The organism is Saccharopolyspora soli (assembly GCF_022678645.1).
Lineage (GTDB): Bacteria > Actinomycetota > Actinomycetes > Mycobacteriales > Pseudonocardiaceae > Saccharopolyspora > Saccharopolyspora soli.
In genome coordinates this window covers 115343-173013 of sequence record NZ_JALBWV010000005.1, presented here as the reverse complement: position 1 = coordinate 173013, position 57671 = coordinate 115343, and the positions used below count along the sequence as shown (strand labels likewise).

51 protein-coding genes and 2 pseudogenes (2 of these 53 running past the window's edge) are annotated in these 57671 nt (G+C 68.7%); 29 read left to right on the top strand and 24 right to left on the bottom strand.

Going from position 1 to position 57671, the window contains the following annotated elements; genetic code table 11:
* The 12 genes and pseudogenes from MOQ72_RS05760 to MOQ72_RS05705 all read left to right on the top strand — a co-directional run.
* On the top strand, positions 1-584 hold the end of the coding sequence (locus MOQ72_RS05760; RefSeq protein WP_242181021.1) for a sugar ABC transporter ATP-binding protein. The gene continues 910 nt to the left of window position 1, outside the view; 584 of the gene's 1494 nt are visible here — the last part of the coding sequence; its start codon lies beyond the left edge, outside the window; it ends in the stop codon at positions 582-584.
* A gap of 348 nt (positions 585-932) precedes the next feature.
* The gene (locus MOQ72_RS05755) at positions 933-1934 is read left to right on the top strand and encodes an ABC transporter permease (protein ID WP_372495292.1); all 1002 of its coding nucleotides are present in this window, start codon (positions 933-935) and stop codon (positions 1932-1934) included.
* A 27-nt stretch (positions 1935-1961) separates the two neighbouring features.
* On the top strand, positions 1962-3008 hold the full coding sequence (locus MOQ72_RS05750) for a substrate-binding domain-containing protein (RefSeq protein WP_242181020.1): 1047 nt from the start codon (positions 1962-1964) through the stop codon (positions 3006-3008).
* 220 nt (positions 3009-3228) lie between these two features.
* Positions 3229-3927, top strand: a pseudogene (locus MOQ72_RS05745) (ThuA domain-containing protein); the annotation flags it as partial.
* 259 nt (positions 3928-4186) lie between these two features.
* Entirely contained in the window at positions 4187-6706 is a 2520-nt protein-coding gene (locus tag MOQ72_RS05740) for a PQQ-dependent sugar dehydrogenase (RefSeq protein WP_443706311.1), read from the top strand.
* A 305-nt stretch (positions 6707-7011) separates the two neighbouring features.
* Entirely contained in the window at positions 7012-8196 is a 1185-nt protein-coding gene (locus tag MOQ72_RS05735; protein ID WP_242181019.1) for an inositol-3-phosphate synthase, read from the top strand.
* Positions 8197-8201: 5 nt separating this feature from the next.
* Complete coding sequence (locus MOQ72_RS05730) at positions 8202-9044, top strand: SCO3242 family prenyltransferase (protein ID WP_372495296.1); 843 nt, start codon at positions 8202-8204, stop codon at positions 9042-9044.
* Positions 9041-10447, top strand: a complete 1407-nt coding sequence (locus MOQ72_RS05725; RefSeq protein ID WP_242181017.1) for an EboA domain-containing protein — start codon at positions 9041-9043, stop codon at positions 10445-10447. Before MOQ72_RS05730 ends, MOQ72_RS05725 begins: the two co-directional genes overlap by 4 nt.
* Positions 10447-11316, top strand: a complete 870-nt coding sequence (locus MOQ72_RS05720) for a TatD family hydrolase (protein ID WP_242181016.1) — start codon at positions 10447-10449, stop codon at positions 11314-11316. The genes MOQ72_RS05725 and MOQ72_RS05720 overlap by 1 nt, the downstream gene beginning before the upstream one ends.
* A 4-nt stretch (positions 11317-11320) precedes the next feature.
* Positions 11321-12406, top strand: a complete 1086-nt coding sequence (gene eboE / locus MOQ72_RS05715) for a metabolite traffic protein EboE (RefSeq protein ID WP_242181015.1) — start codon at positions 11321-11323, stop codon at positions 12404-12406.
* Positions 12403-13788 carry an alkaline phosphatase family protein gene (locus MOQ72_RS05710; RefSeq protein WP_242181014.1) on the top strand — a complete coding sequence of 462 codons (1386 nt, stop codon included), beginning with the start codon at positions 12403-12405 and terminating at the stop codon, positions 13786-13788. The genes eboE and MOQ72_RS05710 overlap by 4 nt, the downstream gene beginning before the upstream one ends.
* A gap of 40 nt (positions 13789-13828) precedes the next feature.
* Entirely contained in the window at positions 13829-14638 is an 810-nt protein-coding gene (locus tag MOQ72_RS05705) for a sugar phosphate isomerase/epimerase family protein (RefSeq protein WP_242181013.1), read from the top strand.
* Positions 14639-14738: 100 nt separating this feature from the next.
* Here the strand turns inward: MOQ72_RS05705 and MOQ72_RS05700 are convergent.
* From MOQ72_RS05700 to MOQ72_RS05685, 4 genes and pseudogenes are all read right to left on the bottom strand, one after another.
* A pseudogene (locus tag MOQ72_RS05700) lies at positions 14739-15409 on the bottom strand (glycoside hydrolase domain-containing protein); the annotation flags it as partial.
* 214 nt (positions 15410-15623) lie between these two features.
* On the bottom strand, positions 15624-16379 hold the full coding sequence (locus MOQ72_RS05695) for an ATP-binding cassette domain-containing protein (protein WP_242181012.1): 756 nt from the start codon (positions 16377-16379) through the stop codon (positions 15624-15626).
* 38 nt (positions 16380-16417) lie between these two features.
* Positions 16418-17461: an ABC transporter permease gene (locus tag MOQ72_RS05690; RefSeq protein WP_242181011.1), complete on the bottom strand. Its 1044-nt coding sequence runs from the start codon at positions 17459-17461 to the stop codon at positions 16418-16420.
* Positions 17462-17490: 29 nt separating this feature from the next.
* Positions 17491-18618, bottom strand: a complete 1128-nt coding sequence (locus MOQ72_RS05685; RefSeq protein ID WP_242181010.1) for a substrate-binding domain-containing protein — start codon at positions 18616-18618, stop codon at positions 17491-17493.
* A gap of 324 nt (positions 18619-18942) precedes the next feature.
* On the opposite strand from MOQ72_RS05685, the gene MOQ72_RS05680 reads away from it, so the two are divergent.
* Both MOQ72_RS05680 and MOQ72_RS05675 read left to right on the top strand, forming a co-directional pair.
* Entirely contained in the window at positions 18943-20148 is a 1206-nt protein-coding gene (locus MOQ72_RS05680; RefSeq protein ID WP_242181009.1) for a CopD family protein, read from the top strand.
* A gap of 124 nt (positions 20149-20272) precedes the next feature.
* A complete protein-coding gene (locus tag MOQ72_RS05675) occupies positions 20273-20686 on the top strand; it encodes an alpha/beta fold hydrolase (protein WP_242181008.1) in 414 nt (137 codons plus the stop codon).
* A gap of 86 nt (positions 20687-20772) precedes the next feature.
* On the opposite strand, the gene MOQ72_RS05670 is transcribed toward MOQ72_RS05675, so the two are convergent.
* The 6 genes from MOQ72_RS05670 to MOQ72_RS05645 form a co-directional block, all read right to left on the bottom strand.
* Positions 20773-20991, bottom strand: coding sequence for a hypothetical protein (locus MOQ72_RS05670; RefSeq protein ID WP_242181007.1), 219 nt, complete (start codon positions 20989-20991; stop codon positions 20773-20775).
* Positions 20992-21192: 201 nt separating this feature from the next.
* Positions 21193-22101 (bottom strand): hypothetical protein, encoded by a 909-nt coding sequence (locus MOQ72_RS05665; RefSeq protein ID WP_242181006.1) that lies wholly within the window; start codon positions 22099-22101, stop codon positions 21193-21195.
* Positions 22102-22303: 202 nt separating this feature from the next.
* Positions 22304-23014 carry an anti-sigma factor family protein gene (locus MOQ72_RS05660; RefSeq protein WP_242181005.1) on the bottom strand — a complete coding sequence of 237 codons (711 nt, stop codon included), beginning with the start codon at positions 23012-23014 and terminating at the stop codon, positions 22304-22306.
* Complete coding sequence (locus MOQ72_RS05655; RefSeq protein ID WP_242181004.1) at positions 23014-23559, bottom strand: sigma-70 family RNA polymerase sigma factor; 546 nt, start codon at positions 23557-23559, stop codon at positions 23014-23016. The genes MOQ72_RS05660 and MOQ72_RS05655 overlap by 1 nt, the downstream gene beginning before the upstream one ends.
* 123 nt (positions 23560-23682) lie before the next feature.
* A complete protein-coding gene (locus tag MOQ72_RS05650; RefSeq protein WP_242181003.1) occupies positions 23683-24705 on the bottom strand; it encodes a DUF1996 domain-containing protein in 1023 nt (340 codons plus the stop codon).
* Positions 24695-24898: a hypothetical protein gene (locus tag MOQ72_RS05645; protein ID WP_242181002.1), complete on the bottom strand. Its 204-nt coding sequence runs from the start codon at positions 24896-24898 to the stop codon at positions 24695-24697. The genes MOQ72_RS05650 and MOQ72_RS05645 overlap by 11 nt, the downstream gene beginning before the upstream one ends.
* Positions 24899-25649: 751 nt before the next feature.
* Between MOQ72_RS05645 and MOQ72_RS05640 the strand changes: the two genes are divergently transcribed.
* Positions 25650-26468, top strand: a complete 819-nt coding sequence (locus MOQ72_RS05640; protein WP_242181001.1) for an SAM-dependent methyltransferase — start codon at positions 25650-25652, stop codon at positions 26466-26468.
* Positions 26469-26523: 55 nt separating this feature from the next.
* On the opposite strand, the gene MOQ72_RS05635 is transcribed toward MOQ72_RS05640, so the two are convergent.
* Together MOQ72_RS05635 and MOQ72_RS05630 are read right to left on the bottom strand one after the other, a co-directional pair.
* On the bottom strand, positions 26524-27723 hold the full coding sequence (locus MOQ72_RS05635; RefSeq protein WP_242181000.1) for an MFS transporter: 1200 nt from the start codon (positions 27721-27723) through the stop codon (positions 26524-26526).
* Positions 27720-28556 (bottom strand): IclR family transcriptional regulator, encoded by an 837-nt coding sequence (locus MOQ72_RS05630; RefSeq protein ID WP_242180999.1) that lies wholly within the window; start codon positions 28554-28556, stop codon positions 27720-27722. Before MOQ72_RS05630 ends, MOQ72_RS05635 begins: the two co-directional genes overlap by 4 nt.
* 115 nt (positions 28557-28671) lie before the next feature.
* Between MOQ72_RS05630 and MOQ72_RS05625 the strand changes: the two genes are divergently transcribed.
* The 7 genes from MOQ72_RS05625 (at position 28672) to MOQ72_RS05595 (ending at position 36838) form a co-directional block, all read left to right on the top strand.
* Entirely contained in the window at positions 28672-29886 is a 1215-nt protein-coding gene (locus tag MOQ72_RS05625; protein ID WP_242180998.1) for a CaiB/BaiF CoA transferase family protein, read from the top strand.
* A gap of 4 nt (positions 29887-29890) precedes the next feature.
* Positions 29891-30673, top strand: a complete 783-nt coding sequence (locus MOQ72_RS05620; RefSeq protein ID WP_242180997.1) for an enoyl-CoA hydratase-related protein — start codon at positions 29891-29893, stop codon at positions 30671-30673.
* Positions 30674-30829: 156 nt separating this feature from the next.
* Positions 30830-31810 (top strand): Bug family tripartite tricarboxylate transporter substrate binding protein, encoded by a 981-nt coding sequence (locus tag MOQ72_RS05615; protein ID WP_242180996.1) that lies wholly within the window; start codon positions 30830-30832, stop codon positions 31808-31810.
* Complete coding sequence (locus tag MOQ72_RS05610) at positions 31807-32280, top strand: tripartite tricarboxylate transporter TctB family protein (RefSeq protein WP_242180995.1); 474 nt, start codon at positions 31807-31809, stop codon at positions 32278-32280. Before MOQ72_RS05615 ends, MOQ72_RS05610 begins: the two co-directional genes overlap by 4 nt.
* A 232-nt stretch (positions 32281-32512) precedes the next feature.
* Positions 32513-34072, top strand: coding sequence for a tripartite tricarboxylate transporter permease (locus tag MOQ72_RS05605; RefSeq protein WP_242180994.1), 1560 nt, complete (start codon positions 32513-32515; stop codon positions 34070-34072).
* A gap of 217 nt (positions 34073-34289) precedes the next feature.
* On the top strand, positions 34290-35915 hold the full coding sequence (locus MOQ72_RS05600; protein WP_242180993.1) for an alkaline phosphatase D family protein: 1626 nt from the start codon (positions 34290-34292) through the stop codon (positions 35913-35915).
* A 17-nt stretch (positions 35916-35932) separates the two neighbouring features.
* Positions 35933-36838, top strand: coding sequence for a discoidin domain-containing protein (locus tag MOQ72_RS05595; protein WP_242180992.1), 906 nt, complete (start codon positions 35933-35935; stop codon positions 36836-36838).
* Between the two features lie 145 nt (positions 36839-36983).
* Here the strand turns inward: MOQ72_RS05595 and MOQ72_RS05590 are convergent, their stop codons facing one another.
* Entirely contained in the window at positions 36984-37901 is a 918-nt protein-coding gene (locus tag MOQ72_RS05590; RefSeq protein ID WP_242180991.1) for a LysR family transcriptional regulator, read from the bottom strand.
* A gap of 71 nt (positions 37902-37972) precedes the next feature.
* Between MOQ72_RS05590 and MOQ72_RS05585 the strand changes: the two genes are divergently transcribed.
* From MOQ72_RS05585 to MOQ72_RS05575, 3 genes are all read left to right on the top strand, one after another.
* A complete protein-coding gene (locus MOQ72_RS05585; protein ID WP_242180990.1) occupies positions 37973-38902 on the top strand; it encodes an SDR family NAD(P)-dependent oxidoreductase in 930 nt (309 codons plus the stop codon).
* Between the two features lie 326 nt (positions 38903-39228).
* On the top strand, positions 39229-40074 hold the full coding sequence (locus MOQ72_RS05580; RefSeq protein ID WP_242180989.1) for an SDR family NAD(P)-dependent oxidoreductase: 846 nt from the start codon (positions 39229-39231) through the stop codon (positions 40072-40074).
* A gap of 262 nt (positions 40075-40336) precedes the next feature.
* Positions 40337-44149, top strand: a complete 3813-nt coding sequence (locus tag MOQ72_RS05575; RefSeq protein ID WP_242180988.1) for a glycoside hydrolase family 2 TIM barrel-domain containing protein — start codon at positions 40337-40339, stop codon at positions 44147-44149.
* Positions 44150-44176: 27 nt separating this feature from the next.
* Here the strand turns inward: MOQ72_RS05575 and MOQ72_RS05570 are convergent, their stop codons facing one another.
* From MOQ72_RS05570 to MOQ72_RS05525, 10 genes are all read right to left on the bottom strand, one after another.
* Positions 44177-45016, bottom strand: coding sequence for a DUF7192 family protein (locus MOQ72_RS05570; protein ID WP_242180987.1), 840 nt, complete (start codon positions 45014-45016; stop codon positions 44177-44179).
* A complete protein-coding gene (locus MOQ72_RS05565; protein ID WP_242180986.1) occupies positions 45013-46344 on the bottom strand; it encodes an AAA family ATPase in 1332 nt (443 codons plus the stop codon). Before MOQ72_RS05565 ends, MOQ72_RS05570 begins: the two co-directional genes overlap by 4 nt.
* 262 nt (positions 46345-46606) lie before the next feature.
* A complete protein-coding gene (locus MOQ72_RS05560; protein WP_242180985.1) occupies positions 46607-47377 on the bottom strand; it encodes a carboxymuconolactone decarboxylase family protein in 771 nt (256 codons plus the stop codon).
* Positions 47374-48285, bottom strand: a complete 912-nt coding sequence (locus MOQ72_RS05555) for an NAD(P)-dependent oxidoreductase (RefSeq protein WP_242180984.1) — start codon at positions 48283-48285, stop codon at positions 47374-47376. The genes MOQ72_RS05560 and MOQ72_RS05555 overlap by 4 nt, the downstream gene beginning before the upstream one ends.
* Positions 48282-48677, bottom strand: coding sequence for a 4-carboxymuconolactone decarboxylase (pcaC, locus tag MOQ72_RS05550; protein WP_242180983.1), 396 nt, complete (start codon positions 48675-48677; stop codon positions 48282-48284). The genes MOQ72_RS05555 and pcaC overlap by 4 nt, the downstream gene beginning before the upstream one ends.
* 20 nt (positions 48678-48697) lie before the next feature.
* Positions 48698-49090, bottom strand: a complete 393-nt coding sequence (locus MOQ72_RS05545) for a cupin domain-containing protein (protein WP_242180982.1) — start codon at positions 49088-49090, stop codon at positions 48698-48700.
* Entirely contained in the window at positions 49087-49989 is a 903-nt protein-coding gene (locus MOQ72_RS05540) for an NAD(P)-dependent oxidoreductase (RefSeq protein ID WP_242180981.1), read from the bottom strand. The genes MOQ72_RS05545 and MOQ72_RS05540 overlap by 4 nt, the downstream gene beginning before the upstream one ends.
* Positions 49986-50828, bottom strand: a complete 843-nt coding sequence (locus MOQ72_RS05535) for an SDR family NAD(P)-dependent oxidoreductase (protein ID WP_242180980.1) — start codon at positions 50826-50828, stop codon at positions 49986-49988. The genes MOQ72_RS05540 and MOQ72_RS05535 overlap by 4 nt, the downstream gene beginning before the upstream one ends.
* The gene (locus tag MOQ72_RS05530; protein WP_242180979.1) at positions 50825-51643 is read right to left on the bottom strand and encodes an N-acyl homoserine lactonase family protein; all 819 of its coding nucleotides are present in this window, start codon (positions 51641-51643) and stop codon (positions 50825-50827) included. Before MOQ72_RS05530 ends, MOQ72_RS05535 begins: the two co-directional genes overlap by 4 nt.
* A complete protein-coding gene (locus MOQ72_RS05525) occupies positions 51643-52980 on the bottom strand; it encodes an MFS transporter (protein WP_242180978.1) in 1338 nt (445 codons plus the stop codon). The genes MOQ72_RS05530 and MOQ72_RS05525 overlap by 1 nt, the downstream gene beginning before the upstream one ends.
* A gap of 159 nt (positions 52981-53139) precedes the next feature.
* On the opposite strand from MOQ72_RS05525, the gene MOQ72_RS05520 reads away from it, so the two are divergent.
* Positions 53140-53934, top strand: a complete 795-nt coding sequence (locus MOQ72_RS05520) for an IclR family transcriptional regulator (RefSeq protein WP_242180977.1) — start codon at positions 53140-53142, stop codon at positions 53932-53934.
* A 593-nt stretch (positions 53935-54527) separates the two neighbouring features.
* On the opposite strand, the gene MOQ72_RS05515 is transcribed toward MOQ72_RS05520, so the two are convergent.
* On the bottom strand, positions 54528-55445 hold the full coding sequence (locus MOQ72_RS05515; protein ID WP_242180976.1) for a substrate-binding domain-containing protein: 918 nt from the start codon (positions 55443-55445) through the stop codon (positions 54528-54530).
* 71 nt (positions 55446-55516) lie between these two features.
* Between MOQ72_RS05515 and MOQ72_RS05510 the strand changes: the two genes are divergently transcribed.
* The 3 genes in view from MOQ72_RS05510 to MOQ72_RS05500 are tightly spaced (at most 2 nt apart) and all read left to right on the top strand, a layout consistent with a single transcriptional unit that may run on beyond the window.
* A complete protein-coding gene (locus MOQ72_RS05510) occupies positions 55517-56524 on the top strand; it encodes an extracellular solute-binding protein (protein ID WP_242180975.1) in 1008 nt (335 codons plus the stop codon).
* Positions 56525-57346 (top strand): ABC transporter permease, encoded by an 822-nt coding sequence (locus MOQ72_RS05505; protein WP_242180974.1) that lies wholly within the window; start codon positions 56525-56527, stop codon positions 57344-57346.
* A gap of 2 nt (positions 57347-57348) precedes the next feature.
* Positions 57349-57671, top strand: partial view of an ABC transporter ATP-binding protein gene (locus MOQ72_RS05500; protein ID WP_242180973.1) — the 5' end (the start) only. It continues 703 nt past the right edge of the window; the window shows 323 of its 1026 coding nt (coding positions 1-323); it begins with the start codon at positions 57349-57351; its stop codon lies beyond the right edge, outside the window.

Sequence of the window (57671 nt, the reverse complement as noted above, 5' to 3'; positions counted from 1 at the left end):
GCACGCCGGATTCCGGAGAAGTGCGGGTGGCCGGTCGCCGAGTCCGGCCGGGCAGCGTACCGGCGGCCGTGGCCGCGGGAATCGGTTTGACGCCGGAAGAGCGCAAGAGCCAGGCCCTGCTGCCGCAGATGCCGTTGGCGGCCAACGTGACATTGGCTTCGTTGCCGCACTTCAGCCGGTTCGGCTTCATCCGGCGCGTGGCCGAGACCACCGAAACCCAGCAGATCACCGAGCAATTGCAGCTGCGGCCCGCCGAGCCCGACCGGCAGATCTCCGCCTTCTCCGGCGGCAACCAGCAGAAAGCCGTGATCGGTCGGTGGGTGCTGCGCGGGTGCCGGGTGCTGCTGCTCGACGAACCCACTCGCGGTGTCGACGTTGGAGCGCGGGCCGAGTTGTACGCGCTGATGCGGCGGCTGGCGGCCGAAGGGATCGCGATCGTGGTCGTCTCCAGCGACATACCCGAGGTGCTGGCCCTGGCCGACCGGGTGCTGGTGCTGCGCGACGGCGCGGCAGTGTGCACGGCGGCCGCCGGGGAGCTCACCGAATCCGACGTGTTGGACCTGGTCATGGAGGAGGCCGCATGAGTGACAACTTCGCTTCCCGCTCACGTGGCCGACCAGGTGCGGGTGTCCCGCAAGACACCAAGGAGGCCGCATGAGTAGCCCGGTGTCAACCCCAGTGCTCCTCGACCGCGCCTCAGGGGACCGTGACGCAAGCCAGCCACGAGAAACCGCGAAACGGGAGATTCGTGCTGGACGCCACCACCACTGTGAATCGCGGAGAGGCGGTCCAGTATGCGTCGCCAGGTGTCAACCGCAGTCCTCCTCGACCGCGCCTCAGGGGACCGTGACGCAAGCCAGCCACGAGAAACTCCGAAACGGGAGATTCGTGCTGGACGCGACCACCACTGTGAATCGCGGAGAGGCGGAACAGTGAACGAGCAGACCCTTGCGGCGCCCGCCGCGGCCCGCCCGTCGCGGCTCAGCCGCTGGTGGGCGCGCGCCGACATCAGGTTGACCGCGCTCGTGGTCGTCCTAATAGGACTGTGCGTGGTGGGTTACGCGACCCGACCGGACGCTTTCCTGACCGAGGCCAACATCTCCACCGTGCTGCGGCTGGCCGCCGCCATCGGGGTGGTGAGCGTCGGGATGACCTTCGTGATCTCCGCTGGCGGCATCGACCTGTCGGTCGGTTCGATCGTGGCGCTGTGCAGCGTGTGGATGACCACCTGGGCCACCCAGTCCTACGGGGTGGTCGTGATGGTGCTCTGCGCGCTGTTGGTGGGCACCGGCTGCGGCCTGGTCAACGGCCTGCTGGTCGCCTACGGCCGGGTGGTGCCGTTCATCGCGACGCTGGCGATGATGGCGTCCGCGCGCGGGCTGGCCGAACGCATCAGCGGGCGGCAGACCCAGGTGGTCGACGATCGTGCCTTCGGCGCGGTGTTCCAGGCCGACCTGCTGGGCGTGCCTGTCCTGATCTGGATCTTCGCCGCGGTGTTCATCGGCGGCTGGATCCTCCTCAACCGCACCACCTTCGGGCGTCGCACCCTCGCGGTCGGCGGCAACGCGGAAGCCGCCCGGCTGGCCGGGATCGACGTGCGGCGGCACACCGCGCTGGTCTATGCGCTGGCCGGGTTCTGCTGCGCCATCGCGGCGATCATGGTGGTGGCTCGCACCACCTCCGGGGCCTCGACCAACGGCCTGTACTACGAGCTGGACGCGATCGCCGCGGTCGTCATCGGCGGCACGCTGCTCACCGGCGGCCGCGGCAGCATGACCGGAACCCTGCTCGGGGTGCTGATCTTCACCACGTTGAGCAACGTGTTCACGCTCAACAACCTCGAAACCGACATCCAGAACATCGCCAAGGGCGCGATCATCGTGCTCGCCGTGCTGCTGCAGGCCCGCACCCGCCGCCGCACCCCCGTCCACTGACATCCCCATTCCCCTCGGGAGACCGCCATGTCCGCAACTCCTCGTCGCGGGTTCCTCCTCGGCTCCGGCGCGCTCGGCGCGACCGCGCTGCTGAGCGGGTGCCTGGCGAACAACCCACCGCAGCAGCAGAACCCGGCGGCCGTCGCCGCGGGCGGAGACAACGCCGCACCGGGTCGGCAGGTGACCATCGGGTTCTCGGCGCCCGCCGCAGACCACGGCTGGATGGCGGCGATGACCACCAACGCCCGGACCCAGGCCGAGGCGCTGCCCGACGTCACGTTCCGGCCGACCGAGGGCAGCAGCGACGTCAACCAGCAGATCGCCCAGGTCGAGACGTTGATCAACGAGAAGGTGAACGTGCTGGTGGTACTGCCTGCCGACGGCAAGGCGCTGACCGACGTGGCCCGCCGCGCCATGCAGGCGGGGATCCCGGTGGTCAACGTGGACCGCGTCTTCGACACCCCGGACGCCTACCGGGTGTGGATCGGCGGTGACAACTACGGCATGGGAGTCAACTCCGCCGATTACATCGCGGCCGAACTGCGCCGCCGCAACGTCGCCAACCCGGTGATCGCCGAGATCGCGGGCACCGACTCGTTGCCGCTGACCCAGGAGCGCAGCGCGGGATTCCGCGACGGTCTGGCCCGGCACGGCTTGCAGGTCGCCCGCCGGGTCGCCGCCGAGTTCACCGCGGAAACCGGCGAGCGGCAAGCCACGAACCTGCTGCAGGCCGCAGCGCACCTGGACGCGGTGTGGAACCACGACGACGACCAGGGCATCGGGGTGCTGGCCGCCGTGGAGGCCGCTGGGCGCAACGAGTTCTTCCTCGTGGGCGGCGCGGGTTCGCGGCAGATGATGGACCGCATCAAGGCGGGTGACAGCGTCGTGCAGGCGACGGTGCTCTACAACCCCTCGATGTGCTCGTCGGCGATCGCGCTGGCGCGGTTGCTCGGCCAGGCCCGCGGCATGTCCGACCTGGCCGAGCACGAGGTGCCGCGTTCGATCACGACCTATTCGGCAGTGGTGACCAGTGCGAACGTCGACCAGTACCTCGACGTCGGCTTCGCGTCGTGACAGATCTGAGCGCGATCTTCCGCGCTCTGGCGGCGGTTGGCCCGAGGCTCGCTCGGTGGGGTGGTGAGCGAAGGGCACCTTCGACCAACTGAGCCGGTCAAAGGTGCCCTTCACTCCGAAAGCCGTGCAGCTGCGTAACAGGAGCTCGACGACAGATGCTGAGAGGAGGCCGCTTGTGAAGATCGCGAGTTTGGTGCTCGCCGCGCTGGCGGCAGGAGCGATGACCATTCCGGCCTGGGCTGGTCAGCCGGGCCGATCCGACCAAGCACAGGTGCTGGTGTTCTCCAAGACCGCTGGATACCGGCACGACTCCATCGAAGCGGGCATCGCGGCCATCGAGCAGTTGGGCCGTGACAACGGCTTCGCCGTGGAGTCCACTGAGGACTCATCGCGGTTCACCGACACCGAGTTGGCCCGGTACGACGCGGTGGTGTGGTTGTCGACCACCGGGGACGTGCTCGACCCCGCCCAGCAGGACGCGTTCGAGCGCTACATCCGGGGCGGTGGCGGCTACCTCGGGGTGCACGCCGCTGCCGACACCGAGTACGACTGGCCGTTCTACGGCGAACTCGTCGGGGCGTACTTCGCGAGCCACCCGGAGATCCAACCCGCCACGGTCCGGGTGGAAGACCGCCACCACGACTCCACCGCGCACCTGCCGCGCAACTGGCACCGCACCGACGAGTGGTACAACTTCGCCACCAATCCCCGCGCGAACGTGCACGTGCTGGCCGCTCTCGACGAGTCCAGCTACGACCCCGGAGAAGGCGCGATGGGTGACCACCCGATCGCCTGGTGCCACGCCGTCGACGCCGGACGTGCCTACTACACCGGTGGTGGGCACACCGTGGAGTCCTTCAGCGAACCGGAATTCCTGCGTCACCTGCTCGGCGGCATCCGCACCGCCCTCGGGCAGGCCCCCTGCTGAAAACCAGTTTCTGAGCCCGTTTTGCGTGGCGGTGCGGGTGGCGGCCCCCCTGCGGGAGTTGCTGTCGCCGTCTCGTCTCCGGGATCCCCGACTCATGTATGTCCGATGCACAGCGTCGGGGCTGTCCTCGCGAGACGACCTCTGAGAACCCGCGGCGGTGCCAGCTGCGTAGGTGGGCTAAGCGGCTGACGCCGCTTCAAAGAACAAGATCGATCCGCGAGCTGTGAGTCATACCGGCACAGCTGCCGGAATGCGAGCGACGAGGAGTGACCTGGTGCCTTCCTTGAGAATTGCGGCCTGCGCGGCCGCCGCGGTCGTCACGGCGGCCGCCCTTGCCGTTCCCTCCGCACACGCCGCACAATCACCACCCGATGCCGCGTTCGACCAGATCGCGCTGGCCATGGGCGAAGCCAAGGTGGGGGAGCCGATGGCGTTGGCGGTGCTGCCCGACCGCCGCGTGCTGCACACCTCCCGCGACGGCTCCGTTTTCCTGACCACGCCGGAGGCGACCACGACGCTGGCCGCTGACATCCCGGTCTACAACCACGACGAAGACGGCTTGCAGGGCGTCGCCATCGACCCCGACTTCACCAACAACCGGTGGGTCTACCTGTACTACGCACCGCCACTGGACACCCCGGAGGGCGATGCGCCGGAGACCGGCACAGCCGAGGACTTCGCGCCCTTCGACGGGCACAACCTGCTGTCCCGCGTCAAGCTCGCCGACAACGGCACGCTCGACCTCGCCACCCAGCAGGAGATCCTGCGGATTCCGACCCAGCGCGGCACGTGCTGCCACGCCGGTGGTGAGATCGACTTCGACGCGCAGGGCAACCTGTACCTGTCCACAGGGGACGACACCAACCCGTTCGCCTCCGACGGGTTCACGCCGATCGACGAACGGCCGGACCGCAACCCCGCGTTCGACGCCCAGCGCTCCGCCGGGAACACCAACGACCTGCGCGGCAAGCTCCTGCGGATCCACGTCGAACCGGACGGCAGCTACACCATCCCGGACGGGAACCTCTTCCCACCGGGGACCGAGAAGACCCGCCCCGAGATCTACGCGATGGGCTTCCGCAACCCGTTCCGGTTCGCCGTGGACAGGCAGACCGGGTGGATCCACCTCGGCGATTACGGGCCGGACGCCGGTGCTGCCGACCCGAACCGGGGTCCCGGCGGCACGGTGGAATACAACCTGATCAAAGCGCCCGGCAACTTCGGCTGGCCGTACTGCGTCGGCGACAACCAGCCGTTCATCGACTACGACTTCGGCACCGGCCAATCCGGGCAGCCCTTCGACTGCGCGGCACCGCGCAACGAGAGCCCGCACAACACCGGGCTGGTGGACCTGCCGCCGGTGCAACCCGCCTGGCTGCCCTACGACGACGATTCCGTCCCCGAACTCGGCTCCGGGCCGGAATCACCGATGGGCGGGTCGGTGTACCACTTCGACCCGGCGCTGGACTCGCCGGTGAAGTTCCCGGAGTACTACGACGGCAAGGTGCTGAACTACGAGTGGGATCGGGGCTGGATCAAGGAGTTCGAGCTGAAGGCGGACGGGCGGCTGGCGGCGATCCGGCCCTTCTTCGACTCGATGGAGCTGACCCGGCCGATGAACCTCGAATTCGGTCCGGACGGGGCGTTGTACGTGCTGGACTACGGGTCGAGCTACTTCGGCGGCGCGGACGATTCGGCGCTGTACCGCATCGAGCACAGTCCGGGCGCGAAGACCCCGCGCGTCCAGTTGAGCGCGGACGTCACGTCTTCCGGTCAGGAGCCGCTGACGGTCAACTTCGATCCCGCGGGCACCACCGACCCGGATGGCGGCGAGCTGAGCTACGCGTGGGATTTCACCAGTGACGGCACGGTGGATTCGACCACGGCCGGACCCGTGTCGTTCACCTACACCGAGCGCGGCGCCTACACCGCCAAGCTGGCGGTGACCGATCCGACCGGCAAGATGGGGTACGCCAGCGTGCAGATCGTCGTCGGCAACACGCCGCCGGAGGTCCGGGTCGAGTTGCCGCCCACCGGCGGTGCTTTCTCCTTCGGCGAGCAGGTGCCGTTCCGGATCAGCGTCACCGACGCCGAGGACGGCCAGATCGACTGCTCGCGGGTGGAGGTCAGCTACGCGCTCGGCCACGACTCGCACGCGCACCCGCTCAGCGAGGAGAGCGGCTGCGAGGGCGTGATCGAAACCCCGGCCGACGAAGGACACGGCCTGGACGCCAACGTGTTCGGCGTCATCACCGCCGATTACACCGACGGTGGTGCCGAGGGACTGCCGCCCGTGACCGGTAGCGGCCGGGCGTTGCTGCAGCCCAAGGACAAGCAGGCGGAGTTCTTCACCAACTCCGAGGGCGTGCAGGTGGTGGAAGATCCGGCAGCGGCCGGTGGCCGCAAGGTCGGCGCGATCGAGGAAGGCGACTGGATCTCGCTCGACCCGGTGAACCTGACCGGGGTGGACGGCATCGGCTACCGGGTGTCGGCGGCCGGGCCGGGCGGATCGATCGAGGTCCGCGCCGGTGCGCCGGACGGGGAGCTGCTGCAGACGGTCCAGGTGCCCACCACCGGCGGCGACTACGTGGACCTGCAACCAACTCCGGTGACGAATCCGGGCAACTCGGGACCGCTGTTCTTCGTGTTCCGAGGCGCAGGTACCGAATTGTTCGAACTAGACGCGGTGCACTTCGCCGGAGCCGGGGTGTCCGAACCCGTTCCACCGGACAACCCATCGGCGCGGGCGCAAGGCGACCTGCCGCGTTGATCCGCGTGACGGTGGCCCGCACGTCGCGGGCCACCACCGCACGGAAGGTGATCTAGAGACTGCTTTTGAAGGGGTCGGCGTGCAATATGGCGGGGTTTTTGCTTTTGAAGCGGCGAAGCCGCTTGGCCCACCTTCTCAACCGGCACCGCCGCGGGTTCTCAGACGTCGCCTGGCGAGGACAGCCCCAGCGCCGCGTATTGGTCATGCACAAGTCGGGGATCCCGGAGTCCCGGCGGCGTCTGAGGTTCCGCTACCTGCACCGCTACGCAAAACGAGTTTGGAAACAGGCTGCAGGAGGTGACCACGTGGACGGTGCATCACAGCCGGGCCGCACCGGGTTGTGGCTGATCGGTGCGCGGGGATCGGTGGCAACCACGACCATCGTCGGACTTTGCGCGTTGCGGGCGGGGCTGGTGCGGCCGACCGGCTGCGTCACCGAGCTGCCCGCGTTCGCTTCGGTGCCGCTGCCGGATTGGGGCGAAATCGTCGTCGGTGGCCATGACATCTCCGGTGCCGAGCTGCACAAGAGCGCCGATTCCCTGGTGGCCGCGGGGGTGTTGCCCGCTGGTGTGGTCGCGGCGCTCGGCGAGCAGTTTTCGCAGGTGGAATCGGAGTTGCGGCACGGCTACGACCCGGCCGCGTATCGGCGCAGCCAGCTCGACGTCGCCGAGCGGTTGGCGGCGGAAGTTTCGTCGTTCGCGCGGCGGCATGCGCTGGAGCGGGTCGTGGTGGTCAACGTCGCCTCGACCGAGCCGCCGTGGCCGGACGGCGCGGAGATCCACGACGTCGCCGGGTTGGAATCCGCGTTGTCCGGCGGGGACACGGTTCCGGCCAGCGTCGTCGCGGCTTATGCCTCGGTGCGCGCTGGTTGCCCGTACGTGGAATTCACGCCATCGACCGGTATCACCGTTCCAGCGCTGCGGAAGCTGGCCGAGGAACGTGGCCTGCCGTACGCGGGTTGCGATGGCAAGACCGGCGAAACCCTGCTGCGCACGGTGCTCGCGCCGATGTTCACCGAACGTGCGCTCGCGGTGCGGTCGTGGGCGGGCACGAACCTGCTCGGCGGCGGCGACGGCGCGACGCTCGCCGACCCGACCACGGCCGCCAGCAAGCTGGAGTCGAAGTCCCGTGGCCTGCACGCCTTGCTCGGCGGCGAGGTGACCGCACCGCTGCACATCGACAACGTGCCCGACCTCGGGCAGACCAAGGTCGCCTGGGACCACGTGCACGCCGAAGGTTTCCTCGGCTCGCCGGTGACCCTGCAGCTGACGTGGTCGGCCTACGATTCGGCCCTGGCCGCACCGCTGGTGCTCGACCTGACCCGGCTGGTGGCGCTGGCGCACCACGCCGGGCAGCGCGGCCTGCTGACCGCGTTGGCCTGCTTCTTCAAAGACCCGTTCGGCTCCACCGAGCACCGGTTCGACCACCAGGTGCGGACCTTTCACGAGTGGGTGCGGGCGACCACCGCCGTGCTGCGGGGGCATCGATGAACCGGCTGCGGACGCTGGTCGCGCTGACTCGCGCGCCTGCCGCACTGACCGTGCTCGGCGACACCGCGGTCGGCGCGGTGGCGGCTGGGCGGCCGTTGCGGGGCCGCCGTGCGCTGCTGCCGGTGGCCTCGGTCGCGCTCTACTGGACCGGAATGGCCCTCAACGACTGGGCGGATCGGGAACTCGACGCCGTGGAGCGCCCGGAGCGGCCCATCCCGTCCGGACTGGTCAGCGCGGACGAAGCGGTCGGTATCGCAGCGGTGCTCGCATCCTGCGGACTGATCGCCGGAGCGGCAGCGGGACGAGCCGAAGGACGACTGGCAGCGGCGTTGGCTGCGGCCGTCATCGGCTACGACACGGTGTTCAAGCGCGGCGCGGCCGGTCCGGCCGGGATGGCAGTGTGCCGCGGACTCGACGTGCTGCTGGGCGCGGGTGGAGCCCGCGAATCGTGGCCAGTGGCGGGTGTCCTTGCGGTGCATACGTGCTCGGTCACCGCGCTGTCGCGCGGCGAGGTCAGCGGTGCGGACCGCCGCACGGTTGCCGCCGCGCTCGGCACCACGGCGCTGACCGCAGCGGTGACGGCCGCTGGCCGCTGCACATCCCGTCGCCACCGCATCGCGGCACTCGCCGCATCAGCGTTGTACGCGGCACAGGTCGGGACCGCTCAGCTCCGCGCGTACCGGAGCCCTGCGGCGGGCAACGTCCGGGACGCGACCCGAGCTGGCATCCACGGCATGGTTCCGCTGCAGATCGCCCTGATCGCACGCCGCGACCTCCGGTCCGCGGCGCTGCTCGCGGCGGTGCTGCCAGCGGTGCGGTACTTCGGGAGGAAGGTGTCGGCGACGTGACCGGACTGCGCTTCGGGTACGGCACCAACGGATTCGCCAACCACCGGCTGGTGGACGCCGTGCACCTGATCGCCGACCTCGGCTACGACGGGGTGGCGCTGACGCTCGACCACCACCACCTGGACCCGTTCGCCGATGACCTGGCCGAACAGGTGCGCCGGGTGCGCGCCCTGCTGACCCGGCTCGGCCTGTCGGTGGTGGTCGAGACCGGTGCGCGCTACCTGCTGGACCCGCACGTCAAACACCACCCGACGCTGGTATCGGCGGACAGCGAACGCCGGGTGGACTTCCTGCGGCGGGCGGTGCGCATCGCCGCAGACCTCGGCGCGGAGGTGGTGTCGTTCTGGTCCGGGATCCGACCGTCCGATGCGGATCGGACTGCGGCGGCGCGGCAACTGGTCGACGGCACGGCCCTGGTGGTCGAGGAAGCTGCGGGGCGCGGGGTGCGCCTCGGGCTGGAGCCCGAGCCGGGCATGTTCGTCGAAACCGTCGATGACGCATTGGAAATCCGCAGGCGGCTCGGCGATCCGGAGCCGCTGGGCATCACGCTCGACGTCGGCCACTGCGTCGCGGTGGAGGAGGACACCGCTGCCGGGTGCGTCCGGCGGTTGCAAGACCTGCTGGTCCACGTGCAGCTCGACGACATGCGGCGCGGGGTGCACGAACACCTGGAGTTCGGCGCGGGAGAACTCGACCTGGTCGGCACGCTGGAGGCGCTGGACGAGGTCGGGTTCACCGGGCTCGCGGCCGTCGAACTGCCCCGGCACAGCCACGCCGCCCCGCAGGTCGCGAGCCGCGCGATGGGTGCCCTGCGCCAGGCGTGGCAGCCGTGGCTGGCCGAAGCGCTCGACGAGGTGCGTCGGGACCCGGTGCGCATCGCGACGTTGTTCCCCGCGGTCGGCCGCCACGTCGGCCGTCATCCCATCGACCGGACCGATCCGCACGGGCTGGTGCGCGGCACCGTCGACGACCGGGCACGCGGGCAACTGCTGCGAACCCTGGCCGAACGAACCGAACCCGACCAGCTCGCGGCGGAAGTCGCGACGCTGTACCGCTACGGCGACGACGCCGAACGTCGCGGCGTGCTGCGCGCCCTGGGACGGCTCGGCGGGGCCCCGGAGCTCGTCGAAACCGGTATCGACTTGGTTCGAGATGCCTTGCGCACCAACGACGTGCGGCTCATCGCCGCGGCCCTCGGCCCGTTCGCCCAGCACCTCGACGACCATTCTTGGCGGCACGGCGTGCTCAAGTGCCTGTTCACCGGCGTGCCGCTGGCCGCGGTCGCCGACTGGCGGCGGCGCACCGACGGCGAACTCCGCCGGATGGTCGCCGACTTCGCCGCCGAGCGCCGCGCCGCCGGGCGCAGCGTGCCAGATGATGCCCACGCGATCCTGGAGGTTTGATGCGCATCTTCGACCCGCACATCCACATGACCTCCCGAACCACCGACGACTACGAGGCGATGCACGCCGCCGGGGTCCGCGCGCTGGTCGAGCCTGCGTTCTGGCTCGGCCAGCCGCGCACCAACGTCGGGTCGTTCACCGACTACTTCGACTCGCTGATCGGCTGGGAGCGCTTCCGCGCCGCGCAGTTCGGCATCCGCCACCACGCGACCATCGCGCTCAACCCCAAGGAGGCCAACGATCCGCGCTGCCGCGAAGTGCTCGACGTGCTGCCCCGCTACCTCGCCAAGGACGGTGTGGTGGCGGTCGGCGAGGTCGGTTACGACTCGATGACGCCGGAGGAGGACGACGCGTTCGCCCGCCAGCTCGAACTGGCCGCCGAGGCCGATCTACCGGTCCTGGTGCACACCCCGCACCGCGACAAACCGTCCGGCACCCGCCGAACCCTCGACGTGGTGCGCGAATCCGGGCTGCCACCGGAGCGGGTGCTCGTCGACCACCTCAACGAGGTCACCATCGGCCTGGTGGTGGACACCGGGTGCTGGATGGGTTTCTCGATCTACCCGGACACCAAGATGGACGAGGAACGCATGGTCGCGCTGTTGCGCGAGCACGGCACGGATCGGGTGCTGGTCAACTCCGCCGCGGACTGGGGGCGTTCGGACCCGTTGAAGACCCGCGCCACCGGTGACGCCATGCTCCGCGCCGGGTTCACCGAAGCCGACGTCGACGAGGTGCTGTGGCGCAATCCGGTCGCCTTCTACGGGCAGAGCGGACGGCTGAACCTCGATCCGCTGCCCGGATTCACCGCCGAGACAACGACTTTCGCTGGCAATTCAGTGCTGCGCGGGGCCCGGCCGCAGGAGTGAGACGATGCTGTCCTACTGCACGAACGTCCACCCGGCCGAAGATCTCGCCGGGGTTTGCGCGCAACTCGCGCGCTATGCCGCGCCTGCTCGCGTCGAACTCGGCGTCGACACGCTCGGCGTTGGCCTGTGGTTGGCTGCGGATCTGGCCGAGCAACTGGCCACCGATCACGCGGCGCTGCGTCGGCTGAGGTCCGAACTGGACGCCCACGGGCTAGCTGCCGTCACCCTAAACGCCTTCCCGTACCGGGGATTCCACGATCCGGTCGTGAAGCACCGGGTGTACGAGCCGCGTTGGACCGAACCGGATCGGCTGCGCTACACCCTGCACTGCGCCGAGGTGCTGGCCGAGCTGCTGCCCGAAGGCGGCCGCGGCAGCATCTCGACCCTGCCGCTGGGATGGCGGGAGCCCTGGTCCGCCCACGACGAGGCGGCAGCCCGTCGTCACCTGGACGAAGCCGCGGCGCAGCTGCGCACGCTGGCAGGCCGGACCGGTCGGCGGATCCGGCTCGCCATCGAACCCGAACCCGGCTGCCTGTTGGACAACGTGGCCGACGCGCTGGGTTGGTTGCCGGGCTGCGACACCGACCACATTGGACTGTGCTTGGACACCTGCCACCTCGCGGTGTCGTTCGCCGACCCGACTGCGACGGTGCGCGCGATCGCTGACAGCGGCATCGACATCGTCAAAGTCCAGGCGTCGGCCGCGTTGCACGTCGACGACCCGGTCGCGGCCCGTGCCGAACTCGCCCGCTACGCCGAACCCCGCTACCTGCACCAGGTGCGGGAGCGTGCCGCCGACGGGATCCGCTCCGCCGACGACCTCCCGCAGGCGTTCGACCAGCTTCCCGGCACCGGGCCGTGGCGGGTGCACTTCCACGTCCCGGTGCACTGGGCGGCCGACTCCGCGTTGCGCCCGACGACCGACGTGCTCCGGGACGTCGTCGCCGCGCTGCTGGATCCGCGCCCGGACATCGAGGTCGAGACCTACACCTGGAACGTGCTGCCGGAACAGCCCGACGACCTGGCCGACGGTATCGCGGCCGAGCTCGCCTTCACCCAGCGACTCCTCGACACCTTGGAGGCCCCATGAAACCCGTCGTGCTGCTCGACGTCGTGGGCCTGACCCCGGCGCTGCTCGACCACATGCCCAACCTGCGCTCCGTCGCCGAAGACGGGTGGAAGGCGGAGCTGGGCACCGTGCTCCCCGCGGTGACTTGCAGCGCCCAGTCCACCTTCCTGACCGGCACGATGCCCGCCGAGCACGGCATCGTCGGCAACGGCTGGTACTTCCGCGAACTGGGCGAGGTTTTCCTGTGGCGGCAGCACAACCGCCTGGTGGGTGGCGAGAAGGTGTGGGAAACCGCGCGCCGCAGCCATCCCGGCTACACGGCGGCGAACGTGTGCTGGTGGTACGCGATGGGCGCGACCACGGACTTCACCATCACCCCGCGCCCGATCTACCACGCCGACGGCCGCAAGTCCCCGGACTGCTACGCCCGCCCGCCGGAACTGCACGACGAACTCACCGCGGAGCTCGGCGCTTTCCCGCTGTTCAACTACTGGGGTCCGACCGCCGGGATCGCCTCCACCCGGTGGATCGCCGCCGCAGCGCGCCGGATCCTGCACCGCCACCGGCCCGATCTGCTGCTGTGCTACGTCCCGCACCTGGACTACGACTTGCAGCGGTACGGCCCGCGCGGCCCGCAAGCCCGCGCGGCCGCCGTCGAAGTCGATCAGGCACTGGCCGGACTGCTGGCTGATGCGCGCGGCGCCGGGGCGACCGTCGTGGTGCTCAGCGAGTACGGCATCACCCCAGTGCAGCGGCAAGTGCACCTCAACCGAGCCCTGCGTCAGGAGGGCATGCTGGAGGTCTACACCCAGGCGGGGATGGAATACCTGGACCCCTGGACCTCGCGAGCCTTCGCTGTCGCCGACCACCAAGTGGCCCACCTCTACCTCCGCGACGACGCAGACGTGGCACGCGTCCGCGACCTGGTCGCCGCGCAGCCAGGTGTCGATGAGGTGCTCGACCGCGCCGGGCAGGCCAAGTTCGGACTCGACCACCCGCGAGCCGGTGACCTCGTCGCCGTCGCCGAGCCCGACTCGTGGTTCACCTACTACTACTGGCTCGACGACCAGCGGGCACCCGATTTCGGCAGGGGAGTGGAGATCCACCGCAAACCCGGTTACGACCCCGCCGAGTTGTTCCTCGACCCCGACGACCGCTGGGTGCGGGCGAAGGCCGCGATGAACCTGCTGAAGAAGAAGACGGGTCTGCGCTACGCCATGAACGTCGTCCCGCTCGACGGCCGCTTCGTCCAAGGCTCGCACGGGCGCCTGCCGGACAACCCGGACGACGGCCCGGTCCTGCTGTGCTCGGATCCCCACGTCCCGACCGATGTCGAACGCACCGGCCGATTAGCCGCGACCGACGTGCACGATTTGGTGCTGCAACTGTCGGGGATCCGCTGAGAAGACAAGTCCTGCAACCGAACCATCGAAAGGACGAGCAATGTCGCTGCCCCGTCGAACCCTGTTGCAGACCGCCGCCCTGCTCACCGCCGCTGGCGTGTCCGGCATCGCCGCCACGCGCCCCGGCCGCATCCCGCCGAAGGCCATCAGCATCCAGCTCTACACCCTTCGTTCACTGCTGGATATTGACGTGCCGGGAACACTGCGCCAGCTGGCGGACATCGGCTATCGCACGGTTGAGACCGCTGGCACGCACGGTCTCAGCGCGGCCAAGTTCCGGACGATCCTCGACGACTGCGGTCTGGAGGCGAGCTCCGGCCATGCCGGACTGGAAGGAGGCATCGACTCGCTGATCGAGGACGCGCGCACCCTCGGGCACCGCTTCCTCGTCGTCCCCTTCGCCGAATTCGACACGGCCGACGGCTGGCGCGGCTTCGCCGACCAACTCAACGATGCGGGGCACAAATGCCGCGCGGCGGGGTTGCAGTTCGGCTACCACAACCACGACCACGAGTTCACCCCGGTCGACGCCGAACGCCCGTACGACATCTTGCTCGCACGCACCGATCCCGCAGTCGTCCACTTCGAACTGGACATCTACTGGGCGGTGCACGCCGGGCAGGACGTGCTGGCGCTGATCGACGAGAACCGCGACCGCATCCGCCAGTTGCACGTCAAGGACCGCGCCGAAGACGGTGGCATGACGGATCCGGGAACCGGAACCATCGACTTCCCGGAGATCTTCGACCACGCACGGGTAAACGAGTACATAGTGGAACACGACAACCCAACCGACCCGCTAAGCACCGCCAGGGTCGGCTACGACTACCTGCGCACCGCCCGCTGGTGACGGCCCGTCGGGGCCACTCGCGAGGTGGCCCCGACGGCGTTTCCCGCAGCGTCTTCGCCTTGTCGGCGTAACCCAGTCCTTGCGCCATTGTCGACAGTGCGCAGTCGCCGAGAGCGTACTCAAGGGTGGCCGAGCCAGCCTGGCGGCTGTCGCCGAAGGTGTGGCCCGGCACGTCCTGGTAGCCGACCCAGCCGTTGTTCACGTAGGTGGGGTTGCCGTCGCGGCCGCGGAAGATCGACTGATCAGCCGGGACTTCGTTGGCGTTGCGCCACAACGCGTCGAACAGCTGACGGGCGGTCTGGTCGTCGAGCAGGCCACGGCGGTAGTTGTCGACCACCCAGGGCGTCACCGGGTCGCCGCTCATCGCGTTCGTCTCACCACTGGCCAGCGCCCAGCGGGCACCCAGCCGCCTTCCTGGTAGATCTTGAGCACGGACTTCGTCATGTCCGCGGCCTTGTCCGGGTGCAGGAGCGCGACCAGCTGGTTCTGCGCGCGGTAGGTGTCCCACCGCGAGAGCATCTGGTAGTACGTATCGCTGCTGCGGTGCACCTGGTCGTCGAAACCGCAGTAGGAACCGTCCACATCGGACCCGATGGACGGGTGCAGCAGAGATCGGTAGAGCGAGCTGTAGTAGGTGCGTTGGTCGGCTGTCGTGCCGCCCGCGACGCGCATCCGGTTCAGCTCGTCGCGCCAGGTGTCGTGCGCGGCATTCCTGGCCGCGTCGAACGATTTCGGCTGTTCAGCGGTGCGGTTGAGCCGGGCACCGTCCACCGAGGTGTAGGACAGCCCGACCGACGCGCCGACCTGCTCGCCCGCGGCCGGATCGAAGCTCAACCAGGCGCCGTTGCGCTTGGTACCGCGCTCGGCGTCGCGCTGGTCCGGCGTCAGCTGGTCATCGGTCCATGAGCCGAAGCTGCGCCTCTGGAGGTCGCGAGCGCCCGCCAGGCCGCGTGGTGGATCGACCGCCGGAGCGGGGCGGGCGTGGTTATGCGGTGTCCACTTTGTACTCGGTGTGGACCAGTTCCAGCAGTTCGGTGACCGAGGTGTCCTTCGTGGCCCGGTCGAACGTGATCTCGCCGTGTTGCAGGAGGTTCACCCGGTCGCAGACGTCGAGCACCTGGGCGTAGTTGTGCGCGATCAGGATGATCGCGATGTCGCCGCGCTGCTTGAGCTGCGTGAGTAGCCGCAGGATCATCCCGCCTTCCTTGGCGCCCATCGCCGCCAGCGGCTCGTCCAGCAGCAACAGCTTGACATTGCTGGAATACACCGACCTGGCCACCGCGATGGCCTGCCGTTGCCCGCCGGAGAGCTGACCGACCTCGGCGGTGACCGACGGGATCGAGATGCCGATCGCGTCCAGCGCCTCGCACGCCCTGCGCTTCATCTCGGCACGGCGCAGGAACGGCAGCGGTTTGTAGGTCAACTCCTTGTTCAGGTGCAGGTTGAGGTACACCGGGAGGTCGTTGATCAGCGCGAGGTCCTGGAAAACCGTCTCGATGCCCAGCGATCTCGCATGCGTGACGGACTTCAACTGCAACTGCTCGCCCTCGAACAGCAGGCGACCGGAATCCGGCTGGTGGTATCCGGTGAGAATCTTGATGAGCGTTGACTTCCCCGCTCCGTTGTCGCCGATCAGGCCCAGGATCTCGCCCCGGCGAACGGCGAGGTCGATGCCCCGCAACGCGCTCACCGGCCCGAACCGCTTACCGATGCCCTCGGCGCGCATCACTTCGTCAGTCACGCTCGGCTCCAGTGTCTCGCCGCTTGGGGGAAGGTTCGTCACTCGTATCGCCTCCGCGCTGCGGCGTTCAGGCTCCCGCGCAGCCGCGCCAGGGACACGTTCAGGGCCATCGCGACGAGGATGGCGACGCCGAGCACGACGTAGAACCCGTTGGCGCTGATGCCGGTCAGGTTGAACCCGTCGTAGACGATGCCCAGCAGCAGCGCGCCGAAGAGCGCGCCGATGACCGTGCCGGAACCGCCGAGCAGCGCGGTGCCACCGATGACCGCCGAAGCCACCGCGAAGAACATCGTGTTGAAGCCGCCGTTGGTCGGGTCGAACGAGCCGACCCGGATGCCCTGGAGTATCCCGGCCAGTCCCGCGAGCGTGCTCACGATCGCGAAACTGATCACCTTCACGCGCTCGGTGCGGATCCCGGCTTCGGCCGCGGCGATCCGGTTACCACCCACGGCTCTGACGAAGATCCCGAACCTGGTGGTCGACAGCACCGTCTGCATCACCAGCACGACCACCAGGCACCACAGCAGCTCCGACCACCGCCAGCCACCGAAGACGTCCGTCACCCAACTCCCGGTGGGCGCGGCGACCGGCGAACCGTTGGAGATGATCAGCGACAGGCCCCACAGCAGGAACGCCATGCCCAGCGTGGTGATGAACGACGGGATGTTGAGCCTGGTGTGGATCAGGCCGTTGATCACCCCGATCAGCGCGCACACCACCAGCGTCGCGAGCAACGCCAGTGGTAAGGGGGTGTAGTTGTTGATGAACAGCATCAGCACGAACGGCGAGAGGGTGAACACGAAGCCCGCTGACAGGTCGATCTCGCCGCAGATCAGCAGCATCACCTCACCGGCGGCGACGATGGCCCAGGGCGCGAGGTACTGGGCGATTGTCTGGTAGTTGTCCACGGTGTTGAAGCCCGGCCCGCTGGTGAGGCTGAAGTAGATCGCCGCCGCGATCGTGACGAGCACGATGCTGAGTTCGCGGACGTGGATCAGTCGGGTGATCGGGCTTTCGCCGCTGGTGGGTGGTTGATCGTCTGCGGTGCCGGAGCGGCGGTGCCGCGCAGGCGCGTCCGTCATTGGACCTCCAGTCCAGACAGCAGCGGCCGCTACTGGTTGGTCGACGGCAGTGGGATCGATTGCGGCATGGGCACCTGCTCGTTCTTCGACCCGCCCTCGAACTTGCTGTCGGCCGTCACGTAGGGGCCGACGTTCTCCTTGGTCACGAACACCAGACCGGTGTCGGTGGACGGCGGGAAGACCAGCGTGCCGGAGACCCGGAACAGGTACAGGTACATCGTCGCCAGGAAGCCCTGCAGGTACGCGGACTGGTCGATGGTGAAGTCCAGCGCCCCGGAGTCGACGCCCTTGAGCGTGTCGGCCAGCGTGTCGTAACCCCCGGCGCGCACCTTGCCCTGCAGGCCGCGGTTGGTGAGCAGTTGCGCGATCGAGGCGGTGCTGCCCGCGTCGACCGCGTAGACCCCGCGGGCCTGGGGATGCCCGTCGTAGGCAGCGGTGATCGCGTTGAGTTCGGCGGCCTGCTCGGCGCCGGTGTTGATGGAGATGACGTTGACCGCGGGGGCGTGCTGCTTCAGCGCGTCGACGATGCCGTTCAGCCGGGGCTGCACGTTGTTGCCGCCGGGCTGCGAGATGCCGACCAGGATGTCACCGGAGGTGACGTCCCTGGCGATGCGTTGCCCCATCAGGAAGCCGGAGTGGTACAGGTCCTGGCCCACGTAGGTCAGGGCGAAGTTGTTGGCCGCGTTGGCGTTGTAGGCGACGACCGGGATTCCCTTGGCCAGCGCCTGTTTGGTCAGGTCGACGAAGGCGTTGCTGTCGGTCAGCGAGACCGCGATGCCATCGGCGTTGCTGTTGATCGCGGTGGCGAAAGCGTTGGCCATCTCCGCGACGTTGCCCTCCGTGGATCCGGTCCATTGTGGAGCCTGGATGCCGAGCAGCTTGGCGGCGTCGGCCATGCCGGTCCTGGTCGGGACGAAGAACGAGTTCGTCGTGACGTGGTTGATGAACACGAATCGCCATGACGGGGTCTGCGGGAATGCGCCGCCCTGGGCGCTGGAACTGTCCTGCACGCCGTTGCAGGCGGCCAGCAGGGCGCTGGCGGCAACGGCGCCGCCGCCGAGGCCGAACATCTTCAGCGCGGTTCGTCGTGAGGCGTTCGCGGAGTCTGAGCCAGAGCTGCGGGAGTTTGACTCCTCCGAGGAGGATGTTTCGTTCATCGCCGGATCACCCACTCCACATCGGCGGGGAACTGAGCAGAGGGATCATTGGATGATTGGTCCATCCAGTCAAGCGGCCATTGGTGTTCGGATTGTTGGCCGGGCCGTTGCCGGTGCCAAGGTCGCGTGGCCGAATTGCGCCATCAGGTCGCAGCCGCGCTGCGATTCGTCGGAGGCGCGTTTGCGCTGATCGTCCGACGCGTTCGGGGGCGGCGTCCCCAGGAGGCTGATCACCGAGGCGGGTATGTAGCGGTCGCTACATAGTGGTCATTCTTCGTAGTGGCTGCTACGTTTACTCCGGTTGAACGGCCTGAGGAGGAGACGGTGCTGTTACAGGTGTTGTCGCAACTCGCGGCGGAAGATCCGAACCCGGCACCCGAGGCGTGGCGGATCATCACGAAGATCGCCTACTTCGTCGGCTTGATCGGGACGTTCGGGGGCACTCTGCTCTACGTGCTGGTGGTGAGCCCCGTACTGGCCCGCTCGTCGGTGAACCCGGGCGACCGGGACGTCTTGCGCCGCCGCGCCGCGCTGGTGCTCGCCGCCATCGGCACGTGGTTCCTGGTCGCGCTGTACTTCCAGCTCGCCGGGAAGGGAGCACGGATCAAAGGCCATGAGATCCCGTACTCCGAGGCCGTGCGCCCGGGGCGGGTCATCGACTACCTCACCGCGCCCGCGCAGGACGGGGAGTGGATATCCGTTGGTGCCGAGGCGGCGCTGCAGTACGGCCTTTGGGCGCTGTCGGCGGTGGTGCTCATCTTCCTCTGGAAATCCAGCCTGCACCGCAACACCTCGCGCATCGCCAGCGCGGGCTACGTCATCGCCTTCATCGCTTATGCCGTCACGTGGGTGCCGACCGATCCGAGCGCGTCAACGTTCGACAGCGTCCTGGGCAGCATCCTCGACCACGTGCACGTGCTGTCGGTGTCCACTTGGGTCGGTGGGATCGCCACGCTCACTCTCGTCGCCACGGCCTATCGCGGCCTCACCGCGGGTGCGGGAGGCGTCTGGGCGCAGATCTGGTCGAGGTTCAGCATCGTCGCGCTGACGGCCGTGGGCGGCATGGTGGTCAGCGGATCGTGGCTGGCCTGGAAGTACGTCGGCGGCATCGGTGCGCTGCTCACCACCGAGTTCGGCCGGTTCCTCCTGGTCAAGCTATCTCTGGTGGGCACCATGGTCACGATCGGCGCGGTGAACGAGTTCATCCTGATGCCGCGCATCGCGCATGCTCGCGCCGCCGGTGCGGAAGGCTCGGTGTTCCGCCTGGCCGTGCGCGTGTTTCCGCGAATCGTCGCGGTGGAGGCCGTGCTGGGTCTCGGTGTGCTGTTCGTGCTCACGTTCCTGACCGGGTCGGCCCGGGCGGAGATCGGCTCGGAGGAACCGGTGGTCGACGGCGGAGTGATCACTGTTGGGCTCTTGTTGATCGCCATAGTCGCGATCTCCTTCGTCACCACGGCGAAGATCTCCAATCGCCTCGGGCGCCCCGCCAGCACGCCCGAGGCGACCCCCGCGGACCTCGCGGGCAGTTGAGCCGGACCTCGGCTTGCGGTGGATCGTGGTGCTCCGCTCGTCCTCGCGGACGCCCCACTGCCGGGCACCGCCGTGTTCGATCGAATCCGCGTCGATCCGCGGGTGTGGTACTTCGCCTTCCACGGTGCCCGCGACGTGGCCGAAATGCTGGTCGCCGGGCGGGAACGCGCCTACCTGCAGGCTTTCTTCAACGCACGCATCGCCGACCCGTCGGCGATCCCCCCCGGAGGATTTCGACGGCTACGTCGAGGCGTACTCCGCGCCGGGTGCGATGCGGGCCGGTTTCGAGCTCTACCGCTCCTTCGACCAGGACGCCGCGGACAACCGCGCCGCCTTGGAGCGCCACGGCAAGCTGGCCGTACCGGTGCTGGCCATGGGCGGCATGACCAGCACGACCGGAGAGCTCATGGCGGAGATGGCGCGCGAGGTCGCCGAGGACGTCACCGGGGTGCGCGTGCCACCTACGGCGCACTGGATCCCGGAGGAGAATCCGGCGGCGTTCGTCGAGGCGGTGCTGAATTTCGCCGCGCCGCGCTGATACCGCCGCACCGGGGAACGCACGAGAACAGCACCGTGCGGTTGAATCCGCGCTCAGCGCCAGATTCGCCATTTCGCCACGACCTTCTACCGCAGCCGTGGCGGCCTGGTTTGGTAACGGCGCCGTTGCGCTTGCGGTGGTTGTGCCTGGTCGACGGCGTGCTCAAGCTGGTCGGTCAGTTCCCGGACCAGCCGCTGCAGCGAATTGCTCCACTCTGGACTCACATCGAGGTTGTCCAGGCACTGCTTAAGGGCGCCGAGATGGCCTCGGGCTTTCTCGTACTCGCCGTGCAACTGATCGACCACCCAACCAGTATGAGTTGTTGCGCCTACAAACTTCACTATCGTTTCGATAACACCCGTCGGCATGCGGCTCGCAACGGCTCGGCGGGATCGCGGCGGCAGTCCTGGTCCTGTATGGACAACGAGGCGAAACGCGGCGGAGCCGGAGCGCGCCCCCGCGCACGCTCCGGCTCCGCTTTCCCCCTTACCCCCCCGGATGATGGCTCATTCGTCGCCGAATCGGATGGAGGCCACCTGCTTGTCGAAGCCGATGGTGTCCAGGTCGGCCACGCTGTCGATGATCACGGTCGACTCGCCGGTGCAGTTCGGCCCCTTCCAGAGCTTCACCGGGCCGCCGTTGAGCTGGATCGAGCGCACCAGGTCGGGTTGGGGAACCTCGGCGCATCCCGGACCTGCCACGCCGACGGACCCGTTGGGCTCGCTGAAGTTCTTGCCGCTGTCCAGGATCGCGCTGCCGTCGCCGAGGGTCACGTCCGGCTCCGGCGCGCTGGACTCCTGGTCGGTATCGCTGCCACCGTTGTCCGACATCGCCTTGCCGCCGGTGGGGGTGACGGCGAACCAGGTGTTGTCCTTGCCCTGGCCGTTGGTGTCGCCCGGCTCCTTGTCGCCGCTGAAGGTGTAGAGACCCCAGCCGTTCAGCGTCAGCTGACGGGTGCCATCAGCGCGTGTCAGGACGCCGACTTCCTCGGCGGGAACACCCTTGACGAAAACGCGTGAACCTTGTTCGACGCGCACCGGGTACCAGGTCTTCGCGCACTTGTCGTTGCAATTGGACTTCGGCGGATTGTTGCTGTCCTCGTCGAAGCGGTACAGCGTCCGGCCAGCAGCGTCTTGCACGATCGGACTAAGGCCCCCTGCGGAGCCGCGGGTGAGCTGCACCCACTTCGACGCCGGTTTGTCATCGCGCGGACCCTTGTACATGTCACCCGTGGTCATGTTCGCGCCGTTGTCTTTCGCGGTACCGTTGAGGAAGCTGACTGCGGACCGCAGATCTTCCGCGGTCCCCGGGTCGGCGAGCGCGCCACGCAGTCCGTCCGCCGCGGTGCATCCGGTCAGTGCCGCAGCGCCGGTCGCCACCAGGACAGCGAGAATCGCGACTCGTTTACGAAGCATTGTGGTTTCTCCCTGTGAGAGCCAGCTTTTCGGTTCGTTAAGCCGTTGACACCATCCACACGGAGCCCGGCGAAGGGCGGTTCATCGAACGTTTGTGATCGCGGTCACAAGAAGGTATTGGCAATCTCCTTTCCATGCAACAAAAAGACGCCTCCCGTCTCAAGTCCAAAATGGAGAGACGGGAGGCGCCTGTGGGCGGAGGTTACAACGCGGCCGACACGAACTCGTGGCCCTCGGTGTTCTCGACGAGCACCGAGGACACGTTCTCTGGATCGATGGGAGCCGAACCGTCGAGGTTCACGCCGTCCTTCTCACCCTTGTTCGACACCACCCAGCCGCCCGCGACTTCACGGCTGCCGTCCTTGCCGATCACCACGAGCCGACATTTCTCCCCTGCCGGGATTCCGGAGACCGACGCGTTCACCTGCGTCCAGCCGACAGCCGGGGTCATGCGGAAGGTGATCCGCGCGCCGGTGGCGGAGTTCGTGCCGCTGGCGAAGCGGATCCCGGTCGCCTCGGTGGTCGGCGCGGGCGGGGGAGGCGCGGCTAGGTGCGAACCGCTGTCGTCTCCCGACCCGCCGATCCACACTCCTGCTCCCAAAGCGGCGGCCGCGACCATCACCGCTGCCGCCGACGTCAGCAACCGACCACGTCCCCGCGCATTGGACGATTCCGAGCGCACTTGTCGCAAGGTGCGTTGCAGCAGCAAGTCCGCGTCGTCCGGCGGCCCGTCCAGCAGCGCCTCGGGCGGCAGTTCTCCGAGGAACTTCTCCATTTCACGCAACGACTCCACCTCCTCCCGGCACTCCGCGCAGGTCGCCAGGTGCTCTTCGACATCCCGGCGCTGCGCCGCGTCCACGTCGCCGGTCACGAACGCTTCGAGGTCGAAATGGTGGTTGTACGACGTGCTCATCACGCAACCCCCGCCCCGAATCGTTGTGGCTGGAAATGTTCTCGCAGTGCGCGCAGTCCGTAGTACGACCGCGACTTCACCGTGCCCGGTGGTATCCCCAACGCCTCGGCGGTCTCCCCGACGGAACGGCCGTGCAGGTAAACGTGTTCCAGCACCTCGCGGTGCTCGGGAGACAGATTGTCCAAAGCCGCCATTACCACCATCGTGTCCACCACCCGGTCGGCGTGGTCACGATCCACCGCAACAGTGCTGGGTGTCTCCGCCACTTCCGCTGGCCGTGCGGCGCGTGCTCGCACCTTGTCCGTGACGAGGTTGCGCACCACGGTCAGCAACCAGCCCCGTACCGAGCCTTTCCCGTTGACCAGGCTGTCGGGATGCCGCCAGGCGCGCACCAGCGCTTCCTGCACGACGTCCTCCGCGGCAGCACGGTCACCGAGCAGCCTCGTGGCATACGCCAGCATCGCCTTGCCGTGCTCCTCGAACAGCGAGCGCACGAGAGCCTCGTCGGCGACCTGCTGACGATGACGGGTTCTCAACCCGGCCATCCACTACCACCCTCCTGAACCCCACCGATGCGGGATCCCTGCACCTCCGCCCGCCACACGGACGACGGCGATATTCGGTTCAGCGCGATCGACGGCGAACGGCGAATGTGACCGAGGTCACTATCAAGAGTCGCAGTGGCGACCGCTGTTCACGCAGTCCACGACCGTCGCCATCGACGCCTCCGACGTCACGTCGATGTAGAAGGCGTGGTCGGTGATCGGACTGTCGAGCTCCTCCGGAAACGTGTCGATGGCGTAGTCCACGCCGGGCGGCAGGGTGTAGGAGAGTTCGACGTGCAGCCGCGGCACCGGGAACGTGCCCCTCGGACACGCGCCACTCGCACCTGGGAACACCAGGTGCGAACGGTGGTCGGCGCTGTCGGTCGTGCGACCGTTCCAACAACTCGGGAAATCGAAGACCCGCACCACCTGTTGCCCCGACGGACATCGGGGATACTGCTGCCCGACGTGCTCCCGTTTGCCCGAACAACTCCACTGCACGTGCTCGGTGCCAACACCACCGCTGGTGTAGCCGTGCGGATTGCCGGTGCCCGCCCGAAGGAAGCGCGGCATCGGCACGACGTCGCTCAGCGGGTTGCCCCGGTACTCGATCAGCACCGCATCGGGCACCAGGATCTTGCCGTAGGCCCCCGGACCGGTCGTCCCGCCTGGAATGCGCATGACAGGCCAGAAGTAGGTCGACTTGTCATCGCCCCCGCATGTGGTGCCAGCAGCGGCGAGGCTCTGATCCGTCGAGAACGCGTCAGTGGAGACGTTGCCGACGTAGTCGTGGACGTGGTGCGCACCGCCTACCATGCCGGGACTGATCACGACGTTGTCGGAATTGTGCCTGCCTTCTTGGTTTCGGCCGCAGTCGACGCGCCAGTAGCCGGTCGAGCCACCGGGCCGCACCGCAGGTGCCGGTGGTGCGGTTGGGAAGTCGGTGACATTGGCGAAATAAGCCGGGTCCACATAACGACTCCCGTGACCCGAGACGTGGGAGCCATGCCCGGATTCCACCAGCGCTTGATAACCCACCACGCCGAACAGGGTTGCGGCGATGCAGAGCACGGCGGTGCCTACGATCCAGCCAGGCGACCAACGCCGCCTCCGCCGCTGCCCGGCGGGCGCCTTCTCACTTCGCACGTGCGCGGCGGTTCGGACGAGCTGCGACGGCTGTCGGAGCATCGGGTTCTGCCAGCGCGGCTGGGACCTGCTCGATGCGCGCGCCCGCGAGAAGCGTCGCGATGCTGAGTCCGGCGCCCCGTCCGCCGCTGGTGACGACAGCGGTCTTCCCGGCTAACAGGCGTCCCGGAAGATCCGCGGCTGCATCAGCCATCAGTGAAGCCCATCTTGTCGCGTGTCAAGGCCGTGGCGATGAGCGCGACGTCAGCTGTCCTCGCTAACGCTCGGTCGCTGATCCTGCCCTCTTGGAGAAGACGCGCTGCCACTGGAAGTCGCACACCACGTTCCTGCTGGAAATCCGTCCAGGGCGCCGCCCCCGACGGCCGTCAGGTTAGCACCTCAAGCAGGACCGGGTCACCGGCCGCGAATCCGGTCTCGGTCCAGCCGCGTGGATCTCGGGAGGTCCGATGTGGATCGGGCAACTTCCAAACAAGAGGGTGGGCGGATTGGCTTGCGTGGCGGTGCGGGTGGCGGAACCTCAGAGGTCTTCTCGCTGTGGGATCCCCGACATCATGTATGCCCAATGCACCACGTCGGGGCTGTCCTCGCGGGGAGAACCCCAGAGGGGTGGGCCACCGTGAACCCGCGGCGGCGCAAGCTGCGAGGGTGGGAGGAAGCGGCTGACGCCGCTTGCCTGACGACCCCCTCGACATGCCCAATCCGCGCGAGTTCTAAGCCAAGGGTGGAAATTCGCCGATATCCGGCATATCGCCCGGCTTTGCCGTGACGACCGAGCGGCGCTGAACTGAGCACCGGTGGGTTATCGTGACCGAGTGGATCTTAGGACGGGTTTGTGCGCCACGGCGGTCGCACGCGCGCTCGGCGTCCGGCTTTCCGAACAGGACGCCGTGGTTCCGCAATCTCGTTGATGAAGATCGCCAGCGAAGCACGAGGAGTTCATTCCCATGGTCGATGAACCGCCAGCGAATCCGGCACTGGCCGAAAAGATCAGATCCGACCGGCCGCACCCGGCGCGTGTCTGGAATGCCCTGCTCGGGGGCAAGGACAACTATGCGGCGGACCGGGAAGCCGCCGATGAAATCGCGAAGGCCGACCCGACCATCCGCCGTTACGCGCAGCAGTGCCGGGAGTTCCTCGTCCGGTCGGTGCGCTACCTGGCTGGCGAAGCTGGCATCCGGCAGTTCCTCGACATCGGCACCGGTCTGCCCACCGAGCTGAACACCCACGAGGTCGCCCAATCCGTCGCCCCGGAGTCGCGGGTCGTCTACGTCGACAACGATCCGCTGGTGCTGATCCACGCACGGGCACTGCTGACCAACACCACGCCGGAAGGGGTAACGACCTACGTCGACGCCGACGTGCGGGACCCCGAAACGATCATCGCCGACGCGCAGAACGTGCTGAACTTCAACGAGCCGATCGCGGTCATGCTGTTGGGCATCTTCGGCCACGCCGCCCCCGAGTACGCAACCATGCGATCGATCCTCGACCGGTTGATGGCCGCTGTCCCATCAGGCAGCTATCTGGTGTTGTTGGACGGCGCCAGAACCGATGACGAGGTCTACATCGCTGCTGTCGCCCGCGCGGCGGAGGTGGGCCACCCCTACCACCTGCGCACGCCGGAACAGTTGGCCGAGTGCTTCGCGGAACTCGAAATGGTCGAGCCCGGCATGGTGCCGGTCAACCGGTGGCGGCCAGACCCGTCCGACGCTGGCCGGGACAAGCCGTGCAACGCCTACGGCGGCATGGGACGCAAGCCGTAATCCCGAGCTGAGTGGGCGATTTCGCGCGAAATCGCCCGCAGCTCGTGCCGGAGCGCTAACTTCGGCTCGGTGGTGGGCGTGGGATCCACCGGTTGAGCGCCGCGGCTCCCGCGAACCCGAGAGCACCCATCATCAGGATGGCCGGAGCCAGCCCGCCGAGTGTGGTGACAGCCGCTATCAGGAACGGTCCCGCGCCGTTGCCGAGGTCGGCGCAGAGCCTGAAGGCCCCGAGGAATTGAGCACGTCCGACCGGGGGCGAGGCATCCGCGCCGAGGGTCATGATGATGCCGCTACCGAGCCCGTTGCCGACACCCATCAGCATCGCGACGCCAGCCAACGTGACGATGTCGTGGGTGAGCGGGAGAACGAGGTGTGCGGTCCCCAGGACGAGCATCGACGGGACCGCCACCCATTTCCGGCCGAACCGGTCCATCACGAAGCCAGCGGGGTAGAACAGCAGGGTTTCTACAGCACCCGACAGGCCGAAGACGAGACTCGTCGTCGCCGGGTCGAGCCCCACGTGCTGGGCCCACAGGGGGATGGCCACCTGCCGGGACGCCCGGACCGCGCCGACGAGCAGCGCACCCGTGCCGAGCGTGCGCAGGATCGGCAGGTGGTCGCGGATGACGCCGAGCGTGGTCGGCGGTGCTGATGCGCGGGCGGTGCCGGGACCGGACGGCGGGAGCTGCACCGGGTCGGGCAGCCGGACCAGCACGACGGCGGCGAGCAGCAGCGCGACGAGGTGCACCCAGTAGGCCCCGTTGGTGCCAAGGGCTTTCATCGCCGCGGCGCCCAGGAAGGGCCCGACGAACATGCCGATCCGCAGGCAGCCACCCAGTGTGGACAGCGCTCGCGCTCGCAGTTGCAGCGGTACGAAGTCGCTGAGATAAGCCTGTCGCGCCAGTGCGAAGACAGCCGATGCCAGCCCGGTCGTCGCGATCGCCAGGGCCAGGGCCCACACCGCCGGGGCGGCCAGGCAGGCGACGAGTGCTGCCGAAGCGACTACCGAGGCCAGCAGCATGGCCTTGCGTTCCCCGATTCGCGCGGTGAGCGCACCCGCGGGAATGTCGCCCACCACCAGGCCCAGTCCGGAGGCCGCGACCACCAGGCTCGCCGTTGCCACCGAGGCGCCGAGGTCTCGCGCGGAGAGCGCGACGGCCGGAGCGATCGCGCCCTGCCCGATGCCGAAGAGCAACGTGGGCAGGAAGACCCAGGGGCCGATGGACCACAGGCTCGCCGGTTTCGACGTGGTCACCGCGCTGGCGCCGAAGCCTGCGCCGTGCAGCGATCGCGCTCCTCGGCCGTCGCCCCCAGCAGTTCTGACACCGACCACGCGGCGGCCAGGACGTCCGGGCCGAGCTGCTCCATCCGGTTCAGCGGCATCCGCATCTCCGGGCCCGAGACGCTGAGGCAACCGACGACGCGAGCGCCGAAGTCGAAGATCGGGGCCGCCACCGTCCGGATCCCCGGAGTCCGCTCGGACATCGACGTGGCGAACCCCCGGATCCGCGTCTCGGCTAGCTGCGCGGCCAGCGTCTCGGGATCAGTGATGGTCTGCGGGGTGATTTGCTCGATCGGTTCGGCCAGCACCGCGACCTGCTGGTCCCAGGGCAGGAAGGCCAGCAGCACCTTGCCGGGTGCGCCCTGCGGCAGCGGCACCGGCATGCCGAACTCCGTGTAGGTCCGGCGCAATTCGTGGCGGCTCTCCACCTGCTCGATGACGACCCGTTCCGCGGATGGCAGCAGTTCGTGCACCGCCGCGGTCTCCTCGTGCGCGTCGCGGAGCCTGTGCAGCACCGGCATCGCCGCGCCCCGCAGCGTGTCCGGTATCCCGCCGCTGCGCGCGAGTTGCACGACGAGCGGCCCCAACGCGTACCGCCGTTCGATGGTCTGGCGCACCAGTCCGTTCTCCTGCATCGCGAGCAGCAGGCGGTGCACTGTGCTGGTCGAGAGTCCGGTCCGCCGGGCGAGGTCGCTGATGCCCAGATCGGGTCGGCGCACGTCGAAGCACCGCAGGATCGCCACCGCGCGGTCGATGGACTGGACCGAGCTGCGATCTGGGCGGTGCGACGTCGCGTCAGATGTCATCAAAGACCTCCGTGTTTCCGATCTGTTGCATCGAATCATTGACCATGCGACATCACCCGCCCTACCCTTCCTGCATTGCGGCATATTATCCCACAACGCGGGAAAGCGAGAATCGATGCTCCCTCTGGACGGATTTCGCATCCTCGATCTCACGCGCTTCCTCTCCGGCCCGTACTGCTCGATGGTGCTCGCCGAGCTCGGTGCCGACGTGATCAAGTTCGAGCAGCCGATCACCGGCGACGACTCGCGCCGGATGTCGCCCAAGGTGAACGGGGAGAGCTACCCGTTCGCGATGCCCAACCGCAGCAAGCGGAGCGTCTCCCTGGACCTGAAGACCGACCGGGGCCGGGAGATCTTCGTCGAGCTGGTTCGGGATGCCGATGTGGTGATGGAGAACTTCCGGCCCGGCGTGGCGCAGCGGCTCGGGATCGGCTACGAGGCGTTGCGGGAGGTCAAGCCCGATCTGATCTACTGCTCGATCAGCGGTTTCGGGCAGACCGGCCCCTACAAGACCCGGCCCGGCTTCGACATCATGGCGCAGGGCACCGTCGGCTTCCTGCGCATGACGGGCGCACCGGACGGGCAGCCCGCCAAGGTCGGTATCGCCATCAACGACCTGGCCGCCGGTGCCACCGCGATCTATTCGATCCTCGCCGCGCACCTGCTGCGGCAGCGCTCGGGCGAGGGGCAGTACATCGACATCTCCCTGGTGGACGCCGCGTTGGCCTGGACGGTGTGGGAGTCCGGCGCGTTCTTCGGCGGGGGCGAGGTCCCGCAGCCGACCGGCACCCGGCACCGCCGTTCGACGCCGTACCAGGCATACCGGACCGCCGACGGCTACGTCTCCATCGGCGCGGCGAACGACCGGTTGTGGAAACGGCTCGCCACTGACGTGCTCGACCGCCCGGACTGGCTCGCGGACCCGCGCTTCCTGACCCTGCCCGACCGGATGGCCAACATCGACGAGCTCGAACGCGAGATAGAGGCGATCACCGCCACCCGCACCACCGCCGAGTGGATCGAAGTGCTGGACCAGGCCGGTGTTCCGGGTGGGCAAGTGCTGACCTACGACCAAACGCTCGTCGACCCGCACGTTCGGGCGCGCGACATGATCGTCGAGCTGGAGCACCCGATCATCGGCCCGATGCGCACCATCGGCCCGCCCGTGAAGTTCAGCAACCTCGACTTCGCCGTCCGCGGCCCGGCGCCCTGGCTCGGGCAGCACACCGCCGAGGTGCTCGCGGAGAGCGGGATGAGCCAGGAAACGATCGACGACCTGTTCGCCGAAGGCGTCCTCTTCGACGCCCACCCCGACCTGCCCAGGAGCTGAAGAGATGACCGAGGACATCGTCGTCGAGCGCGATGGCGCCGTCGCCACCATGACCTTGAACCGCCCGAGCAGCCACAACGCCATCAACCTCGGCATGTACGAGGCGATCCCGGACCTGATCGAGACGGTGGCGAAGGACCCCGAGATCAAGGTGCTGGTGCTGCGCGGTGCGGGTGAGAAGTCGTTCGCCTCGGGCGCCGACATCAGCGAGTTCCGCGAGGTCCGCGGCGATGCGCGCAGCGCCCGGTCCTACAACGAGCGGGTCGCCGCCGCGGAGCGCGCCATCGAAGGCTTGGCGAAGCCCACCATCGCGATGATCCACGGCTACTGCATCGGCGGTGGGATGGGCCTCGCGCTCGCCTGCGACCTCAGGTTCGCCGACGACCGGGTGCGGATGGCGATCACCCCGGCGAAGCTCGGCCTGGTCTACAGCCTCGAATCCACCAAGCGCGTCGTGGACCTGGTCGGCCCGTCGAGGGCCAAGTGGATCCTGATGTCCGGTCAGCAGATGCGGGGGCAGCGGGTCCTCGAACTCGGCCTCGTCGATGAGCTGACCACGCCCGCTGAGCTTGACGGGATGACGTACGACTTCGCGCACCTGATCGCCAGCCGCGCCCAGTTCAGCGTGCGGAGCGCGAAGACGATCGTCGGGCGCGTCCTCGCCGGACAGGTGGCCGACGACGAGTTCACCACGCAGCTGCGCAACTCCTCGTTCGACACGGAGGACTACGCCGAAGGGGTCGCGGCGTTCCTCGGCAAGCGCGCACCCGAGTTCACCTGGTCCTGACATGGCTCACCAGGACAGGTTCCGCAACACCGCCTCGCCCACCGGGTCGGGTCAGCACCGCGACCTCCCCGGATAGGACGCAGGCCCGGCCCTTGCACGAGACCGACCGCTCGGATGGACCGATCAGGTCCCCACCCCACGGAGGAAGGGATCGACATGCGTAAGGGAATGGCACTCCTCGCCGCTCTGGCGGTCGCCGCATGGCTGACCGCCTGCGGGGCCGCCGAGAACTCCGGCGAAAGCGCCGCGAACTACCCCTCGGAGGACCTGGACTGGACGATCGCCTTCGGTCCGGGCGGCGGCAACGACATCATGGCCCGCACGATGGTCGACATCATCAACGACAAGGGCCTGTACCCCGGCGGGAAGATCGTGGTGCAGAACCGCGAGGGCGGTAGTGGCGCCACCGGCTGGGGCTACCTGAGCAGGCAGGAAGGCAGCGGCTACGCGATCTCCACCACGTCGGGGTCGTTCATCACCACCCCGCTGCAGGCCAACACCGGCTGGACGCCGAAGGACTTCACCCCGGTCGGCCTGTTCGCCACGGACGACACGTTGTTCGTCGTCCCCGGTACGAGCCCGATCAACTCGTGGCAGCAGTGGGTGGACTTCGCCAAGCAGAAGGGGACTGTCGCGGTCGGCGGTATCGGCACCGTGAACGTGGACTTCATCATCCACGCGATGCTCGCGGACAAGGCCGGGTACCAGATCGACTACGTGCCCTTCAACGAGGAGGGCCAACTGCAGACGGCGCTGCTGTCCGGCGCGCTGGACGGCATGGTCTCGAACCCCGGCTCGATCCTGGGCCAGGTGCAGGCGAACGCCGTCCGCCCGTTGCTGTTCACCGGGAAGCAGCCGCTGCCAGCGCTGCCCGAGGTACCGACCGGCGAATCGCTCGGGTTCGCGGGCCTGCCCTCGATGCCGCGCGGGCTCATCCTCCCGCCCGAGGCGCCGAAGGTCGCGCAGGACTGGTGGATCAACACCATGAAGACGGTGGTCGCGACGCCGGAGTGGCAGGAGTACCTGAAGTCGAACTACCTCACCGAGGACCTGCGCTGGGGCCCCGACTTCGGCGCGTTCCTGAGCGTGACCTCGGACGAGTTCAGACGGATCCTCACCGAGAAGGGCGTGCTGTGACTGGCAAGCCAGCGCTGCGGGCCACGGCGCTGACGGTCTTCCTCGGGGTGCTCCTGGTGGTCATGGCTGGCTACACCCTGATGGCCATGGAGATGCAGTGGCGGACCGCGGCCGGGCGGATCGGACCCGGCTTCTTCCCCCGCATCATCGGGTTCGCCGCGATCGCGCTCTGCGTGATCGCGGCGGTGCAGAGCCTGCGGCCCGGCAAGGAAGACGACGCCACCTCGGCTCGCCATCCCAAGGTGCTGCTGGTGTTCGTCGGCGCGGGAGTCGTCTTCCTCCTCGCGCTGCTCCCGCTGGGTGCGGTCGTGGCCTCGGCGATCTTCCTGCTGGCGACGCTGTCGTTGCTGGATCAGGGCCACCTGATCCGCAACATCGTGATCGCAGTGCTGCTGCCGGTCGGCCTCTACCTGCTGTTCGACGTTGCCCTGAACGCCGGACTACCCAGCGGCGTCCTGCCCGGTTTCTGAGACCCGGTCTTTGATCTTTTTGAAGCGGCGCCAGCCGCTTAGCCCACGTACGCAGCTTGCACCGCCGCGGGTTCTCAGACGTCGTGTCGGGAGGACAGCCTCGACGTGGTGTATCGGACATACATGATGTCGGGGATCCCGGACTGAGACGGCGTCTGAGGTTCCGCCACCCGCACCGCCACGCAAAACGAGTTCGAAGACAGGCTTTAAGACCCGGATCTGGAGGCACGACGTGGATGTCTTCAACGACCTCGGCCAAGGGATCCTAGCGATCCTGTCGATCCAGAACATCCTGCTGCTCGCCGCCGGTGTGCTGATCGGCATGGTCGTCGGCGTGATGCCCGGCTTGGGCCCGTCGGCGGGGTTGGCGATCCTGCTGCCGATCACGTTCGGCCTGGACCCGGTCGGCGGCATCATCATGCTGGCCGCCGTCTACTACGGAGCCATGTACGGCGGCACAATCACCTCGGTGCTGATCAACACGCCAGGCGAGTCGGCTACCGTGGCCAGCACCTTCGACGGCTATCCGCTGGCCAAGCAGGGCCGGGCTGGCGCCGCTCTGGTGATGGCCGCCGTCGCGTCGTTCGTCGCCGGGACCATCGGGGCCGTGCTGATCAGCGTCGCCGCTCCGGTGACCGCGTCGGTCGCGTCGAGCTTCGGTCCGCCCGAGCTCTTCCTGGTCGTGGTCGCGGGCCTGCTCACCCTGATCGTCGTGGTGGGCAGGAACCGGATCCGCGGTGCCATCTCGGCGCTGCTCGGCTTCGGGATCGCCACCGTCGGTGTCGACGTCGGTGGCGGACAGCAGCGGTACACGTTCGGCTCCTCCGACCTGATCAACGGCATCGACTTCATCCCAGTCGCCATCGGGTTGTTCGGCCTCGGGGAAATCTTCTACAGCCTCTACCGCGGCGGACACCTGGAGACACTCGGTTATTTCAACCTCAGCGCCCGCGCCAAGGGGTTCTGGCCCACCAGGTCCGAGGTGCGGGAATCCACGGGGCCGATGCTGCGCGGCTCGGTCCTCGGGTTCTTCGTCGGCACCTCGCCCGGCGCCGGTGCGACCGTCGCGTCGCTGATGTCCTACAGCTTGGAGAAGGCGCTGTCCAAGACGCCGAAGAAGTTCGGCAGGGGTGCGATGGCCGGGCTGGTGGGTCCGGAGGCCGCCAACAACGGGGCCTCGGCCGGGGCGATGGTGCCGCTGCTGACCCTGGGGCTGCCCGGCTCCGCCGCCACCGCCGTGCTGCTGGGCGGTTTCCTGATCTGGGGCCTGCAGCCCGGACCCCTGCTGATGGAGCAGAACCCGGAGTTCGCCTGGGGACTGATCGCCAGCATGTACCTGGGCAACGTGATGCTGTTGCTGATCAACATCTTCTGCATCCCGGCGTTCGCCAGCATCGCCCGGGTCCCCTTCCGGGTGCTCGCGCCGGTGATCGTCGTGCTGTGCGTCCTGGGCACGTTCACCGTCAACGGCAGCATCATCGAGGTCGGCATCATGCTCGCCTGCGGTGTGCTCGGGTTCTTCATGCGTCTGTTCGGCTTCCCGGTCGCTGGACTCGTGATCGCCCTGGTCCTCGGGCCACTGGCGGAGGAGACGCTGCGCCAGACGATGATCATCTCGCACGGCAGCTTCGACATCTTCGTCACCCGTGGTGCGTCGCAGGCGCTGCTCGCCGTGATCGCTCTGCTGCTGCTCATCCCATTGCTGCCAGTGCTCCGCAGAGCCCTGGCACGACGTCGCGCGGAGACGCGGCGCGAGGATTCTGCGGACGACCACGAGCGAAGCCAGGTGTGACTTCGGCCATGGTTTGCGGTGTCCACTGTAGAGAAAGTGATAAGACGCCGATCGGCATTCGCAAGCTTCTCCACAATGGACATATCGGCCGAGAACTGGCACCGTTGCTCGTTGTTAGCGCGGGAGTCCGCTGTCGGTCACCGTCCCGACGTCTGGACGAAATGTCCCGCTGTTCGAATCCTGCTCGCTGTAGCAGGGATCGGCGGGAGGTCGGGCGTTGCGTTCAGGAGATTTCACGGGTGCCGACGACGAAGTGCGGCGGGCCGCGGCGGTTACCCGCCGCCGCTTCGTCACGCTGACCGGCGCCGCGGCGGCGGTGGCGTTCGGCACCAATCTGCCCGTTTCGTCAAGGGCTTTCGCCGACGATGCTGCGCTGCGGTCGGATCCGTTCATGCTCGGAGTAGCGTCCGGTGATCCGCTGCCCGACGCGGTGGTGCTGTGGACCAGGCTCGTGCCCCAGATCTTCGACCCGATGGGCGGTATGCCCGACCGGAACGTCGCGGTGCAGTGGCAGGTCGCACGAGATGAGCGGTTCCAGCAGGTCGTGCGGAACGGAACGGCGACGGCGCGGCCGGAATACCGGCACGCGGTGCACGTCGACGCGCGCGGTTTGCAGCCCGCCAGCGAGTACTTCTACCGGTTCAAGGTGGGCAACTACCTCAGCCCGGTCGGGCGCACCAAGACCGCGCCAGCGGCGGGGTCGCAGCCCTCGCGGATGCGGTTCGCCGTCGCGTCGTGCCAGAACTACCCGGACGGGTTCTACACCGCCTACCGCCACATGGTGAACGACGACCTCGACGCGGTCTTCTTCCTGGGCGACTACATCTACGAGAACGCGGTCAACCAGGTCGGCGGCAACCGGAACGACTCCGCGCTGGCGATTCCGGACATCTTCCAGGTCGCGCCGGACACCCTCGACCTGTACCGGCTGCGGTACTCGCTGTACAAGTCCGACCCGGATCTGCAGGCGGCGCACGCAGCCTTCCCGTGGATCGCCACCTGGGACGACCACGAGGTCGAGGACAACTACGCGGCTGGCGTCTCCCGAGGCAACAAGCCGGTCGAGGACTTCCTGGTGCAGCGCGCCAACGCCTACCGGGCGTACTGGGAGCACATGCCGCTGCGTCCCTTGCAGGAACCGGTGGGACCGGACGCCCAGCTCTACCGGCGGTTCGACTTCGGCGACCTGGTGCGGGTCAGCGTGCTCGACACCCGGCAGTACCGCGACGACCAGTCCTGCGGTGACGGCGTCAAGGCGGGCTGCGCCGAGGCCGACGACCCGGCCCGGACCTTGCTGGGCACCGCCCAGCGGACCTGGCTGGCGGACGGCCTGGCCGGTTCCGGGGCGCGGTGGAACCTGCTGGCCAACCAGGTGATGGTGGCCAAGCAGCGCAACAGCCTCACCGATCCGCCGCTGGTCAACATGGACGCCTGGGACGGCTACACCGCGGAGCGGAAGCTGCTGTTCGACGAGATCGCCCAGCGGGACATCAAGGGCGTTTTCGTCATCACCGGCGACACGCACACCAACTACGCCGCCGATCTCAAACTGGACTTCGACGACCTGAACTCCCAGACGGTCGGTGTCGAACTGGTCGGCACGTCCATCACCAGCGGTGGCGACGGCTACGACAGCAACGACCAGCTCGCCTTGCAGCTCGCGGCGAATCCGCACATCAAGTTCAACAGCTTCCAGCGCGGGTACGTGCGCTGCGAGCTCGACCGCGACCTGATGCGCGCCGACCACCTCGTCATCCCGTACATCTCACGGCCGAACGCGCCGCTGTCCACCCGTGCGTCGTTCGTGTCCGAGCGCGCCAATCCCGGTCTGCAACCGGCATGACTCGACGAGGAACCCGCATGCCCCGAAAAGCACAGAGGTATTCGATGGGTGTTATCGCCAGGATTCGCCGTCACGCCCGACTGTTCGGGCTGATCGCCGTGCTCGCGGTGGTGTCGGTCGCGCAGCCGATCTACGCGCTGGCGCAGGGTGACCGCAACGGCGATGCGACGGTGTCGGTCGCGACCGATCCGGCGCGGCTGGACATCCAAACAGGACAGTGCGACGGCGGCAGCTTCACGGTGAAGCTGACCAACACTTCCCGGGACGCGGTCTACGCCGACGCCACGCTTTCCGCGCCGCCCGAACTCCAGTTGCAGCGCACCACGATCTCGACCTACCTCCCGGCCGGGTACACCCGCGATGTGGTCATCCCGGTGACCTCGCCGCTGGGCACCGCAACGGGCACGTACCCGGTGACCGTCGCCAGTGGACGGTCGACGGCGACGCTGCCGGTGTCCGTGACCGCCAGCAGCCCGGACGCGTCGGGGAATCTCGCGCTGTCCGCGACGAAGGTTTCGGCCTCCTCGACCCACCAGAGCTTCCGGGTCTGCGGCGCGGTGGACGGCGACGCGGACTCGGAGCACTGGTCCACCTCGACGGGCTGGAACGACGGCAACTCCAAGGTGTGGCCGGACTGGTACGAGGTGCGGTGGGACACCCCGCAAACCATCGGGCGGGCCGACCTCTACACGCTGAACTCGACCCGCTATCCGGCGGCCACCAACGGCCTGAAGGACTGGGACGTGCAGGTGCTCTCCGGCACTGAATGGCAGACGGTGGCGTCGGTGCGCGGAAACGCCGAAGGTCTGGTCAGTTCGACGTTCACCCCGGTGCAAACCACCGCGGTACGATTCCTGCTGCTGGCGGGCAACGGCGCGAACGACTATTCGCGCATCGTGGAGCTCGGAGCTTTCGCGGCCTAGCGCGGAAAACCAAGGGGCCGTCGCGGAAACCGCTCATCCGCCTCTCGGCGTTCGTCGCCTGACCTCCTGAAGAGCTGCCCGCAGGTCACCGGCCACTCAGGACAATTTGACGGACCGTCCGAGCTCGCGGGCGCGCAGCATTCGCCTACAGCGGTGTGTCCGCGTCTATGGCGGCGGTGCGGAGCGCGGCGGCCAGGCGGGCGGCGGGTTCTGGCAGCGACAGCGGGAGTCGAGCGAGCAGGATGCGCCGTTGTTCCTGCGGCCCGCCTCGGACCGGCAGGATGCGCACCCCGGAAGGCGCTGCGGGCGCTATCGCGGCGGGCACGGTGGTCACGCCGCAGCCAGCGGCGACGAGGTGCAGCTTGGCCAGCCAGTCGCGGGCGGTGTGGGCGATTTCGGGCCGCTCGTCCAAGCCCGGCCAAACCCCCATCAACCGGTCGGCGCCCGGTCCAGCGATCCAACGCTGGCCGTGCAGGTCGGCGACATCGACGAACTCGCCTCGCGCGAGCGGGTGCGCGGTGGGCAGCGCCACGCGAAGCCCGCGTTCGGTGAGCGTCTGGAGTTGCAGCGCTGGTGTTTCGGTGTCGGGTGGGCGAAACGGCGGCGCCGATGCAAGCAGTGCGAGGTCCAGGGTGCCAGCGCGCAGGGCGCGCACCAGCGCCGGTGTGCTGCCTTCACGGGTGATCACGGTGATGGCCGGGTGCGTGCGGCGCAGCGCGCCCAGTGCGCGGGGCACCAGCGCGGCTCCGGCGCTGGCGAACCAGCCGAGTCGGACCGTGGCGTGCTCATCGGGCAGGCCAGCCAGTTCACGTGCGGTGGCGTCGACCTGGTCGATCGCGATGGCCGCGCGGCGCACCACGATCTGCCCGGCGGGTGTCAGTCGCACGCCGTCGTGGCGGCGCTCCAGCAACGGCGTTCCCGCCGCGCGTTCCAGCGAAGCGATCTGACGGGAGACCGCGGACTGGGTGTAGCCGAGTGCGGCGGCCGCAGCCGTGAGCGTGCCTCGCTCGGCCACCTCGCGGAAGACCCGCAGCGCGGTGAGCGAGGCGTCAGTGAAGGCCATGACATTTACGCATACCACGGTTGAGAGAGTTTCGCTGGTGGCATGCAACGCCGCTGCCTAGCGTGGCTGGCGTGAACCTGATCCAAACCCCCTTCGGCTTTGCCAGCACCGCGGCCGAGGTCGCTGCGGGCATCGACCTGACCGGTCGACGCGCTGTGGTGACCGGCGCCTCCTCCGGCCTCGGCGTGGAGACAGCGCGAGCCTTGGCCGCCACCGGAGCCGAGGTCACCCTGGCCGTGCGCGACACCGCCGCAGGCGAGCGCGCCGCCAAGGACATCACCGCGACCACCGGCGGCACGGCATTGCACGTCGCACCACTGGATCTGACCGATCCGGGTTCGGTCGCGGCCTTCACCGCCTCCTGGGACGGCCCGCTGCACGTCCTGGTCAACAACGCGGGCGTGATGGCCTGCCCCGAGCAGTACAGCCCGCAGGGCTGGGAGTGGCAGTTCGCCACCAACCACCTCGGTCACTTCGCCCTGACCACCGGGCTCCACGCGGCGCTGGCCGCCGACGGAGCAGCCCGGATCGTGGTGGTCAGCTCCACCGGCCACCAAACCTCGCCGGTGGTCTTCGACGACGTGAACTTCGCCTTCCGGCCCTACGACCCGTGGCTGGCCTACGGCCAGTCCAAGACCGCGAACGTGCTGTTCGCGGTCGAAGCGACGCGGCGCTGGGCTGCGGATGGGATCACCGCGAACGCGCTGATGCCCGGCGCGATCTACACCAACCTGCAGCGCCACACCGGTGGTCGCGGCAGCGGCAGGGTCCCGCCCGAGCTGATCAAGACCGCGGAGCAGGGAGCCGCCACCTCGGTCCTGCTCGCCACCTCGCCCCTGCTGGAGGGAATCGGGGGACGCTACTTCGTCGACTGCAACGAGACCGGCATCGTCGACCGTCGCAGCGGCACGTTGCACGGCGTGGCCCGCTACGCCCTCGACCCGGACGGCGCCAAGCGCCTGTGGACCCTCTCCGAAACCCTGCTCGCCGCCGCTTATTAGAGGTGCGCGGGTTGGTTTGCGTGGCGGTGCGGGTGGCGGAACCTCAACAGTGCTACGCGGGGACACCCCGCACCCCGAGCTATCTCGACTCCGGGATCCCCGACTTGTGTATGTCCGATACGCGGCGTCGGGGCTGTCCTCGCGGGGAGAACCCCAGAGGGGTGGGCACCGCGAACCCGCGGCGGTGCAAGTGGCGCGCGTGGGAGGAAGCGGCTGCCGCCGCTTGCCTGACGACCATCCCCGACACACCAATCCGCGCGCCCTCTTATTAGCGGGTGCGGCCGCAAACCACGCGGCGCGCACCACACGTCAAGACAAGGAACACCGTGACCGATACACCGAAAATCGCCCTGGTCACCGGAGCCACCCAGGGGCTGGGCCTGGCCCTGGTCGAAGGACTCGCCCAACGACTGGCTCCGCAGGACACCGTCTACCTCACCGGCCGCAACATCGACCGCGTCACCCAAGCCGTCCAAGCCATGCCCAGTGGTGGAGCCCAGGTACGGGGCGAGATCTTCGACGTCGCCAACTCCGAAGCCGCCGACCGGCTTGCCGCGGAACTGGCGGAACGGCACGGCGGCGTCGACATCGCCTTCAGCAACGCGGTCATGCGAGTGGGCCCCGACGACGATCCGCGCGAGATCGTCGACGAGTTCGCCGAAGTGAACAACTTCGGCACCACTCGGGTACTGCGCGCCTTCGCTCCGTTGCTGCGCGACAACAGCAGGCTGATCGTCGTGGCCAGTTCGATGGGCACGCTGCACCACCTGGCGCCCGTGCTGCACGACCGTTTCGACGGTCTGGCATCGCTGGACGAGGTGGACGAGCAGGTCATTGCCTGGTGCGCTGCCGTCAAGGACGGCAGCGCCCGCGCCGGGGCTTGGCCCGGCTTCGTCAACATCCCGTCCAAGATCGGCCAGGTCGCCGCCGTGCGCGCCCTCGCCGAACAACGACGTGAGCAGGACACCGCGCGCGGCATCCTGCTCGCGGCCGTCTGCCCGGGAATGCTGAACACCCCCACCTCGGGCATGTGGTGGGACGTCAGCAGTGCGCCCAGTCCCGCCCAAGCCTCCGTCGCCCTCCTGGACCTGGCCTTCGACCCCGTCAAGACCGACCACTACGGCCAACTGATCCGAAACGGAGAAGTCCTTCCCTGGGCTCCTCGAAACTAGGGCCGGGCAGCGACGAGAAGATGCGCCAGCGCTGCCACCAAAACTGGGGAACCGCGCGGACGCCCACCACGGTCCCGCTTGGTCGAACCCGAATGCGGCGGCGTTTTGGCCAATGGTCCGGATCGTCCGCTTGAGCCGTTCAGGGCATTTCGCCCGCAACTCATTGATCTTCGCCTTTGGCCCGGACAAACTCCGACACCGGCGTTCAGTTTCGAACAACAAAGCACACAATGCACCGTCCCGTGCGCGAGCGGAGGCGCCCATGTCGGTCGGAGGACGTGGCAGCTGGTTCCCTGCCCGGCGCGGGCTGGTCGCCGCCACCGCCGTGGCGATCGTGATCGGTGGACTCCCACTGGCGGCCCAGGCCCAGCAGATCAATGGCCCGCGAGATCCGGCGAGCATCGAGGCATACCTGGAAAATCCCCAGCGCACCGGGGAAAACCAGGAGGCCCAGCACGCGTTCCTGCGCCCCTACGCCGATCCGCAGCAGGCCCTGGACGGCGCGCGCCACGACACCGATGCCCCGGCGGACACCCCGACGCCCTGGACCCTCTCCCTCGACGGGCAGTGGCGATTCCAGTACGCCGACCACTACCGAGATCTCCCGTCCGGTTGGCAGAGCGGCGGGAACTCCGGTGAGTGGGGCGAGATCACCGTCCCCGGCGTGTGGCAGCAGCAGGGCTACGACCGGCCGATCTACCGCAACGTCCCGTCCGAGGTCGCGCCCTACGATCCGCCGCGGGTTCCCGACGACGTCAACCCGACCGGCGCCTACCTGCGGTCGTTCGAAGTACCCGCGGACTGGGACGGACGACGCCAGCTGCTGCGGTTCGAAGGGGTCACCAGCGGTTGGTTCGTCTGGATCAACGGCCACTACGTCGGCTACGACCAGGGCGGCTACACCCCTGCCGAATTCGACGTGACCCAGCACCTGCGACCGGGCACCAACACCATCGCGGTCCAGGTGCACCGCTGGAGTTCCGGCTCCTACCTGGAGAACATGGATTTCTGGCACCTCTCCGGGATTTTCCGGAGCGTGCACCTCTACAGCGTGCCCCGCACTCACCTCGAAGACGTCACGGTCCGCACCGAACTCGACGACAGCTACCGCGATGCCGACCTGCGACTGGGCGTCGACCTGCGCCGCGTGGACGGCGGCAGCAGCGGACCCCACAACGTGCGGGCCACCCTGTACGACCCGGCCGGAACACCGGTGACCAGCTTCGGTCGACGGGTCGAGGTCGGTGGGCCCGGCGCCACGGTCGAACTCACCGCGCCTGTCCCGCAGCCCCGGTTGTGGAGCGACGAAACACCCGAGCTGTACACCGTCGTCGTCGAACTGCTCGACGCGCAGGGCAATCTAACCCACGTCACCGAACAACCGGTCGGCTTCCGCGAGGTCGAGGTCCGCGACAAGCAGTTCCTGCTCAACGGGAAAGCCGTTGACCTGCGCGGTGTGAACCGGCACGAGCACGACCCGCGAAGCGGTCGCGCCGTCAGCCGCGAACGGCAACGCGAAGACGTCGCACTGATGCGGCAGCACAACGTCAACGCGGTGCGGACCGCGCACTACCCGAACGACCCGTTCTGGTACCGGCTGGCTGACCGCAACGGCCTGCTGCTGGCCGACGAGGTGGACGTCGAGACCCATTACCGGGAGGACTGCGAGGCGACCGAACCGGGCATGGACTGCCTCGCCGACCGCGACGAGTGGCAGTCGGCGTTCGCCGACCGCTTCAACGCCCTGCTGGAACGCGACAAGAACCACCCGAGCGTCATGTTCTGGGACACCGGCAACGAGGCCGGGCTCGGCGAGGCGCATTACGCGATGGCTGAACACGCCCGCGCCACCGACCCGACCCGGCCGCTGTACCACCAGTCCAACGTCCCGGACGGGGACGCGCCCTTCGCGGACATCTGGGGGCCGCGCTACCCGTCACCGCAGTCGCTGGAGGAGATCGCCCGCAAGACCACCAAACCGGTGATCATGGGGGAGTGGCTGCACGCGATGGGCAACAGCCTCGGCCACTACGAGGACATGTGGCAGACCATCCGCCGGGAACCGTCGTTGCAGGGCGGTTTCGTGTGGGACTGGGTGGACCAGGGCCTGCTGCGGCCGCTGCGGATCTCCCCGGACTCCTCCGGCAACAACATTCCAGTTCACCTGGGCGGGAATCCGGCGACCGTGCCCGGCGCGGCGGGCAACGGGCTGCAACTGTCCGGTTTGGACGATTGGGCAGAGGCGTACCGGGACCCCAAGCTCGACATCGGCGGCCGCGCCGTCACCCTCGACATCCAGGTGAAACCGCTGTCCTGGGCGGGCTCCGCGACGTTGTTGGCCAAGGGCGACAAGCAGTGGGCGTTGCAGATGCCGGATGCGGACCACGTCGAGTTCTTCGTCTACGGCAACGGCTCCTGGCACACCGCGCGGGTCGCCGTGCCGGACGACTGGTGGGGCAACTGGCACCGGTTGACCGGCACCTACGACGGTTCCCAGGTGCGGCTGTTCATCGACGGCGAGCAGGTCGCGGCCGAGCCGTACAGCGGCGATATCGCGCAGAACACGATGTACACCGTCTCAGTCGGACGCAACCAGGAGAAGCACACCGACCAGTTCGCGGGCCGCACCGCGCACGCCGTGGTCGACTCGGCGCGGGTGTACGACGTGGCGCTGGCGCCGGACCGGATCGCCGCAGGCGACGACCCCAGCGGCGAGGCCGTGCTGGCGCTGGACTTCGAGGCCGAAGAACGACGTGGTGAATTCTTCGACTACGGAGCGACGAACTTCCTCGCCAACGGGGTGATCAACGCCGACCGGGTTCCGCAGCCCGAACTGGCGCAGATGGCCTACAGCCACGCCCCGATCCGGTTCGAGGACGCCGGGGTCGGCCGGTTCGTCGTCCGCAACCTCAACCACACGCTGCCCACCTCCGCGTACGACCTGCGCTGGAAACTGGTCGAGGGCGGTCGCGAACTCGCCAGCGGCCCGATCGACGTCGACGTACCACCGGGCGGTGCGGCGGAGGTCGCCCTCGATCTGCCGCCCGCCGGTGAGACCGAACGGTTCCTGGTGCTGGAGGCGGCGCTCAAGGCGGCCGCACCGAGCATTCCCGCCGGACACGTCGTGGCCACCGAGCAGCTTCGCGCCGGTGGGACGGAACCCCCGCCACCGCCGGTCGATCCGCCCCCACCGGCGGCCAACCCCACCTTCGAGCAGACCGATGCGGCGATCACGGTCCGGGGAGCCGAGTTCACCTACACCTTCGACCGGCGGGCTGGCACCCTGTCGTCGCTGAACGCGGGCGGGGTCGAACGGCTCGTCGGCGGTCCCCAGCTCGACGTGTTCCGGGCGCCCACCGGCAACGAGTGGAGCCAGTGGAGCGGGATCGAGCCGGAGGCGCAGTTCCGCGCCGTCGGCCTGGACCGGCTGCGCACCACCACCCGATCCGTCCAGGTCGATCAACCGGCACCGGAACAGGTCCGGGTGGTGATCGACACCGATTCGGCCGCCGCCGACGTGGCGGACAACGGCTTCACCAGCAGGTGGACCTACACCATCGACGGCGCCGGACGGATCAAGCTGGACCACCGGGCGGAGGCGTACGGCGAGCAGCTGCGGTCACTGCCGTGGCTGCCCAAGATCGGTTTCTCGCTGCGGGTACCGGAATCGTTCGCCAGCCTGGACTGGTACGGCAGGGGACCGGGCGAGTCCTACCCCGACCGCAAGAACTCCGCACACCTCGGCCGCTGGTCCGGGCCGGTGGACGCGCAGTGGTTCGATTTCCTGCCGCCGCAGGACAACGGGGTGAAGACGGAGACGTCGTGGGCGGCGCTGCACGGGGAAGACGGCGGCCTGCTGGTCTCGGGCGACGCGTTCAACGTCGCGGTGAACCGGTACTCCAACACCGAACGCACCGACTTCAGCTGGCAGTTGCGCCGGGACGGGTTCGTGAACCTGCACGTCAGTGCCGCGGTGACGGGCCTCGGTGACACGCCGGTGCCGGTGCAGCAGCAGTACCGGGTACGCCCGGACCAACCGCACAGCTACTCGGTTCTCCTACAACCACTGCCCTGACCAATCCGTTCGCGAGGGTTCATGTCTCTACTCCTGCAGGAGTCCGAGGTCGGCGAACATCCAGTGGCACCACGACAATGCCGTGTTGAGGTCGTCCCACTGCTCGTCGCCCGCCGCTAGGTACGGGAAGATGTACGGGTCGACGATCTCTTGGGGCAGGTCCGTCGGACGGCAGTCGAACGGCGGGTATCCGTAGTCCGCGCCGACCATGGCGTGCACGATGGCCGGTTCACGGGCGTCCCAAAGGCCGAACGACAGTCTCCGGCACATCGCGGGATGGGCGGCGGCGAAGATCAGCCTTCCGATGTCCAGCGGTTCACCAGCCGAGATCACCCTGACCATCGCGCAGAACCGGATCTCAGGTGTCACCATCCCGGCGTCACCGCACCAGATCTCCACGCTGTGCCCGGCCTCGATGATGGCAGTGCACAACGTGGCCAGGGCGAGGCCGCGGTTGATGATCGATGCGTGCGGAACCTCGCTCGAATACGACATGGGGATGACGAAGGTGATCACCTTGCCCCGCCGCGAAACGTGCCGCGGCACGGCGTCCACCATGCATTCCGGTGTTCCGGCCAGGTAAGCACCGATGTCGACTTCGCTCCCGGTGACGTCCCAAGCCGGTTCCAGGACCGTGACGACCTTGCTCAGACCCGCTTGTTCGCGCAACTGGCCGACCGTGACGTCGGCTTGTTCCAGCGGGACCGGCCACCCGTCCCTGGCGAGCTGGACCGCCTCCTCCCAGCTCGCTCCCGCCCACTCGGTGGCATTCGTGCGGGACCGGCCGACATCCGTGGTCTCCGGGGCCGTCGCGGTGTCGAGGAAGTCCTGCCAGGACAGCATCGGGGGTATCGCGAAACCGGTCATCGGTCAGCCATTTCGAGCGCGTTGCGGTGCGCCTTCGACAGGCCGCGGAGCACCCGCCACCGCAGCACCTGGTCGATGCTCGCCCCGGCCTCGATGAGCTTGGCCCCGTCGATGCTGGCGCGCGGCGAGAAGATCACAGGCAGCTGCTTCTCCTCGGCCAGCGCCCGCAGCCGTCGGATCTCCTCGACCAGTTCGCGGACGGCGTCGTGGTGGGACGGGGCGTGCCGCAGCGCGAGACGTTCTTCCAGCTTCTCGTCGATCGGCACGTCGATCGCGACGAACCGGTCGAGGGTGGCGGCGTCGAGTGCCTGTCGCCCGACGTAGTGCCGGTCAGCACCGGTTCCGTAGGTGTTCCCGGTGGCCACCAGCCGGAAGTTCTCGTGCGCCTCGATCATCCCGTCGGCGAACGCGCAGGTGCCCAGGGCGAGTGCCTGGTTCAGTTCCGCCAGCAAACCCGGATGACCGTTGTCGATCTCGTCGAGCAGCATCACGCCGCCGTGCTCGAAAGCCCGGCGGAAGGGGGTGTCGTGGTAGTTCCCGTGGGCGTCGAAGTACCCGAAGACCTTGCTCATCGGGGTGGTCGGCCCGAGGGAAAGTGCCTGGAAGTCGAGGCCGAGCCCGTCCGCGGCCTGCTTGGCCAGCATGGACTTCCCGGTGCCCGCCGGGCCGACCAGCAGCACGTGGCAGCGCGCGTGCAGGGCGACCAGCAGTTCGGGCAGCACCTGGTGCGCATCCGCACCGACATCGATCGTGCTGCCTTCCGGGAGGCTGACCCGGACGATGTTCGGCGTGAACTCCGCGAGAGCGCTTTCGACTTCCTTCTCCACCGCCTCGCGGATCGAGTCGAGTGCGCGTTGCTGTTCCTCGCCGATCGTCGCGATGACGGACTTCGACACCTCGGCCGATGACCTGGTCACCACCTCGGGGATGGCCTGCTGCGTTTCCCGCTGGGCGGCTTCGGCCACCTGCCGCTCCGCATGGCCGACGAGCTGCGATTCCAGCTGGGCCATGTCCGGCATCGCGTCCGCAACGGCCGCACCGGCCACTTCGGGGACGAGTTCGTCGGCCCGCGTCCGGATGATCTCGGCGAGGTCGGCACGTACCTTCTCCTCGACCATCCGCTGGGTTTCGGCTGGATCCGGCGTCGCCTCGGCAACGGCGCGCCGCGCCAGTTCCGGCAGCGCGGCGGTCGCTTCGCCGTAGATGATCGTGGGAAGCCTGGCCCGCAGATCGGACTCGACTATCCAGAGCAGGTTGGTGCGGGTGCACAGGTTGCGCACGACCGTTTCGGCCAGTTGGAATACCTCGGCCCTCGTACTGTTGCGCACGGACTGCTCCTCGGGTGGGGCTGTTCGGTAGCAACAGATTGATACCTCGGGCGGGCGGGGAGGGGTCCCGAGATCAACAGGCCGAGGTTGGTGAAAGCCTGTCTTCGAACCTTGCTTTGCGGTGCGGGTGGCGGAACCTCAGAAGCCTTCTCGACTCCGGGATCCCCGACATGCATCCGCGGTCTTGTCGGGGCTACCTGGAAGCCGGTGGGATCCCAAGACCCACCGGCTCGTCGGCCGTCGTTGCCGGAACAGCCTCTGGTCACGCCTGTTCGGCGCGTTCGATCTCCTCGGCGAGGATCGGCACTGCGACGGTGGCGGCGTGGATGCCGATCACGCTGACGATCTCCAGCACCTCCACGATCTCCTCCTGCGTCGCGCCGTAGCGGACGGCGTTGCGCATGTGCAGCTTCAGACCTGGGACGTACAGGTGCGTGGCGGCGGCGTCGAAAGCCGTGTAGATGAGCTCCTTCACCTTGGGTTCGAGCACACCGGTGCGCCACGGCACCGACGAGAACTCGGTGTACGCCTCGAAGAGCTCCGGGTCGACCTCCAGGATCCCGTCCCAGAAGGAGTGCCAGTAGCCGCGGTTCTCGGTGAACTCGGCCTTGATCCGCTCCTGGTTGTCGTCCAGCGGCTTCGGCCCGGTGCGCAGTCCCTCTTCCTCCAGCACCTCCAGCAGCAGCGGCACCCCGATGTTGGCCGCGTGGATGCCGAGCGTGGAGGTCAGTTCGAGGACCTCCATCACCTCCTCCTGAGTCGCGCCGAACGCCAGGGCGGCCCGGATGTGCTGGCGGATGCCGGGTGTGTAGAGGTGCGTCGCAGCGGCGTCGGCGGCGATGTAGATGAATTCCTTGACCTTGTCGTCGAGGTGGTTCTTCCGCCACGGCACGGCGGAGAACTCCAGGTACGCCGCCAGGAAGTCCGGGTCCAGTCGCAGGATGCTCTCCCACGCGTCGCTCCAGGTCCCGCGGACCCGGATGAACTCGGCCTTGAGTTCTTCTTGGCGCTCGGTCAGTGCCGTCGACGTCATGCCCGTTCTTCCCTTTCCTCGTGCGTGTCCGTCAGCCACCGCACGATTTCCGTGTGGTCGGCCGCGGGCGGCAGTTCCTCGGCGGCCTTGGCCCACAGTTCGACGGCTGCTTCCCCGAGCAGCGCGGGCCAGCCGGTCTCGTGGGCGAGTTCGACCGCGATCCGCATGTCCTTGAGCATCAGGCGCAGGCCGAACCCGGAATCGAACGTGCCGGGCAGCACGAAATTCGGCCATTTCGCCTCGGTGGACCCGCTGCGGCCGCTGGAGCCGTTGACGACTTCCAGCATCACAGCCGGATCGAGGCCGAATTCCTGGCCCGCCAGCAGAGCCTCGGAGCTGACCAGCAGGTGGGTGGCCGACATCAGGTTGTTCAGCGCCTTGAGGGCGTGGCCCGCGCCGATATCGCCGACGTGGGTGACCTTGCCGCCCAGGAAGTCCAGCGGCGGGCGAACCCGCGCCACGTCCAAGGCTGCACCGCCGACCATGATGGTGAGCGTGCCCGCTTCGGCGCCGCCCACTCCGCCGGATACCGGCGCGTCGACCATTCGCACAGCTCGTTCTGCCGCCCGACTGGCCAGTATCTGCGTCGAGCGTGGCCGCGACGAGCCCATGTCGACGAGCACGGTGCCGGGCGTGGCGGCGTCGAGCAGTCCAGCTTCGTCGAGCACGTGCTCCACGACGTCGGAGTTCGGCAGCATGAGCAGGATCGCGTCTGCGTCTTCGGCGACCGCGGCCAGTTCGGTGACCGGGGTGGCGCCCAGTTCGGCGATGCGGTCGCGTGCCGCCGGGTCGGTGTCGAAGCCCCGGACGGTGTAACCGGCCTCGACGAGTCGACGGACCATGGGCGTGCCCATGTTGCCGAGCCCGACGAAGCCGAGCACCGAGCCAGGGCCCAGTGGGGTGGTCATGGGACCTCGATCCCTTCCTCCTGGAGTTCGGTCAGCACCCGCTCAGCAACGCGGAACGACTCCAGCGCGGCCGGTACACCGCAGTAGATCGCCGTCTGGAGCAGGGCCTCCTGGATTTCGGTCTGCGTGCAGCCGTTGCGCACCGCGCCCCGGACGTGCACCGCGAGTTCGTGCATCCGGTTGAGGGCGGTGAGCATCGTGAGGTTGAGCAGGCTGCGCGTCTTGCGCTCCAAGCCTTCGCGGGTCCACACCTCGCCCCAGCAGTACTCGGTCACGAGTTCCTGAACGGGCCTGCTGAATTCGGTGACCTTCGCCAGCGACCGCTCGACGTGGTCCGCGCCCAGCACCTCCTTCCGCGCCTTGAGCCCCTCGTCGAATCGTGCCTGGTCCACGGTCCCCGCCTCCCCTTCGTTCACTGTCGTTCCGCGCCGATGTATTCGGCCTCGCTCACCGGCTCCTCCCACTGCGTGGTGCCCAGCGAGATGGCCACATGCGCTAGGGCGCATCCGGTGCTCGCGCCGTGCCAGTGCCGCTCGCCCGGCGGCACCCACACCACGTCACCGGGCTGAAGCCGTTGCGGCGCTTCGCCTTCGCTGCAAACCCAACCGCTGCCGGTGGTCACCTGCAGGATCTGGCCGCGTTCGTGCCGGTGCCAGTGCGTGCGTGCGCCCGGCGTGAAGAAAACCGAGTTGATCGTGACGCCGTCGGTCGTGGGCAGGACCGGATCGGCCCAGACCGTGCCGTCGAACGTCGCGCCCCGCTGCTCGGTCTCGACCTCCTCGGGCCTGCCGTGGATGATCTTCACTGCGCCTCCTCGTCGTGCAGCCGGATTCCGCCAGCGGTGTCGCCGATCGCGTCGACGACGCGGTTGCTGATCTGGTCGGCGTAGCCGAGTGCGTTGGCCAGGGCGAAACTCGCCATCGGGCCAGCGGAGTTGAGCGCGGGCACGCCGAGCTCGCCCAGCCGATCCACGTACAGCACGATGTCCTTCATCATCAGCGTGCTGGTGAGCCCGCCTTCGAGGTAGTCGCCGTCCACGATGTGCGGGAACCGGTTGAGCGTGGCGAAGTTGACGCCGCTGCTGGAGTTGAGCACGTCCAGCAGCCGGTGCATGTCCAGACCCGCCTTGCGCCCGGCCACCATCACCTCGGCCGTGGCGGCGAGGCTGACGGCGTTGAGGAAGTTGTTGAGCACCTTGGTGGTGTGCCCGGCGCCGCTGCCGCCCATCGCGATCACCTTGGCGCTGAACGGCTTCAGCGTGTTCTCCAGACTGGCCAGCGCCTCGGCGGAGCCGCCGACCATCAGGGTCAGCGTGCCCTTCTCGGCAGCCGCCGCGCCGCCGGAGATGCCCGCGTCGACGTATTCGACGCCGCGTTCGGCGAACTCGGCGTGCAGCCGCGCGGTCGACGACGGCGCCGCGGTGCTGAGGTCGACCACGATCTGCCCGTCCCGGCTGTTGGCCAGCACGCCGTCGTCGTCGAGCACCACCTTTTCGATGACGTTGCTGTCCGGCAGGGACAGCAGCAGGTGGTCGGCGGCGTTGGTGACTTCGGCGATCGACGATGCGGCGGTCGCACCCGCCGCGTCGGCACGTCCCGGCACCGGGTCGTAGCCGATCACCGGCTGCCCGCTGTCGACGATGCGGCGGGTGATGCGGCCGCCCATGTTGCCGAGCCCGATCACGCCGATTCGTGGCGTACTCATGCTGTCTCCGTTCCCTCTTCCCGTCGGTCCACGGCGGTGGTGTCCCACGCGCCCGCGCCGCCCGACGGCCGTACGGTGCTGACGATCGCGGATCCGCCGTCCACGGACACGACTTCGCCGTGCACGTATGCGGCGTCATCGCTGAGCAGGAAGGCCACCACGGAGGCGATTTCATCCGGGGTCCCGGTGCGGCGCAACGGAACCGTGGTGCCGCGCCGGATCATGTCGTCGCCGCCACCGGATTCGCCTCGGGCGGCGCTGAACAACCCGGTCGGGACCAGGCCGGGGGCGACCGCGTTGACCCGCACGCCCATCGGGCCGCCGTACATCGCCGCTGCGCGCATGAGCCCGAGCACGCCGTGCTTGGACGCCTGGTAGGGCAGGAGGTCGTGGCTGCCGCGCAGGCTGGCGATCGACGCGGTGATGACGATCGCGCCGGACCCGCCTTGGGCGCGGTACCGGCGGAACGCCGCGCGCACGCCGAGGAAGGGCCCGCGCAGGTTGACGCCCAGAACCCGGTCGAAGTCATCGACGCTCAGGTCGGGCAGCTCGGTGAACGGGCCGACGATGCCAGCGTTGAGGTGGTGCAGGTCCAGGCGACCGAACTCCTCGACGGCGAGCCGCGTGTAGCGCTCGACGTCCTCCTCCCGCGAGACGTCGCCAGCGACGGCGACCGCCGGGCCGGGCAGTTCGTCCGCGAGCGCGCGCACGGCATCGTGGTCGAGGTCGACCACGACCACGCTGGCGCCGTCGCGGGCGAGCCGGTGTGCGCTCGCCGCACCGATCCCGCGGGCGGCGCCGGTCACCACCGCGACTTTTCCTTGCAGCCAACGGCTCATCGGCCCTTCCCTTCCGCGTCGGGCGTGACCCGGACGGCGAAGCCGGGATCGGTGGGGTCGAGCGGCTCGAACCGCTCCAGCACCAGCGGATCGTGGCCCGCCAGCAGCACCGTGCGGGGTTCGGCGGCGAGCGCTGCCAGCTCGTCGAACCCCCGGTACATCGCTTCGAGGTCGGCGACCACCAGGAACGGCCGGTCGAGCTCGACCTCCTCGTAGTAGTGCACCGCGTCCGAGGCCAGGACCACCGTGCCGCCGTCGGTGCGGACGAGCGCGGCCAGCTGGCCGGGGGTGTGGCCGCCGATCTCCCGCAGCTCGACGCCCGGTGCGAGCTGGTGCCGCTCGGGCAGCCGGGTGACCCGCCCCTCCCGGTCGGCGTTGCTGATCGCCACGATGTCGGGCGGCTCGGCGGAGTGTCCGAATTGGACCCGCTGGGCGTAGGGCCCGGTCCAGAAGTCCAGTTCCCGCCCGGAAATCAGGATCTCCGCATTGGGGAACAGGTCGATGTTCCCGGTGTGGTCGTAGTGCCCGTGGGTGATCACGAGTTGGTCGATACCGGCGGGATCGATGCCGAGTCGGCTGAGCGCCTCGGGCACCGGGCAGGTCATCGTCCGGCCCCGGCGGTCCCCGACCTGGGGTGTGAAACCGGTGTCGACGACGATGGTGCGGTCGCTGCCGCGCAGCACCCAGAAGAAGTAGTCCATCCCAAGTGGACGGTCGGGTTCGCCGTAGACGTGGTAGTTGAGGTAGACCTGGCTCGCGACGGTCTGGCGGGTCGCGAAGCGCACCGCGAGAACTTCGTAGCTGTCTTCGGCCATCAGCTCGCCTCCGGTACTCGGCTGGGTTCCGGCACGTGCCCGTCGGCACCGATGTGCCGACCTGCGGTCTCGGGCAAGTGCTTCCACAGGAATGCCGTGGCGACCAGGGCGACCAGCACCAGGTACGAGGCTGGCCACACGCTGCTGCCCGTGGCGCTCGCGATCGCGCTGGCGACGAACGGTCCGGGCCCGGCGACGAAGGCCAGCGCGATGTTGAACCCGGTCGCGCTGCCGCTGGAGCGGGTCGCCGCCGGGAACAGCTCGACCAGCATGACCACGGTGGTGACGCTGACCAGCGACTGCGGCACGACGAGCAGCAGCATGCCGAGCAGCACTGGTGCGACGCCGCCCTGGCCCATCAGGACGAACGCGGGCAGTCCCAGCACGATGTAGCCGACGCTGCCGGTGAGGTTGACCCGACGGCGGCCGAACCGGTCGGAGATCATCCCGGCGACCGGGCACAGCGCCATGTAGACGGCCAGGCCGATCGCGCTGAGCACCAGTGCGTTGGTGCGCGAGAGTCCCACGGTCTGGGACAGGTAGTTCACCACGTAGGTGGCCAGGTAGTAGAAACCCAGCCCCTGCACCGCGGCGATCGCGAGGGTGAGCAGGACCGGCTTGAGGTCGCGGCTGCCCGCGCGGCGCAGCGGTTTGTCAACCACCTCGCCGCGCGCCTTGAGCTCCTCGAACACCGGCGTCTCGGCCAGCTTCAGCCGCACGTAGAGGCCGATCAGCGCGAGCGGCGCGGCGATCAGGAAGGGGATCCGCCAGCCCCACGAGATCATGTCCTCCGCGCTCACCAACGACTGCACCAGCAGTGCGACGAAGCTGCCGACGACCGTGGCCAGCGCCGCGGTCGCCGAGATCACGCTGCCGAACAGGCCGCGCTGCTGGCTCGGGGTCATCTCCAGCAGGAACGCCGACGATCCGGTCCACTCGCCGCCCGCGGAGAACCCCTGCAAGCAGCGGAAGACGACCAGCAGCACCGGCGCGAGCACGCCGACCGCCTGGTAGCTGGGCAGCACGCCGATGAGGGTGGTCGTGATGCCCATCATCAGCACGGACAGCGAGAGCGTGAACCGCCGTCCGCGGCGGTCGCCGAGCGAGCCGAGGACCAGCCCGCCGACGGGCCGGAAGAAGAACGCCACGCCGAACACGGCCAGCGAGGACAGCAGGCCCATCGCGGGGCTGCTGTCCGGGAAGAACACTTTCCCCATGGTCGGCGCGAAGAAGCCGTAGACGGCGAAGTCGAACCACTCCATGAAGTTGCCGACACCGGCGGCCAGCGCCGCCCGATGTCGTATCCGGCGCGCGCTGGCCGGTGGGGCTGAGGTCATCTCGCTCGACTCCTACGATCAACTCTGATCGAGTGTCCGCTGAGTGGACATACTCATCGTTCAGTGGACTTGGTGTCGTTCAAACTAGGTCCGTGACGTGGGGTTGTCAATCAGGTGAGCGACTCGTCTGATGTCCGCTGAGTGATAGGGTTGCCCACTATGCGAACCGATTCCGTCGCACCCACCGGGACAGTCGCTCGGGTCGTCGCGGTGTTGCGCGCCGTCGTCGAGGCTGGTGAGGACATCAGCGTCGCCGAGCTCGCCGAGACGGTCGGACTGCCGCGTCCCACGGTGCACCGCCTGCTGGACTTGCTGGCGAAGGAGGACATGCTCGAAGCCGACCCGGTGACGCGGCGATGGCGACCGACCGTGGAATACCAGCGGCTCGGTGCGCTGCTGACCAGCCGCCGCGACCTGGTGAAGCTCGCGCGCCCGATCATGGCCGAAGTCGTGCAGCGCAGCCAAGAAGCCTGCTTGCTCGGCGTCTACCTGCCCCGCAGGCGTCAGATGATCTACGCCGCCGAGCACACCTCGCCGAATCCGCTGTCGTACCGGATCGAGCTGAACTCCCCGGCGTCGGTCGTCTGGGGCGCCTCCGGCCGCGCGATCCTGGCCTTCCTGCCCGAGGAGGAGATCGACACCGTCCTGGCCGACCGACCGCCAGCCCCCGGCACGGGCGAGCGACCGCCCAGCGCGAGCGCGCTGCGGCGCGAACTGGAGCTCATCCGGCAGCAGGGCTGGGCGTTCTCGCGCGGCCAGAAGATTCCCGGCTCCCGAGGGATCTCCGCGCCGATTCTCGACGCGGACGGGACCGCCGTCGGCAGCCTGACCCTCACCATCCCGAAGGTGCGTTTCCAGGAGGAAGCCAAGGAGACCCTGGCCGAGATGGTGATGAGCGGCGCGGAGAAGGTCAGTTCGCTGCTCGGCTACCGCGCCGCACACGCACTCACCTGATTCCCGTGCGGTCCCAGTCGTGAACACCTTCCGAAGGCGCCGATTTCGGGTGCGTCTCCCTCCTCTTTGGATTGGAGAGGCGCGAAGCGGTTTCTCGGGTGGGGCGAAGGTCGCCAACTCGGCGTGTGATCGCGATCACGGACGTTCGGTGAACCGTTGTCCGGTGGGCGTGCGTGTAGGTGGTGTCGAAGGCAGCGGAGAGGTGCTCGGGGAAGCATCGGGGAGTCGGCCGTGGTTTCCAGTCGCTTCGGCGACGAGCAAACCGTCAGCCGGGGGGAGGGGGGCGGTGGGGGGGGGGGGGGGGGGGGGGGGGGGCGCGCGCCCCCCGGGGGGGGGGCACCCCCCGCGCACCCGGGAAGACAGAGGGGGGTGGTGGCGACCAAACCAGGGGAGGGTGAGGCGGGGGGGCCCCCCGGGGGCGCGGGGCGGGGGGTCCCCGCCGCCGGGGCCCCCCCACACCCCCCCGGGGGGGGGGGGGGGGGGGGGGGCGGGGGCGGGGGGGGGGGGGGCGCCCCGACTCCACTGCATTTCGCCCGTTGCACCGGACAGCAGGAACTCCGTTGGTCTGTCTGGAAACGCCAGCTCGTCAGTGTTCAGCCGTTGAGTTCTTCGATGGCGCCTGCCCGAGAAAGGTCGTAGCCGCCGAGGGCGGTGATGGCGTCCGCCACGGCCGGGTCCTGGACCGCGTGGATCAGCGGGGCGGCGGCGCCGAGCGCGTTGGCTGACAGGACGAGGTCGTAGTCCTCCCACGCGACAGGCAGGAACGACAGATCGAGGTCGGCGGCGGCAGCGCGGACGGCGAGGCCCGCGTGCACCGCGCCGGTGGCGACCGCGAGCGCGACCTCCAGGTGCGAGCCCAGTTCCGCGCCGGGGATGTCATCCGGCGAGAGCCCGGCGGTCGTCAGGACGTCGTCCAGCAGCATCCGGGTGCCCGTGCCGGGGCTCCGCTTGGCGATGCGCAGTCCACCGATCTGGCGGATGTCCGTGATGCCACGGGGATTTCCGGCGGGCAGCAGCAGTCCTTGCTCGCGGCGCCACAGGTGGACCAGCGTCGGAGACCTACCGCGCAGGACCGCCCGCGCGAATGGGGCGTTGTAAACGCCGGAGTGGTGTCGCAAGTGGACGGTGGCGCCGTCGGCGGTGCCCTTGGCGACGGCGGTGAGGCCCTGCAGGCTCCCGGGCGCGGGGACGACGGACACGGCTTCGCCGACGTGGCGCAGCAGTCGGTCCAGGGCCGGGTCGTCGCTACCGGCGAGCCGGAACACCAGCGAGCCGCCGAGCAGGCGCTGGGCGGCGATTGGGCCGTCCGGGCTGACCGTCGCACGCCGCCGCGACTCAAGCCGGATCACGGCGTGCTCGGCGAGGTGGTGGTAGGCGCGGCTCGCGGTGGCGACCGTGGTGGACCGGCTCCGGGCCAGGTCGCGCACGCTCGCCAACTCCGCTCCCGGCGCCAGCTCCCCGGCCCGGATGGCCCGCGCGATTTCGGCGCTGAGTTCGAGGTAGCGAGTCAAGGGTGTTGTCCTCAAGATCCATGGCCGCATAGCCTTGTGCGGCATCTGTGCTGCCACAGAAGGAGACAGGTATGCGGCGCGGCTTCCGGTTGACGATAGTGCTCTCCACGCTGTGCGCCGTTGCGCCGGCGGCCTGCGGCTCGCCGTCGCCCCCCTCGTCGTCGAACACCGATCCGGCGGGACCGGTGTCCGGCACGCTCGTCGTAAACGGCGCGGGCACCCTGGCGCGTCCCTTCGGCGAGGTCATCGCAGCGTTCAAGGAGCAGAACCCGGACGTGACCGTGCAGTCGCGGTTCGCGGGCAGCGTCGAGGTGGTTCGGCGGGCGACGGAGCTGGGCACGCCGGTCGACGTGGTCGGCGTCGCCGACTACACGCTGATCCCGTCGGAGATGTTCAAAACCGACGACGGCACCAAGTTCGCCGATTGGTACGCCGGCTTCGCCTCGAACCGGATCACCTTCGCCTACACCGACCACAGCGCGGGTGCCGCCGAGCTGACCCCCGAGAACTGGTACCAGGTCCTGTCGCGGCCCGGCGTGCGCATCGGCCGGTCGAACCCGGACACCGACCCGTCGGGCTACCAGGTGCTGCAGATGCTGAACCTGGCCCAGAACTACTACGGTCAACCGAATCTGGCGGCTGGTGTGCTGGCCAACTCCCCGGCGGAGACCATGGTCGGCACCGAGACCCAGCTGCTGCCCGCCGTGACGTCGGGGCAGATCGACTACTTGGGGATCTACCGCTCCGACGCGCTGCAGCACGACCTGCGGTTCATCGATCTCCCCGCGCAAATCGACCTGTCCGACCCGGCTCAGGCCGCGGCCTACGAAGCCGTCCAGTTGCCGACGGCGTCCGGGGTCCGGACCGGTCGGCCCATCGTGTACGCCCTGACGATCCCCACCAAGGCGCCCAACCGGGCGGCGGCGCTGCGGTTCGTCGAGTTCGTCCTCAGCCCGGCCGGACAGCGGATCATGAGCGACAACGGCTTCACCGTGCTCAACCCCGCGGTGTCCGGCGGCGCGAACCTGCCCGCCTCGTTGGCCGCGGTCACGAAGCCGACCACGCTGCCCGGAGGCTGAGTGAACAGACTTGCCGTGCGGTTGTCGGTCGGCGTGTTCCCGGCGCTGCTGTGGCTGGCCAGCGGGCTGCTGGTGGGCTTCATCCTGCTGCCGGTGCTCGGCATGGTCACCGCCAGCTCGCCCAGCAGCCTGGGCGCCGCGATCGCCAACGCGCAGATTCGCGACGCGCTGCTGCTGAGCGTCGAAGCCGCAGCCGTCACGGCCGTGATCGCCACCCTCCTCGGGGTTCCGCTGGCCTACCTCCTCGCCCGGCACCGGTTCCCCGGCCGGGCGCTGGTCCAAGCGGTGGTCGACCTGCCGTTGGCCATTCCGCACACCGTCGCCGGGATCGCGCTGCTGTTCGTGTTCGGCCGCACGGGCTGGATCGGCGGCCCGCTGGAGGCCACCGGCGTGTCCTTCTACGGCACCCAGTTCGGAATCGTGGTGGCGATGCTGTTCGTCAGCGCGCCTTTCGCGGTCAACAGCGCCCGCGTCGTGTTCGAAACCCTTGATCACGACGTCGAACGCGCCGCGCGGAGTCTCGGCGCCACGCCTTGGCAGACGTTCCGGCGGATCACCATGCCGCTGGCGTGGCGGGGTGTGCTGACCGGTGCCGTGCTGGTCTACGCCCGCTCGATCAGCGAGTTCGGCGCGGTCGCCATCCTCGCCTACTACCCGGCCACCGCGCCGGTCGCCATCTACGACCTCTTCCTGTCCTCCGGGCTCACCGAGTCCTCCGCGGCGGCCGTGCTGCTCCTCGTCGTGGCGCTGGCGACGTTCCTGGTGCTCCGCACCCTCGCGTCGGGCTGGCTCGTCGTCGGCGCGGAACGGGCCAGGAGGTAGGCGTGCTCTCGGTGTCCGGACTGCTCGCCCAGGCGGGCAACTTCCGCCTCGGCCCGCTGGATCTGACCGTTCCGGCGGGACAGGTCATGGCCGTGCTCGGCCCCTCCGGCGCGGGTAAGAGCGTGTTGCTGGAAACCATCGCGGGATTCCGCACCGCTCGAAACGGCAGCGTGCTCCTCGACGGTCAGAACATCACCGCACTGCCACCGGAACGACGCCGCATCGGCGTGGTTTTCCAGCACGCCGCGCTGTTCCCCCACCTGTCCGTCCACGACAACGTCGGCTTCGCGCCGTCCCTGCGCCGGGACCGCAGCGGCCGAAAGGT

Coding starts and splice junctions, on each gene's coding strand:
- MOQ72_RS05750 (WP_242181020.1), top strand. CDS start 1,962: ATGTCCGCAACTCCTCGTCGCGGGTTCCTCCTCGGCTCCGGCGCGCTC.
- MOQ72_RS05740 (WP_443706311.1), top strand. CDS start 4,187: ATGCGAGCGACGAGGAGTGACCTGGTGCCTTCCTTGAGAATTGCGGCC.
- MOQ72_RS05720 (WP_242181016.1), top strand. CDS start 10,447: ATGCGCATCTTCGACCCGCACATCCACATGACCTCCCGAACCACCGAC.
- eboE (WP_242181015.1), top strand. CDS start 11,321: ATGCTGTCCTACTGCACGAACGTCCACCCGGCCGAAGATCTCGCCGGG.
- MOQ72_RS05710 (WP_242181014.1), top strand. CDS start 12,403: ATGAAACCCGTCGTGCTGCTCGACGTCGTGGGCCTGACCCCGGCGCTG.
- MOQ72_RS05705 (WP_242181013.1), top strand. CDS start 13,829: ATGTCGCTGCCCCGTCGAACCCTGTTGCAGACCGCCGCCCTGCTCACC.
- MOQ72_RS05690 (WP_242181011.1), bottom strand. CDS start 17,461: ATGACGGACGCGCCTGCGCGGCACCGCCGCTCCGGCACCGCAGACGAT.
- MOQ72_RS05685 (WP_242181010.1), bottom strand. CDS start 18,618: ATGAACGAAACATCCTCCTCGGAGGAGTCAAACTCCCGCAGCTCTGGC.
- MOQ72_RS05665 (WP_242181006.1), bottom strand. CDS start 22,101: ATGCTTCGTAAACGAGTCGCGATTCTCGCTGTCCTGGTGGCGACCGGC.
- MOQ72_RS05660 (WP_242181005.1), bottom strand. CDS start 23,014: ATGAGCACGTCGTACAACCACCATTTCGACCTCGAAGCGTTCGTGACC.
- MOQ72_RS05655 (WP_242181004.1), bottom strand. CDS start 23,559: ATGGCCGGGTTGAGAACCCGTCATCGTCAGCAGGTCGCCGACGAGGCT.
- MOQ72_RS05645 (WP_242181002.1), bottom strand. CDS start 24,898: ATGGCTGATGCAGCCGCGGATCTTCCGGGACGCCTGTTAGCCGGGAAG.
- MOQ72_RS05640 (WP_242181001.1), top strand. CDS start 25,650: ATGGTCGATGAACCGCCAGCGAATCCGGCACTGGCCGAAAAGATCAGA.
- MOQ72_RS05630 (WP_242180999.1), bottom strand. CDS start 28,556: ATGACATCTGACGCGACGTCGCACCGCCCAGATCGCAGCTCGGTCCAG.
- MOQ72_RS05625 (WP_242180998.1), top strand. CDS start 28,672: ATGCTCCCTCTGGACGGATTTCGCATCCTCGATCTCACGCGCTTCCTC.
- MOQ72_RS05620 (WP_242180997.1), top strand. CDS start 29,891: ATGACCGAGGACATCGTCGTCGAGCGCGATGGCGCCGTCGCCACCATG.
- MOQ72_RS05615 (WP_242180996.1), top strand. CDS start 30,830: ATGCGTAAGGGAATGGCACTCCTCGCCGCTCTGGCGGTCGCCGCATGG.
- MOQ72_RS05595 (WP_242180992.1), top strand. CDS start 35,933: ATGCCCCGAAAAGCACAGAGGTATTCGATGGGTGTTATCGCCAGGATT.
- MOQ72_RS05590 (WP_242180991.1), bottom strand. CDS start 37,901: ATGGCCTTCACTGACGCCTCGCTCACCGCGCTGCGGGTCTTCCGCGAG.
- MOQ72_RS05575 (WP_242180988.1), top strand. CDS start 40,337: ATGTCGGTCGGAGGACGTGGCAGCTGGTTCCCTGCCCGGCGCGGGCTG.
- MOQ72_RS05570 (WP_242180987.1), bottom strand. CDS start 45,016: ATGACCGGTTTCGCGATACCCCCGATGCTGTCCTGGCAGGACTTCCTC.
- MOQ72_RS05560 (WP_242180985.1), bottom strand. CDS start 47,377: ATGACGTCGACGGCACTGACCGAGCGCCAAGAAGAACTCAAGGCCGAG.
- MOQ72_RS05555 (WP_242180984.1), bottom strand. CDS start 48,285: ATGACCACCCCACTGGGCCCTGGCTCGGTGCTCGGCTTCGTCGGGCTC.
- MOQ72_RS05540 (WP_242180981.1), bottom strand. CDS start 49,989: ATGAGTACGCCACGAATCGGCGTGATCGGGCTCGGCAACATGGGCGGC.
- MOQ72_RS05535 (WP_242180980.1), bottom strand. CDS start 50,828: ATGAGCCGTTGGCTGCAAGGAAAAGTCGCGGTGGTGACCGGCGCCGCC.
- MOQ72_RS05530 (WP_242180979.1), bottom strand. CDS start 51,643: ATGGCCGAAGACAGCTACGAAGTTCTCGCGGTGCGCTTCGCGACCCGC.
- MOQ72_RS05525 (WP_242180978.1), bottom strand. CDS start 52,980: ATGACCTCAGCCCCACCGGCCAGCGCGCGCCGGATACGACATCGGGCG.
- MOQ72_RS05520 (WP_242180977.1), top strand. CDS start 53,140: ATGCGAACCGATTCCGTCGCACCCACCGGGACAGTCGCTCGGGTCGTC.
- MOQ72_RS05510 (WP_242180975.1), top strand. CDS start 55,517: ATGCGGCGCGGCTTCCGGTTGACGATAGTGCTCTCCACGCTGTGCGCC.